Here is a 57,347-nt window from a genome sequence, read left to right as displayed (position 1 = left end):
TTCTCCCAGGAGTGGCCGCCGAGGGCGGTGGCGGCCAGGTAGAAGGCGTGGTTGGGGATGCCGGAGTTGATGTGGACGCCGCCGTTGTCGCGGCCGGTGCGGACGTAGCCGTCCATGGTCGCGGGCTGCGGGTCCTTGCCGAGGACGTCGTCGTCGTACGCCGTGCCCGGGGCCTTCATCGAGCGCAGCGCGGTGCCGGTGACGCGCGGGGCGAGCAGGCCGGCGCCGATCAGCCAGTCGGCCTCGGCGGCGGTCTGGCCGAGGCTGTACTGCTTGATCAGCGAGCCGAACACGTCGGAGAGCGACTCGTTCAGCGCGCCCGGCTGGTCGTGGTACTCCAGGTTGGCGGTGTACTGCGTGACGCCGTGGGTCAGCTCGTGGCCGATGACGTCGACCGGGATGGTGAAGTCGAGGAAGATCTCGTTGTCCCCGTCACCGAAGACCATCTGCTCGCCGTTCCAGAAGGCGTTGTCGTAGCCCTCGCCGAAGTGCACGGTGGCGTTCAGCGGCAGCCCGTCGCCGTCGATGGAGTGGCGGCCGTACGCCTTCAGGTACAGCTCGAAGGTGGCGCCGAGGCCCGCGTAGGCGCGGTTGACGGTGGCGTCCTTGCCGGGCTGGGAGCCCTCCTTGCGGACCTTGTGGCCGGGCAGGTCCTGCGTGTGCCGGGCGTCGTAGATGGTGCGGTGCGGCTGGTCGGCGGCGGCCCCGGTGGGCGGGGCGACGGTGGGCGCGCCGATGACCGTGGTCAGCCGCCGCTTGGTGCGCTGGTAGGCGTCGTGCTCCAGGGAGCGGCGGGCGGGCGCGGAGAGCGCGGAGTCCTCGGCCTGCGCGAGCTTGTCGAGGACGTGCGGCGGCACGATCGTGCAGAAGACGGGCTGGAAGCCCCCGTTGGTGTTCATGCCGGGCACCCTTGCACTGAGTGACTCCGGTGTCACTACTCGCAACCATGATTGGTGAAATACCCGGACATCCGGCGTCGCGCAGCGTCACGAAGTGGTATGGCGCACTTTTTGTCTGATTCGCTCTTTTTCGTTCTCGCGGTCCCGCATACTGGGACGGTCCCGCGCGTCCGGCGGGGCCTCGGCTAGGCTGCGGAGCATCATGCGTTTCGGGCTGCTTCTCCTTAGCTGCCGCGGCGAGGGCCTGTAGACAAGGCCGACTCCCTCCCCGCGGAGCTTGGTGTTGCGTCGTCGGCCGTCCTTCCGGACACCGGTCACACCGGACTTCTCGAGGAGCCCACGCAATCATGGCGAACCGCCAGCAGCCCACCTCCCTGCCGATCCACAAGTACGGCCGGTACGAGCAGGTGGACATCCCGGACCGCACCTGGCCCGGCCAGCGCATCACCGTCGCCCCCCGCTGGCTCTCCACCGACCTGCGCGACGGCAACCAGGCCCTGATCGACCCCATGTCGCCCGAGCGCAAGCGCCGGATGTTCGACCAGCTGGTCAAGATGGGCTACAAGGAGATCGAGGTCGGCTTCCCCGCCTCCGGCCAGACCGACTTCGACTTCGTGCGCTCGATCATCGAGGAAGAGGGCGCGATCCCCGAGGACGTGACGATCTCCGTCCTGACCCAGGCCCGCGAGGACCTGATCGAGCGGACCGTGGAGTCCCTGAAGGGCGCCAGGCGGGCCACCGTCCACCTGTACAACGCCACCGCCCCGGTCTTCCGCCGGGTCGTCTTCCGCGGCTCCAAGGACGACATCAAGCAGATCGCCGTCGACGGCACGCGCCTGGTGATGGAGTACGCCGAGAAGCTGCTGGGCCCCGAGACGGAGTTCGGCTACCAGTACAGCCCGGAGATCTTCACCGACACCGAGCTGGACTTCGCCCTGGAGGTCTGCGAGGCGGTCATGGACGTCTGGCAGCCCGGCCCGGGCCGCGAGATCATCCTCAACCTGCCCGCCACGGTGGAGCGTTCGACCCCCTCCACACACGCCGACCGCTTCGAGTGGATGGGCCGCAACCTGTCCCGCCGCGAGCACGTCTGCCTGTCGATCCACCCGCACAACGACCGCGGCACCGCCGTCGCCGCCGCCGAGCTGGCCCTGATGGCCGGCGCCGACCGTGTCGAGGGCTGCCTGTTCGGGCAGGGCGAGCGCACCGGCAACGTCGACCTGGTCACCCTGGGCATGAACCTGTTCTCCCAGGGCGTCGACCCGCAGATCGACTTCTCCGACATCGACGAGATCCGTCGTACGTGGGAGTACTGCAACCAGATGGAGGTCCACCCGCGCCACCCGTACGTGGGCGACCTGGTCTACACGTCGTTCTCCGGCTCCCACCAGGACGCCATCAAGAAGGGCTTCGACGCCATGGAGGCCGACGCGGCCGCGAAGGGCGTCACCGTCGACGACATCGAGTGGGCGGTCCCGTACCTGCCGATCGACCCGAAGGACGTCGGCCGCTCCTACGAGGCGGTCATCCGCGTCAACTCGCAGTCCGGCAAGGGCGGTATCGCGTACGTCCTGAAGAACGACCACAAGCTGGAGCTGCCCCGCCGGATGCAGATCGAGTTCTCGAAGCTCATCCAGGCCAAGACGGACGCCGAGGGCGGCGAGGTCACCGGCGGCGCCATCTGGGGCGTCTTCCAGGACGAGTACCTGCCCAACCCGGAGAACCCGTGGGGCCGCATCCAGGTCCGCACCGGCCAGTCGACCACCGACACCGACGGCGTGGACACCCTCACCGTCGAGGCCACGGTCGACGGCGAGGACACCGTCCTGACCGGTACCGGCAACGGTCCGATCTCCGCCTTCTTCGACGCCCTGCAGTCCATCGGGGTCGACGTACGCCTGCTGGACTACCAGGAGCACACGATGAGCGAGGGAGCCTCCGCGCAGGCCGCCTCCTACATCGAATGCGCGATCGACGGCAAGGTCCTGTGGGGAATCGGCATCGACGCGAACACGACGCGTGCGTCACTCAAGGCGGTTGTGTCAGCCGTGAACCGTGCGACCCGCTGACCCCCTCCGACCAGCGCTTTCGGTGCCCTGACCGCCTTTCGAGGCGGTCAGGGCACCGTCGTGTATCGGCCATCTGTTCGTGAAGGTCACGGACGGGTCTCGTACGGGGTACTGACTCCACCTCATCAATGTGGCTAACATCACGCCAGCGCGGCGATGCTGCCGCGTCGTTACGGAGGTGCGACGTGCTGCCAGTACGGGGACGAGACGACCGTGCCACCAGGCTTGTCCGCATTATGGGTACCCGCGTCGCGTGGACGCCCGTCGGCGACGGCGAGTTCTTCTGCCCGGGCTGCGGAGGCGACCGCAACTACGAGCGCCTCACCGGCCGCCGCCGCTTCACCCTCCTGGGCGTGCCCGTCCTGCCGCGCGGGGTGACCGGACCGGTCGTGGAGTGCGCGTCCTGCCGCCGCCACTTCGGCACCGACGTCCTCGACCACCCCACCACCTCCCGCTTCTCCGCCATGCTCCGCGACGCCGTGCACACCGTCGCCCTCGCCGTACTGGCGGCGGGCGGCACCTGCGCCCGCGCGTCCCTGGAGACCGCGGCCGTCGGGGTACGCGCCGCCGGCCTCCAGGACTGCACCGAGGAGCGGCTCGCCGCGCTCGTCGAGGCGCTCCACGCCGACACCGGCCGGGTCTTCGAGCAGCCGGGCGGCGCGAGCCTGGCCATAGAGCTGCACGAGTCCCTCGACCCGCTCGCCCCGCACCTCGCCGCCGCCGGCCGCGAGGCGATCCTCCTCCAGGCCGCCCGCATCGCCCTCGCCGACGGCCCCTACACCCCGGCCGAACGCGACGCCCTGACCACCGTCGGCGCCGCCCTCACCATCCACACCGACGACGTGACCAGACTGCTGGCGGCGGCCCGGACACCGTCCTAGACACGCCATGACGTACGAGCCGGGACCGGTGACTCCGGGGACCATGGGACCGTGACCCCGCTGAGCCGCACTCTCCTCGCCACCGCCGCGCTCCTCACCCTGCTCGCCACCACGCACGCCGCGCACGCCGCACCCGGCTGCACGTCCTCCGTGCCGTACGTCTCCGGTGCGGGCGGCTACGACACGTACCGCATCCCGGCCGCGGTCGTCACAGGGACGGGCACCCTGCTGGCCTTCGCCGAGGGACGGCGCGGCGGGGCGGGCGACACCGGTGACATCGATGTCGTCCTGCGCCACTCCACCGACGGCGGCTGCACCTGGGGCCCGCTGCGGGTGGTCGCCGCCGGGGACGGGGACACCCGGGGGAACCCGGCGCCGGTGGTGGATCCGCGCACCGGCGCGATCGTGCTGCTGACCTCGTACAACAGCGGTGTTGTGACCGAGGCGCAGATCATGCGCGGCGAGGTCACCCCCGAGCAGGGCCGCCGGGTGTTCGTGCAGCGCAGCCGGGACGACGGCCGGCACTTCACCCGCCCGCGGGACATCACGGACGAGGTGAAGCCGCGCGGCTGGCGCTGGTACGCGACGGGACCGGGGCACGCGGTGGCGCTCACCCGCGGCCCGCACGCGGGACGGCTGGTGGTCCCCGCCAACCACTCGGCGGCCCCGCCCGCCGGTTCCCCCGACACCGGCCGGGAGGCGAAGTACTACGGTGCCCACGCCCTCTACAGCGACGACGGCGGGCACGGCTGGCGGCTGGGCTTCGTGGACGACTCCTACGACGGCCGGGACAACGCGAACGAGAACACCACCGCCCAACTCCCCGACGGACGCCTCTACTTCAGCGCCCGCGACCAGAACGGCAGCAGCCCCGGCAACCGCCTCGACACCTACTCCAGTGACGGCGGGGAGTCCCTCGACCGGCCCTACGCCGTCCAGCCGGCCCTGGACGACGTGCCGGTGGTCGAGGGCAGCGTGCTCCAGATGCGGGGCCCCGGAGCCCCGCTGCTGTTCTCGGCGCCCTCCGTGCCCACCGCCCGCCGCTCCATGACGCTCTGGCGCAGCACGGACGACGGGGCGGCCTTCGGCAGGGTGCTGACCCTTTCCGGGCGGCCGGCCGCCTACTCCGATGTCGTGCAGCTCGGTCACGAGACCGTCGGGATCCTGTACGAGACGGGCACGGCGGGGCCGTACGAGACGATCGAGTTCCGCCGGCTGGAGCTGGGCTAGAGCAGGCCCGTCCTAGAGCAGGCCCGCCGCCGCCAGGAACTTGCCCACCTGCTCGACCTCCTCCGCCGACAGCGGGATCTGCGGCTCGGCGGTCAGCGGGCAGTCGATCACGCCCCGCAGGTGCAGGGCCGCCTTGAAGGCGCCGATGGCCGACGAGTTCGGGCCCATGCGGGCGGGATCGCCCACGCCCACCATCCCGAACAGCGCGCACAGCCGCTCCTGTTCGGCCCGGGCCGCGTCCCGGTCGCCCGCCCGGCACAGCCCGTCGAGGCGGACGTAGCCGTGCGGGTCGACGTTGGCGAGGCCGGGCACGGCCCCGTCGGCGCCCAGCGCGAGGGCGGCGTCGACGACGAGCTCGGACCCGGTGAGCACACTGAAGCCGGTGATGTCCGCACGGCCGCGGGCGCCGGTCAGGACCTCCCGGAAGCCGCCCAGGTCGCCGCTGGAGTCCTTCAGCCCGGCCAGGACGCCCTCGGCGGCCAGCTCCAGGACCAGCCCGGCCGGCAGCTTGGTGTGCACGGCCACCGGGATGTCGTACGCGAACACCGGCACCGGGCAGGCGGCGGCGACCCGGCGGTAATGGCGGGCGATCTCCGCCGGATGGGTGCGGGTGTAGAAGGGGGCGGTGACGACGACCGCCCCGGCACCCGCCGCGGTGGCCTCACGGACGTTGTCCAGCACCCGGGGCGTGGTCATGTCGATCGCCCCGGCCAGCACCGGCAGCGAGCCGCCGACGTGCCCCACGACCGCCTCCACCACCAGCCTGCGCTGCAGGTCCGTGAGGAACGCCGCCTCGGAGGTCGAGCCGAGCACGAACAGGCCGTGCACCCCGGCCGCCACCAGGTGGTCGACCAGCCTGAGGAGCGAGCGGACGTCCACCTCGCCGTCCGGTGTCAGGGGCGTGCAGACGGGCGGTACGACACCGGAGAGCGGGGCGGGCAGGGTCATCAGGGCTCCCTGGGGTGGCTCTGGGGCACGAGGTCCCCGGTCGGACGGTCCTCCTCCACAGGATGGTGGCAGCGGTAGCGGTGCCCGGGGTCCGACGCGGCCGAGAAGTCCGGCATCCGGGCCGCGCACACCTCGTCCGCCTTCCAGCAGCGGGTGCGGAACGGGCAGCCGCTCGGCGGCCGGGTCGCCGACGGCACCGGCCCGCTCAGCGGGATCGGGTCGACCGGGTCCAGCAGGCCGGGGGTCGCGGAGAACAGGGCGCGGGTGTACGGGTGGCGGGAGCGGTCCGTGACCCGGCCGGCCGGGGTCTCCTCGACGATCCGGCCCAGGTACATGGTGATCACTCGGTCGCTCATCCGCCGTACCGTCTGGATGTCGTGCGAGACGAACACCAGGGCGAGACCGAGGCGTTCCCTCAGGTCCAGCAGGAGGTTGAGGATCTGCGCGCGCACCGAGACGTCCAGGGCGCTGGTCGGCTCGTCCGCCACCACCAGGCCGGGGTCCAGGGCGAGCGCGCGGGCGATGGCGACGCGCTGGCGCTGTCCGCCGGAGAGCTGCCCGGGCAGCGCGTCGGCGAGGGCCCGGGGGAGACCCACCAGGGCCATCAGTTCCTTGACCCGGTCCTCCCGTTCGGCCCGGGTCCCGCGCCCGTGGACGTCCAGCGGGTCGCGCAGGACCCGGCGTACCGTCAGCCGGCGGTTCAGGGCCGTCGACGGGTCCTGGAAGATCATGCCGGTGCCCGCGCCGACGGCCGACCGGCGTTCGGCGGGCGGCATCGACCACAGGTCGCGCCCCCGGTACGACACCGTCCCCGAGGCCGGCCGCTGGATGCCCACGAGCACCTTCGCCAGCGTCGTCTTCCCGCACCCCGACTCGCCGACCACCCCGACCGTCTCGCCGGGCGCCACGGTGAGATCGGCGCCGGTCAGGGCGTACACCCGGTCGCGGGTGAACAGGCCGCCGCCGCGGGCCCTGTGGACGACATGGGCGCCCCGGACTTCCACGACAGCGGTCATGGGAGGGCCTCCTCGCTCTGCGCCGAGGCCGGCTCCACCGCCGGGTGGTGGCAGGCGGCCGTGTGCGTGGGGGTGCCCGCGAGGACGGGCGCGGTGGTGTGGCAGACCTCGGTGGCCAGCGGGCAGCGGCCGGCGAAGCGGCAGCCCGCGGGGAAGTCGGCGGGGGCCGGTACGACCCCCCTGATCTGCGTCATCCGCTGCTCGGCCGACTCCAGTGAGAGCACGCTGCCGAGCAGCCCGCGCGTGTAGTGGTGGGCCGGTGCCTGAACCAGGTCGGCGGTCACGCCCGTCTCCACGATCTGCCCGCCGTACATCACCGCCACCCGGTCGGTGACGTCGGCGACCAGGGCCAGGTCGTGCGAGACCAGGATCAGCGCGAAGCCCAGTTCCTCGCGGAGCCGCAGCAGCAGCTCCATGACCTGGGCCTGCACGGTGACGTCCAGGGCGGTGGTCGGCTCGTCGGCCACGATCAGGGCGGGGTCGCGGGAGAGGGCCATGGCGATCAGGACGCGCTGGCGCTGGCCGCCGGAGAGTTCGTGCGGGTAGCTGCGCAGGGTGCGGCCGGGGTCGAGGCCGACCAGGGACAGCAGCTCGTGCGGGCTCCGGCGGCCACCGCGGCGCACGAGCTGCTTCAGCTGGGCGCGGACGGTCATCGCCGGGTTCAGCGAGGACAGGGCGTCCTGGTAGACCATCGCCATCTCGTGGCCGAGCAGCCGCCGCCTTACCCGCATCGGCTCGGCGAGCAGGTCCCGCTGCCCAAAGCGCACCCGGCCGCGGACCCGGGCGCCCGCGGGCTGGAGCCCCATGACGGTGAGCGCGGTCAGCGACTTGCCGCAGCCCGACTCGCCCACCAGCCCCAGCACCTCGCCCGGCCGCACCTCGAAGCCGACGCCGGCCACGATGTCCACGCCCCGGTGCCGGTCCGGGAAGCCGATGGCGAGGTTCTCCACCGCGAGCACCGGCGGGCCGTCGGGCACGGGCCGGGGCCGGGCCCGTGCGCGCAGCCGCCGGGCCGCGTCGGCGAGGCCGGGAAGCGGGAGCACCTCGCCGGTGCCGGGTTCCGGTGCCTCCAGGTGGTCCTCGGGCGCCGTCACCTCCCGGGGTGCCGGGGCCGCCCAGGCGTCCAAGACGCCCTCGGAGAGAATGTTCAGGCACAGCACGGTGAGCAGGATCAGCAGCCCGGGGAAGACGGTCGCCCACCAGCCGCCGGTCAGCACCATGTTCTTGCCGTCGGCGATGACACTGCCCCAGGACGGGTCCGGGGGCCGCACCCCCGCGCCGATGAAGGACAGCGACGCCTCGAAGACGATGGCCTCGGCGACCTGGACCGTGCAGAACACCAGCACCGGGGCGGCACAGTTGACGGCCACGTGCCGCAGCACGATGTGCGGGGTGCGGGCGCCGATCACGCGTTCCGCCGTCACATAGTCCTCGCCGTACTGGTCGAGGACGTTGGCCCGCACCACCCGCGCGACCGGCGGGGTGAACAGGAAGGCGATCGCGCAGATCAGTACGCCGATCCCGCCGCCGAAGACCGCGACCAGCACGGCCGCCAGCGCGATGCCCGGGAACGCCATCACCACGTCCAGGCAGCGCATCAGCGTCTCGTCCACGGCCTTGCGGGAGGTGGCCGCGAGCGCCCCGAGCAGCGCCCCGGCGACCAGCGCGAGACCGGTCGCGCCGAGACCGATCGCCAGCGACCAGCGGGCCCCGTACATCAGCCGGCTGAGGAGGTCCCGGCCGAGACTGTCCTGGCCCGTCCAGTGCGCCGGCGACGGATGTCCGGTGCCGTCGACCGGGTCCTGCTGGTCGAGCGGATCGTGCGGGGCGAGCACCGGCGCGAGGACGGCGACCAGGACGACCAGCGCCAGGAAGCAGACGGCGGCCTTCGACGGCAGGGGCAGCCGGTGCCGGCCGCGCAGCCGCACGCCGGGCCGGGAGAGCCGCTCGGTGAGCTCGGCACGCGTGACCATCAGGCCGCCCTCAGACGCGGGTTGACGAGCAGGTAGAGGATGTCGATGACCAGGTTGACGACGACGAACCCGGTCGCCGTGGTCAGCACGACCCCCTGGACCACCGCCGGATCGCCGTTCTGCACGGCGTCGATCATCAGCTTCCCCATACCGGGCAGCGAGAAGATCGTCTCGATGACGACGGCACCGCCGAGCAGATAGCCGACGCGCAGGCCGAGCACGGTGAGCGGATTGACCAGGGCGTTCCTGAGGACGTTCCGGCCGACCACCACCCGGGGCGGCAGCCCGCCGCCGATCGCGGTGCGCACGTAGTCCTTGTCCAGCTCCTCCACCACCGACGTCCGCACGATCCGGGTCAGCTGGGCGGCCACCGGCAGGGACAGCGCGAACGCGGGCAGGGCCATCGTCCTCAGCCAGCCGGTGAAGGAGTCGGCCGGATTGACGTAGCCGCCGGCGGGGAACCAGCCCCGGTCCACCGCCAGGTACTGGATCATCAGCAGCGCCAGCCAGAAGCCGGGCGCGGCGACTCCGACGAGGGAGACGACCCGGATCACCTGGTCCGGCAGCCGGTCCCGGTGGACGGCGGCCGTGACACCGCCGGCCAGTGCCAGCACCACCGCGATACCGAGCCCGAGGAAGGTCAGCTGGAGGGTGAGCGGCAGCGCGGTGGTGACCTGGTCGACGACCGGCGCCCGGGTCAGCGCGCTGGTGCCCAGGTCGCCGTGGAGCAGGTCGCCGACGAAACGGACGTAGCGGACGGGCAGCGGGTCGAGCAGGCCGTTGCGCTCCCGGAAGTCGTGCAGCTGCCGGGGCGTCGGGTTGGCGCCCTGGAAGAACGCGGACGCCGGGTCGACGTCCGAGAACCGCATCACCAGGAACACGAACAGCACGATGCCGAGCATCAGCGGCACGAGCAGGACGACACGGCGGAGCAGGATCCGTACGACGGCTGTCATGCCGTCAGGTCCACTTGGCCTGGAGGAGGTTGATGCCGGGGTACGGCTGGGGCCTTATCCCGGTGAGCTTCTTCGGGTCCCAGGCGGTCATCAGCTCGTTGTGGACGACCGGGTAGAGCACGGCCTGTTCGGCGACGACGTCGATGTAGTCCTGGATCATCGCCCTTTTCCGGTCCGGGTCCGGCTCCCGGGTCGCCCGGTCCATGTCCTTGAACAGCTGCTTGGCCACCGGATCGTCGGCCCACCGGGTGTAGCGCATCCAGAGGTTCTCGGGGCCGTAGTTGTAGTGCATGATCAGGTCCGCGTCGAGGCCGAACTGGTTCGGGTTCGAGGCGGCGGCGACCACCTGGTAGTCCTGCTTCTGGTCCATCTTGGTGAAGACGGCCGTGGTCTCCTGCGGGGAGAGGGTCGTCTCGACGCCGATCGCGTCCCAGGAGGCCTTGACGGTCGGCAGGCAGTCGACGATCCAGCTCACGTTGACGGCCAGGATCTCCACCTTCAGACCGGTCACCCCGGCGGCCTTCAGCAGTGCCTTCGCCTTGTCGGGGTCGTGGTCGTAGACGGTCTTCGCCCGCCGGTGGGCGGGGTTGCCCTCGTTGAGGAAGGACGAGGACGGCTTCCCGTGCCCCTTCAGCGCCACCCGCACCATCTTCTCGGTGTCGATGGCGTAGCGCAGCGCCTGCCGTACCCGTACGTCGTCGAAGGGCTTGTGCTTCGTGTCGAACATCAGGAACAGGTTGTTCATCCCGGCGCCGCCCGCGACCGTGAGCCCGCCCTGCTTCAGGCGTGCGATGTTGGCGTACGGGATGTTGTCGGCGATCTGCGCGCCCGCGCCGGCCCCGGAGATCCTGGCCACGCGCGGTGCCGCGTCCACGATCGTCAGCCAGTTCATCTTCTTGAAGGCGGCCCTGCGCGGCCCGTTGTAGCCGTCGAACGCCTCGAAGACGGTGTTGGACTTCGGGTGGTGCGCGGTCTGCCGGTACGGTCCCGAGCCGATCGCCTTGCCCTTGATCGCGTCGTCCCAGGCGCCGGGCCGGGAGAACACGTGCTTCGGCATGACCTTGGCCAGGGTGAGCCGGGAGACGCCGTCCGGGAAGGGGAACCTGAGCACCAGCTCCACGGTCCGCGCGTCGACCTTGCGGACCTCCTTCAGCCAGCTCGCGAAGAAGCCCTTGGCGAGGGTCTGGGTCTTCGGATCGAGGATCCGGTCGAAGACGAAGACGACGTCGTCGGCGGTGACCGGCTTCCCGTCGTGGAAGGTCGCCCCGGCCCGCAGCGTGAACCTCCAGGACGTGCCGTTCGGATCCTTGGGGACCTCGGTGGCGAGCGCCGCGTACGGCTCGCGCGAGATCGGGTCGGTGTCGAGGAGCCCCTCGTAGACGTGGTTGTTGGCGGCCATGGCGAACGCGGACGCCGTCTGCGTCGGATCCCAGCTGCCGTCGTTGCCGTAGCCGATCACCGCGGTCAGCGTGCGGTCCCCGCCGCCCCCGCCCCCGGTGTCGTTCGTCGACTCCGGGCCCGAGGAGCACGAGGTCAGCGCCGGCAACGACGAGGTGAGAGCGGCGGCGGCGCCCAGCGCGCCGGTGTGCTTCAGGAACGACCGGCGGTGCACCGCCGGCACGTCGTGGGTCACGTCGCGCACGGGTCCTCCAGCGGGGGAGATACGACGTCCTACGTCCGGTCGGTCAGCGTGACCTTAGGAGGACCCGTGGGGGCGGTCAAGGGATGGCACACGAACGGCGGTATCCGCCAGAGGTCGGACCAATGGCGGGCACTCCCGTGCCGCTACGGCAGCGTCTTGTCGTACACAGTGTCCCGGTCGGAGTCGTAGACGAGCTTGCCCGCCGCGTCGTAGCCCTTGATGTGCGGCGCCATGGTCACCTGCCGGTGCAGCGTGCCGTACGCCACGAACCAGCCGTGGTCCACGACCGCCACGCCGTTCCCACCCCCGTAGGAAACGGTCAGCCTGGCCACCGACGGCTTCACCGTGCCGATGATCCCCCAGCGGAACGGCAGCTTCCAATCGCCCTTGCCGAGGAACGACTGCTGGTAGAGCTTGCCGCTGTTGGCGTCGGGGTACACCGCACCGGCGTCCGGGGGAGCGTCGTCGCCCACCGCGGTGTTGAGCCCCTGGGCCTCGCCGTCCTTGACCGTGCAGATCAGCCGGACCGGCTTCGGCGCCGGGTCCTTCTTCACCGCGACCACGTGGATGCCGTCCCCGGGCGCGTTGGAGTCGCCCGTGCTGTGCATGGCCAGGAGGATCCGGTAGTCCGCGGCCTCACCCAGGTCTACGCGACCCACGCGGTGGACGCTCGTCGCGTTGAACGCGAGGCACTTCTCCAGCCCGTCCACCGCCTGGCCGAACGTGACCCCGTCCAGCAACTGCCCATTCGTGGCGGGCTGTTCCGGCCCGGAGGGCGACGCACTCGGCGACGTGCTGGGCGATGCGCTCGGCACCGGGCGCGATGCCGCCGGCGCCGCCGTGCCCGTCCTGCCGTGCCGCCCGTCGCCCAGCGCGTACGCGCCCGCCGGCAGCGCGGCCAGAGTCACCAGCACGGCCCCCACCGCCGCCACCCGCCGGCGCCGCTCCACCACGCCCCGCCGCCGGATCGTCCCGTACGGCACGGGGGGCGGCCCCATCGCGAACGCGGTCTCGCCGAGCATCCCGCGCAGCCGCTCCTCGAACTCCCCGTCGATGTCCTGCCGTTGCGTTTCCCCGCTCACCTCTCGCCTCCCTGCTCGTACGCGGCACCGCTGTGCGCGGTCGCCCTCTCGACCTGCTCGGCCTGCGCGGCCGGGAGGAGGCCCGGATGCCTGCGCAGCTTGGCCAGCGCCTTGGACGCCTGGCTCTTGACCGTGCCCGGCGAGCAGCCGAGCGTCTGAGCCACCTCCGCCTCGGACAGGTCCTCCCAGTAGCGCAGGACCACCACCGCCCGCTGCCTCGGCGGCAGTTGGGCCAGCGCACCGACCAGCGCCCCGCGCTCGTCGACCCGGGAGACGGCCTCGTCCCGCCGCGTCGTATCCGGCGGCGCCGCGGTCAGCGCCTCGGCCACGCGCCGCTTGCGGAAGCGGTCGCTGTTGCACGTGACCAGCATCCGGCGGACATACGCCTCCGGGTTGTCGCTGCGCGAGACACGCCGCCACGACCGGTACGCCTTGGCCAGCGCGGTCTGCGTCAGATCCTCGGCGTGGTGCGCGTCACCCGTGAGCAGATACGCCGTGCGCACCAGACGTGACCACCGCGCCCTGACGAATTCCTCGTACTGGGCCTCTTGTTCGGCCTGCATCAACCACCCTCCTCGCTCCCCCCGACCACCGACGGGGCGCATTCGGTTGCCCGGTCCACGTGACCGGGTTCGAACGGAGCCATGGAGAAGGCGGGCGGTGACCCTGTGTGGTCGCCGACGATGACGCCGGTGCGCACACGGCCGCCGGCGCCGTAGGGGAGAATGGACCCCATGAGTCTGTTCCGCGACGACGGCATCGTGCTGCGCACCCAGAAGCTGGGCGAAGCGGACCGCATCATGCTGCCGTCTCCCGGTGGGGGTGGGCTGTGAGTCTGTTCCGGGACGACGGAATCGTCCTGCGCACCCAGAAGCTCGGCGAAGCCGACCGCATCATCACGCTGCTCACGCGAGGGCACGGCCGGGTGCGGGCGGTGGCTCGGGGGGTGCGGCGGACCAAGTCGAAGTTCGGGGCGCGGCTCGAGCCCTTCTCGCATGTGGACGTGCAGTTCTTCGCGCGGGGGAGCGAGCTGGTGGGGCGCGGGCTGCCGCTGTGCACGCAGAGCGAGACCATCGCCCCGTACGGTGGCGGGATCGTCAGCGACTACGCCCGCTACACCGCCGGGACGGCCATGCTGGAGACCGCCGAGCGGTTCACCGACCACGAGGGCGAGCCGGCCGTGCAGCAGTATCTGCTGCTCGTCGGCGCCCTGCGGACGCTGGCCCGCGGCGAGCACGCGCCACACCTCGTGCTCGACGCCTTCCTGCTGCGCTCGCTCGCCGTCAACGGATACGCCCCGAGCTTCGGCGACTGCGCGAAGTGCGGGATGCCCGGTCCGAACCGGTTCTTCTCGGTGGCCTCGGGCGGTTCCCTGTGCGTGGACTGCCGGGTGCCCGGCAGCGTCGTACCGTCGCCGGCGACCCTCGAACTGCTCGGCGCGCTGCTTACGGGAGACTGGGAGACCGCGGACGCGTGCGAGCCGCGGCACGTCCGGGAGGGCAGCGGACTGGTGTCCGCCTACCTGCACTGGCATCTGGAGCGCGGGCTGCGCTCGCTCAGGTACGTCGAGAAATAGACCGGCGTAGAGAAATAGGGAGACGAGAAGCACATGGTGGTACGCGGAATCCTGGGGCGCCAGCGCCGCGAGTACAGCACGCCGGAGCCGCACCCGTCCGGCGCCCGCGCGCCCAAGCTCCCCGGTGAGCTCGTCCCGAACCATGTGGCGATCGTCATGGACGGCAACGGCCGCTGGGCCAAGGAGCGCGGGTTGCCGAGGACGGAAGGGCACAAGGTCGGGGCCGAGCGCGTACTGGACGTGCTCCAGGGCGCCATCGAGGTCGGCGTCGGGAGCATCTCCCTGTACGCCTTCTCCACCGAGAACTGGAAGCGCTCGCCCGACGAGGTCCGCTTCCTGATGAACTTCAACCGCGACTTCATCCGCAAGACCCGCGACCAGCTCGACGCACTCGGCATCCGGGTGCGCTGGGTGGGACGGATGCCCAAGCTGTGGAAGTCGGTCGCCAAGGAACTCCAGGTCGCCCAGGAGCAGACCAAGGGCAACGACCGGCTCACCCTGTACTTCTGCATGAACTACGGCGGCCGGGCCGAACTCGCGGACGCGGCGAAGGCGATGGCGGAGGACGTGCGGGCGGGGCGCCTCGACCCTGCCAAGGTCACCGAGAAGACGATCCAGAAGTACCTCTACTACCCGGACATGCCGGACGTGGACCTGTTCCTGCGCCCCAGCGGTGAGCAGCGCACCTCCAACTACCTGCTCTGGCAGAGCGCGTACGCCGAGATGGTCTTCCAGGACGTGCTGTGGCCGGACTTCGACCGCCGTGACCTGTGGCGCGCGTGCGTCGAGTTCGCCTCCCGCGACCGGCGGTTCGGCGGGGCCGTGCCGAACGAGCAACTCCTCGCCATGGAACGGGACATGAGGGGCCGCCCGGACGCCTCGTAGTCACCGCACCGGCTGTACGATCCCGCCTTATGGTCATGGACATGGGGCGGGACGCCGAGCAGGACGTGGTGGAGTTGTCGTACCGGCCGGCGGTCGAGGACTTCGCGTCGGCGTTGCGGGCCCGGCTGCGGGTGAGCCGGGCGGGGCGGCGGCAGTTCTGGATGATCGGCGTGCTGACGGTCTTCCTCCTCATGGAAGTGACACTGCTGGCAGCTGGAGATCACGACAAGTCGCCGGGGTTCGTGGGAGCGCTGGCGTTCTCCTGCGGCATCCTCTGGCTGTCCCCCTGGCTGCAGGCCCGCCAGTTCCACCGTCTCGCCCAGCGGCAGGGCGAGTTCCGGGCGACCGTGACGGACGCGGGCGTCTCGCTCACGACCGACAACACGACGGCCTCGGTCAATTGGACCGCTCAGCCTCGTTACCGGGAGAACAGCCGGGTGTTCGTGCTCTTCAGCACCGACCGGAACGCGACCGGGTTCACCATGCTGCCCAAGCGGGGGCTGCGGACCCCGGAGGACGCCGACCGGCTGCGCACGATCCTCGACCGCAACGCCACCCGCGTCTGAACCTGTGGAGCCCGTCCGCCCGGAATAAGCCGCTCCCGTGTGCGATTTAAGATCATGAGCGACTGCTCGATCTCACCGGGGGTTGGTTCCGCTTGTTCGCTTTCGTGATTCCCGCGCACAACGAAGAGGCCACGGTGGCCACGATCGTCGGCCAGGCCCTCGCGGCCGCGCGGCCCGGCGACCGGGTGCTGGTCGTGGACAGCGGCTCGACCGACGCCACGGCCCGACGGGCCCGCGAGGCCGGTGCGGAGGTGCTCGGCGGGCCGCTCGGCAAGGGCGCGGCCATGCAGCTGGCCGTGTCGGCGGTGGACAGCGAGTGGACCTGCTTCCTCGACGCCGACCTCGTCACGGCGGAACGGAATGTCCCCGCGCTGCTCCGCGAGGCCGCGGCCGGCGGCACGGCGGACCATGTGGTCGGTGACTACGAGTACGACCACCCGGGCACCATCCTGGCGTCCACGTTCACCATCTACGAGCCGCTCACCGGCCGGTTCTTCCCGGAGGTCGGCTTCCACGGGGCGAACGCCCTCACGGGCTACCGTGCCGTCCGCACCCGTCTGCTGCGTGCCGCCCCGCTGCCGCCGGACTTCGGTGTCGAGACCTTCCTCAACATCTCCGTCGCCCTGTCCGGCGGGCAGGTGAACGTGTGTCACCTCGGTGTCATCGGCAGCCGCTACCGCTTCCACGGGGGCTCGATGGCGGCCGAGATAGGCACCAGGATCCTGGACCTGGCCGAGGCCCACGGGCGGCTGGATCCGGCCGACCGGCCGGAGTGGGACGAGTGGCTTCGGGCGGGGGTGGCCGCCATCGCGCCGAACACCGCCGACCAGGGCCGCTCGGCCGTCCTGGCCCGGCTGTTCAGCACCGTCCGCAGGCCGATGCCCAGCCGGTCCGGGGTCTGAGAGCAGGCCTACTTGGCGGCGCACTCCGCGCAGGTGCCGAAGATCTCCACCGTGTGGGCCACGTTGACGAATCCGTGCTCTGCCGCGATGGCGTCCGCCCACTTCTCGACCGCGGGGCCCTCGACCTCGACGGCCTTGCCGCAGACGCGGCAGACGAGGTGGTGGTGGTGTTCGCCGGTGGAGCAGCGGCGGTAGACGGACTCGCCGTCGGAGGTGCGCAGGACGTCGACCTCGCCGGCGTCGGCGAGGGACTGGAGGGTGCGGTAGACCGTGGTCAGGCCGACCGAGTCGCCCTTGTGCTTGAGCATGTCGTGGAGATCCTGCGCGCTGCGGAACTCGTCGACCTCGTCGAGGGCTGCCGCCACGGCGGCACGCTGCCGGGTGGCACGGCCCTTCACAGGCGGTCCAGCGGTCGTCACCGGTTGCCTCCTCACCTCACGTCTCGCACCGACCCGGGCCATTGTGCCAGCCCGGCCTGTGCGCGGTCAGACGCCGATCTCGTCGGCGGCCGCCCGGGTGGCCGGAATCGAGCACTCCGCCGGGTCCTCCGAGGGCCGCGCGGCGGCGGCCGCCCGGGCGCGGCGGCGGGCCAGCGGAGTGGCCAGGGCGGTCAGGACGATGAACGCCGCGATGGTCAGCAGCACGATCGTCGCGCCGGGCGGGACGTCCTGGTAGTACGAGGTGACCGTGCCGCCGATGGCCACGGTCACGCCGAGCGCGACGGCGATCGCGAAGGTGGCGGCGAAGCTCCGGGTGAGCTGCTGCGCGGCGGCGACCGGGACCACCATCAGCGCGGAGACCAGGATCAGGCCGACCACCCGCATGGCGACGGTGACCGTGACGGCCGCGGTGACCGCCGTGAGCAGGTTCAGGGCGCGGACGGGAAGCCCCGTGACCCGGGCGAACTCCTCGTCCTGGCTGACCGCGAACAGCTGGCGGCGCAGCCCCAGGGTCACCAGGACCACGAACCCGGCGAGCAGCGAGATGGCGGTCACGTCCGACGGGGAGACCGTCGACAGCGAGCCGAAGAGGTAGGAGTTCAGATTGGCGTTGGAGCCGCCGGGCGCGAGGTTGACGAACATCACGCCGCCGGCCATGCCGCCGTAGAACAGCATGGCGAGGGCGATGTCGCCGCGGGTCTTCCCGTACCAGCGGATCAGCTCCATCAGCACCGAGCCGAGCGCGGAGGCGGCGGTCGCCATCCACACCGGCGAGGTGTTCAGGAGGAAGCCGAGGCCGACGCCGGTCATCGCCACGTGCCCGATGCCGTCGCCCATGAGGGGCTGGCGGCGCTGCACGAGGTAGATGCCGATCGCGGGGGCGGTGACGCCGACGAGGACGGCGGCGAGGAGCGCCCGCTGCATGAAGGCGTAGTCGAGGAGTTCCATCAGCTCAGCAGTCCTGTGCGCAGGGGGTGGGCGCCCGCGGGGTCGTGCGGATCGAGGCAGTGGTGCGAAGCACCTCCACCAAGGGCGGTGGCGGGTGACGGGTGGGCGTGGTCGTGGCCGGGGAGGGCATGCTGGCCCACCGCGCGCGGGGGTGGGCCGTCGTGGGTGACGCAGCCGTCGCGCAGGACGACCGCCCGGTCGATGAGGGGCTCCAGGGGGCCCAGTTCGTGCAGGACGAGGAGGACCGTCGTACCGGCCTCGACCTGCTCCCGCAGGGTCCGCGCGAGCACCTCCTGGCTGGCCAGGTCGACGCCCGCCATCGGCTCGTCCATGATGAGCAGCTCGGGTTCGGCGACCAGGGCGCGGGCGATCAGGACCCGCTGGTGCTGGCCGCCGGAGAGGGCGGTGACGGAGTCCTGGGCCCGGTCGGCCATGCCGACCAGCTCCAGGGCCCGGCGTACGGCCTCGCGGTCGGTCCTGCGGAAGAGGCCGAAGCGGGTGCGGGAGAGGCGGCCCGAGGAGACGATCTCGGTCACGGTGGCCGGGACTCCGCCCGCGGCCGTGGTGCGCTGCGGTACGTAGCCCACCCGCGCCCAGTCCCTGAAGCCGCGGCGCGGGGTGCCGAACAGCTCGATGTCGCCCGCGCTCACCGGCACCTGGCCGATGATGGTGCGGATCGCGGTCGACTTGCCGGATCCGTTGGCGCCGAGCAGCGCGACGACCTCGCCGGGGCGCACGGTGAGGTCGATGCCGCGCAGCACGGGGCGGGAGCCCAGCTCGGCGCGTACGCCGCGCAGACGTATGACGGGCGGCTCGGTCATGGCGTCGTCCTCCGCGGGTGTCGGTGGGGCTGTCACTTGGTCCCCAGGGCCTTGCGCAGGGCCCTGAGGTTGGACTCCTGGACCGAGAAGTAGTCCGTGCCGCGGGACTTGGAGGTGATGCCCTCGATGGGGTCGAGGACGTCCGTCCGCAGCCCGGCGTCGGCGGCGACGGTCTTCGCGGTCTTGTCGCTGACGAGCGTTTCGTAGAACACGGTCGTGACGCCGTCGGCCTTCGCCATCGTCTCCAGGTTCCTGACGCGGGCGGCGCTGGGCTCGGACTCGGGGTCGAGGCCGTTGATGGCCTCCTCGGTCAGGCCGTAGCGCTCGGCGAGGTAGCCGAAGGCGGCGTGGGTGGTGATGAAGACCTTGGTCCTCGTGTCCGCGAGGCCGTTCTTGAACTGTGTGTTCAGGTCGTCCAGCCGCTTCACCAGGGCGGCGGTGTTCTTCTTGTAGTCGGCGGCGTGGTCGGGGTCGGCCTTCTCGAAGGCCTTGCCGACGCCCTCGGCGACCTGGGCGTAGCGCACCGGGTCGAGCCAGATGTGGGGGTCGAGGCCGGCCAGTTCCTCGTTCTTGGAGGTGTCGTGCTCGGCCGCGTGGCCGCCGACCTCGTTGCCGTGCTTCTCCAGGGAGGTGAGGGAGGCGGCGTCGATCTTGGTCTTCACCTCGGACTGGGCGACCGCGTCATCGACGGAGGGCTGGAGGTTCTTGAGGTAGAGCACCGCGTCGGACTCCTGGAGCTGCGCGGTCTGCCGGGCGCTGATCTCCAGGTCGTGCGGTTCCTGGCCGGGCTGGGTGAGACTGGTGACGTGGACGTGGCTCCCGCCGATCCGCTCGGCGAGGAAGGCCATCGGGTAGAACGACGCGACGACGTCGAACTTGTCCGTGCTGCCCGCCGCGGTCGTGGCGGAGCAGGCGGAGAGGCCGGCGAGACCGAGGGCGGTGACCGCGGTCGTCGCCACCGCGGGTATGAGGCGTCGTCGTACGTTCATGACAGTCATTTTCAACAAACATGGAAACCGTTGTCAACAACGGTTGAAGGGCCTACCGATTTGGTTGAGGGGGAGGCCACGCCGGTACCCTGAAGCATTCACTGGAAGCAACTCGCTTCGTCGCCCGTCGTCGTAATGAAGAGAGCACCGTGGCCGCCGACAAGATCGACACCATCGTCAACCTGAGCAAGCGCCGTGGCTTCGTATTCCCCTGCAGTGAGATCTACGGCGGACAGCGTGCCGCCTGGGACTACGGACCCCTGGGTGTCGAGCTCAAGGAGAACATCAAGCGCCAGTGGTGGCGCTACATGGTGACGTCGCGCGAGGACGTGGTCGGTCTCGACTCGTCCGTCATCCTGGCCCCCGAGGTCTGGGTCGCCTCCGGTCACGTCGCCACCTTCACGGACCCGCTGACCGAGTGCGTCTCGTGTCACAAGCGGTTCCGCGCCGACCACCTTGAAGAGGCGTACGAGGAGAAGAAGGGCCACGCCCCGGCCAACGGCCTGGCCGACATCAACTGCCCGAACTGCGGCAACAAGGGCCAGTTCACCGAGCCCAAGCAGTTCTCGGGTCTGCTCTCCACCCACCTCGGCCCGACCCAGGACTCCGGCTCCGTCGCCTACCTGCGCCCCGAGACCGCCCAGGGCATCTTCACCAACTTCGCCCAGGTGCAGGTCGCTTCGCGCAAGAAGCCGCCGTTCGGCATCGCCCAGATGGGCAAGTCCTTCCGCAACGAGATCACGCCCGGCAACTTCATCTTCCGCACCCGCGAGTTCGAGCAGATGGAGATGGAGTTCTTCGTCAAGCCGGGCGAGGACGAGACGTGGCAGGAGTACTGGATGGAGCAGCGCTGGAACTGGTACACCGGCCTGGGCCTGCGCACCGAGAACATGCGGTGGTTCGAGCACCCGAAGGAGAAGCTCTCCCACTACTCCAAGCGCACCGCTGACATCGAGTACCGCTTCCAGTTCGGCGGCAGCGAGTGGGGCGAGCTCGAGGGCGTCGCCAACCGCACCGACTACGACCTCGGCGCCCACGCCAAGGCCTCCGGCCAGGATCTCTCCTACTTCGACCAGGAGGCTGGCGAGCGCTGGACTCCGTACGTCATCGAGCCCGCGGCCGGTGTCGGCCGCACCATGCTGGCCTTCCTCCTCGACGCCTACGTCGAGGACGAGGCGCCCAACGCCAAGGGCAAGATGGAGAAGCGCACGGTCCTGCGCCTGGACCACCGCCTGGCCCCGGTGAAGGTCGCGGTGCTCCCGCTGTCGCGCAACGCGGAGCTGTCCCCGAAGGCCAAGGGCCTCGCCCAGGCGCTGCGCCAGAACTGGAACATCGAGTTCGACGACGCCGGCGCCATCGGCCGCCGCTACCGCCGCCAGGACGAGATCGGCACGCCGTACTGCGTCACCGTCGACTTCGACACGCTCGAGGACAACGCGGTCACCGTCCGTGAGCGTGACTCCATGAAGCAGGAGCGCGTGTCGCTGGACCAGATCGAGGGCTACCTCGCGGGCCGTCTGATCGGCAGCTGACCTTCGGTTTCCACCCGGTGCCGGGCTCCCTTCCCCGGGGGCCCGGCACCGGTGCGTTCGCGGCTCTCACGCGTCGATTGGTCCGGCAGCGCGGCCCGCGATTGGCCCTGTCGCCCGGCCACGGGTGCCGCCAGGGTGGCCCCCATGAGCCTCGCCTTCCTGCTGACCACCCTCGTCATCGTCGCCACCCCGGGCACCGGCGTCGTCTACACCCTCGCCGCCGGGCTCTCCCAGGGGCGCCGCGCGAGCGTCGTCGCCGCGTTCGGCTGCACGCTCGGGATCGTGCCGCACGTGCTCGCCACCGTCACCGGAGTCGCCGCGCTGCTGAACGCGAGCGCGACGGCGTTCCAGGTCCTGAAGTACGCCGGTGTCGCCTACCTCCTGTACATGGCCTGGGCGACGGCGCGGGACAAGGAGGCGATCGCCGTGGACGAGAAGACCGCCCCGCGCTCGGCGGCGCGGGTGATCGGCCGGGCGGTGCTGGTCAATCTGCTCAACCCGAAGCTCACCATCTTCTTCTTCGCGTTCCTGCCGCAGTTCGTGAGCCCCGACGAGCCGCACGCGGTCGTCCGGATGCTGGGGCTGAGCGGGATCTTCATGCTGGCGACGTTCGTCGTCTTCGCCGCGTACGGCGTCCTCGCCGCCTCCGTGCGCGGCCACGTCACCTCACGGCCGCGTGTGATGACCTGGCTGCGACGGAGCTTCGCGGGGTCGTTCGTGGCCCTGGGCGCGAAGCTGGCGCTGACCGCCCGGTGAGGGTCAACGGCCCTGCAGCGACCTGACGTTGTCGCCGAAGGTCCAGTTCTTCGAACCGTCCCAGTTGACCGACCAGGTCATCAGGCCCTTGACCGAGGTGCCGTAGTGCTTCCAGGCCTGGGAGACCAGTGAGGGCGCCATGTAGCCGCCGCCCGCGCCGGATTGCGCGGGCAGGCCCGGCACCTGCTTGTCGTAGGGCACCTTCACGGTCGTACCCTGCACGACCAGCCCCTTGGCGAGACAGTCCGTCTGGGCCGTGAAGCCCGTGACCGTGCCCGCCGGGTAGGAGTCGCCGGAGCAGCCGTACATGCTGCCGTTGTAGTACTGCATGTTCAGCCACCACAGGCGGCCGTTGTCGGCGTACTTCTTGATGACCGGCAGGTACGCGCCCCAGATGGAGCCGTAGGTGATGCCGCCGCCGGTGACGTAGGCCGTCTCCGGGGCCATCGTCAGGCCGAAGCCCGACGGCATCCTCGCCAGCACCCCGTCGATGATGCGGACCAGGTTGGCCTGGGACGTGGAGAGCTGGGTGATGCTGCCGCCGCCGACCAGGCCGGTCTCGATGTCGATGTCGATGCCGTCGAAGTTGTACTTCTTCAGGATCGGCACGACCGTCGCGACGAACCGGTCGGCGACGGTGCTGGAGGAGAGGTCGATGCCGGCCGCCGCCCCGCCGATCGACAGCAGGATCGTCTGCCCGGACGCCTTCGCCGCGCACATCTCCGCGGGCGTCGCGACCTTCACGCCGGTGTCCATGCCGTCCTCCCAGAGGGCCGTTCCGTCGGAGCGGATGACCGGGAAGGCCGCGTTGATCACGTTGTAGCCGTGCGCGGCGATGCGGGAGTCGGTGATCGGGGTCCAGCCGAAGGGCGGGTGGACGCCGTTGGCGGCGCCGTCCCAGTTCTCCCAGTAGCCCTGGAGGACCTTGCCGGCCGGGCGGGACTTCACGGCGCAGGTGTCGGCGGCGGAGGCGGTGGGCGCGGTGGCGAGGGCGAGCGGGGCGAGGACGGCCCCGGTCAGCGCGGCGGTGAGCAGGCGCAACGTGCGGCGGATCATGCGGAGCCTCCCGGTGGGGGCGCGGTGAGGTGTCGTAGGCATGACAGTGCTCGTGGTCCAGACCTTTCGTCAATAGGTCTGGACCAAGCTGGGCCTGTTCTGGGTCGCGGTCAGACGCCCGCCGCGCACCGCCAGAAGTCCCGCATCAGCGGGGTCGGCGTCGGGCTCGTCATGGACACCTGGGTCAGCAGGATCGCGACCGTGCCGGTGGTGGGCACGAGGTGGGCCGTGGTGCCGGTGCCGCCGACCCAGCCGTAGCGGCCGGGGACGTTCCAGGGGTCGGCAGGGGTGACGTCGACCTGGGCGCCGTAGCCCCAGCCCTGGCCCTCCAGGAAGAGGGCGCCGATCTCCCGCTGGGCCGCCGAGAGATGGTTGGCCGTCATCCGGCTGACCGAGGTGGGGGTCAGCAGCGGGCGGCCCCGCCACTCGCCGCCGCCGAGCAGCATCCGGGCGAAGGCCAGCCAGTCGTCGGCCGTGGAGACGAGCCCGCCACCGCCCGAGGGGAACTCGGGGACACTGCTGAAGTCGCCGTCCGGAGTGTCCGCCACCTCCAGGGTGCCGTCGGCGCCGGGCCGGTAGGACGTCGTGAACCGCCCCCGCTCACCCGCGGGCACCTCGAACCCGGTGTCCGTCATGCCGAGCGGCTCGAAGATCCGCTCGGCCATGAAGTCCGGCAGGCTGCTGCCGGAGACCCGGGCGATCAGCACGCCCTGGAGGTCGGAACAGGTGCCGTACAGCCATGCCTCGCCCGGCTGGTACAGCAGCGGCACGGCGGCGAGCGAGGCCACCCAGGTGTCGGGGTCCGGCCACTCCCGCATGGCGCGGCCGTCCTTCTGCACCCCGAACAGCGCCTGGACCGCCGGGAGCGAGAAGTCGGCAGGGAAGCCCCAGCCCGCCCGGGAGCCGAGCAGGTCCTCGACGGTGACCGGGCGGGCCGCCGGGACGACGTCGTCGACGGGGCTCGACGGGGTCCGTACCACCACCGGCTCGGCCAGCTCCGGCAGCCAGGTGTCCACCGGGTCGTCCAGCGCGATCCGGCCCTCCTCCACCAGCATCATCAGCGCCGCCGCGGTGACCGGCTTGGTGATCGAGGCGATCCGGAAGATCGAGTCCCGGGCCATCGGGGCGGAGCCGCCGGCGTCCATGGAGCCGACGGCCACCGCCTCGACGTCGTCGCCGCGGGCGAGCAGGCCCACCGCTCCGGGGACCGTCCCGTCGTCGACGTACCGCCCAAGCAGCTCGTGCAGATCCTGTCGTTCGCTCATCGGTCCCAGGCCTTCCCTCGCTCGCGGTCGCGGTCGTACGTACGACTCCTCCCGCGGCGGAAAGTCATCGGACCGCCGGACCGCTCAGGCCGCCCGTCCGCCGGACCGCTCACGCCGCCGCGGTCGGGTCCACCGTCGCCTGGTGCGCCTCGGCCAGGTGTTCCGCGGCCCGCGCCCAGGACAGGAACGGCGCCCCCTTCCGCCAGCCGCAGGTGTCACATCTGATCGTGCGCCGCACGCCCGCACGCCGCACTCTGACGACGTGCCGCCGGCCGTGCTGGTCCCAGCGGCTGATCTCACTCGCGCCGTCCTGCGTCATGCACCCTCCCGTGCCCCGATGTTCCACGCCAACAGGGTGCCCCGGACGGCGACTTCACCGGGCTGTGTTCTGCCTCACCCGCTCGTCACCCGCTCGTCACCGGATCGTCCGCGGCAGCCGCAGGCTGAGCAGCCCCGTCAGCACCACCCCGGCCAGCTGCACCAGCAGCGTCGTCACCAGGGCGTCCCGCATGCCGTGGCCGGGGACGAGGGACAGGAAGAGGGTGCCCAGGGTGGCCACACCCAGGGCGAGGGCCGACTGCTGGGTGGTGACCATCACACCGCTGCCGACACCGGCCCGGGCGGCCGGCACCTCGGAGAGCACGATCCGCATGACGACGGGCAATTGCAGCGCCTGGCCCGCACCGGCGACCGCCGCGCCGGGCAGCAGCGCGGCGAAGCCCACGTCCGGCCAGTCCCGCCAGGCGGCCAGCGCGATCAGCGCCACGCCGACGCCCTGGACCAGCGCCCCGGCGGTGACGACCCGCGTGCCGAAACGGGCCACCAGGCGCGGCCCGGCGAGCGAGACGATCAGGAACGCCACCGCCATCGGGGCCAGCGCCAGGCCCGCCGGAACCGGCCCGAGGCCCGCGCCGCGCTGCAACGCCACCGCGATGACGAACATGAACCCGCTGAAGCCGATGGAGAACGGCACCATCAGCACCAGCCCCCGGCGCAGCGACGTCAGCGCGAACAGGCTCGGCGGCACCAGAGGCGTACGGCCCAGCCGGTCCGCCCGCCGCTCCACCGCGTAGAAGGCCGAGGCGACCCCCGGGAACGCTGCCAGCGACAGCCACGTCCACACCGGCCAGCCCGCCGCCCGGCCCTCGGTGAGCGGGGCGAGCAGCGTCAGCAGGGAGAGCGCGAGCAGCACCGTGCCGGGGCCGTCGAGCGGCTCGGGCCGCTGGGAGCGGGTCTCCGGGACGGCGCGGGCGGCCAGCACCAGGCCGGCGAGTACGACGGGCACGTTCACCAGGAATACGGAGCGCCAGCCGGTGCCCGCTATGTCGGCGGCGACCAGGACGCCGCCCAGGATCTGGCCCGCCACCATGGACAGACCGGCGGTGGCGCCGTACAGGCTCATGGCGCGGGCCCGGCGCGGGCCGGCGGTGGTCGCCTGGATGGTGGCGAGCACCTGCGGCAGCATCGCCGCCGCCGACGCGCCCTGCGCGACCCGCGCCGCGACCAGGCTCCAGGCGCCCGGTGCGAGGCCGCAGGCCAGCGAGGTCAGCCCGAAGGCGGCCATGCCGCCCAGGAAGAGCCGGCGGCGGCCGAAGAGATCGCCGAGCCGCCCGCCGAGGACGAGGAGCACGGCGTACGCCACCCCGTAGCCGGCGACGACCAGTTCGAGGACGGCCTCGCCCGCGTGCAGGTCCGCGCCGATGGTGGGCAGGGCGACATTGACGATGAAGAAGTCGACGAGGGGGAGGGAGGCTGCCAGCAGGACGGTGAACAGTCCGAGGGTGCCGAGCGCCGGTGGCGCCGCCGGTGAGCGGACGGTGGGCGTGGTGACGGTTTCGGTCATGACCCCGAGCCTGCGCGTGCGCCCAGGCTGGTACCAGAGTCTTCTTGTCCTGGTACAAGGAGTACCTGGCAACAGGGTCCGCGAGACGGCAGGCTGGGTACATGACGACCACGGGCCAGGAGACGACGACCCGGCCGGAGCGGGGCTCGGACATCCGGCGCCACGAGCTGGCCGCCTTCCTGCGCAGCCGCCGTGAGCGCATCACCCCGGAGCAGGTGGGGCTGCCCCGCGGCACCCGCCGCCGCACGCCCGGGCTGCGCCGCGAGGAGGTCGCCCAGCTCTCCGCGGTCGGCGTCACCTGGTACACCTGGCTCGAGCAGGCCCGGGACATCCAGGTCTCCGTACAGGTCCTCGACGCCCTGGCCCGCACCCTGATGCTGGACGCGAGCGAACGCGCCCACCTCTTCCAGCTGGCCGGCTCCGTCGACCCGACGCCCGCCTCGAGCTGCTCGGGGGTCACCCCGGCCCAGTTCGAACTGCTGCGCCAGCTGGAGCCGGTACCGGCCTGCATCCAGAACAGCCGGTACGATATCCTCGCCTACAACCGCACCTACGCCCGTCTGATGGGCGACCTGGACGCGGTCCCGCCCGAGGACCGCAACTGCATCCTCCTCGTCCACACCAACGAGGACTGGCGGGCCGCGATCGTGCACCTGGAGGAGACCAGGCGCCTGATGGCCGCGAAGCTGCGCGCCTCCATGGCCGGCCACCTCGGTGAGCCCGCCTGGAAGATGCTGATCAAACGGCTGGAGTGCGCGTCACCGGAGTTCTGCGAGAACTGGAACCGCTACGAGGTGGTCGGCACCCGCACCAGGATCAAGCAGTTCCTCAACCCGTACGTCGGCCTCCTCACCCTGGACCACACGGACCTGTGGCTGAACCCGGAGATCGGGGCGCGCATGGTCACATACGTGCCCACGAACGAGGAGAGCCGGCAACGCGTGGAGAAGCTCTACGCGTTCGCCCTGGAACAGGAGACGGCTCAGCTGACGCCGGCCGCTTCCCGGACCTCCGCGGACTGAAGTCGCCGGGCGGTGTGTTCGGCGGTGCCGCGGGCCCAGCGGCCGTTGGTGAGGGCGCCGACGGCGAGGACCGCGAGGCCGCAGGCGGCGAGGATCCACCAGGCCGGGCGGGCCGCCGCCACGAACGCGGTGCGGTACGGCGACGAGCCGATCCCGGACGCGAGCACCGCGCCGATCACGGCGACCCCCAGGGTCTGCCCGAGCTGCCTGCTGGTGGAGGCGACGGCCGCGGCGACCCCGGCCTGCGCCCGCGGCATCCCGGACACGGCCGTGTTGGTGATCGGCGCGTTCACGAAGCCGAACCCGATGCCGAACAGCACGTACCCGATGACCAGCGTGACGTTCGACGTCTCCGCCTCGAACCCGGCGAACAGCACCCCGCTCACGGTCATGGCGAGCCCGGCGATCAGCAGCGGCAGCCGCGGCCCCCGGCTGCCGACCAGCCGTCCGGACAGCGGCGCGCACAGGAACATCGGCACGGCCATCGGCAGCATCCACAGACCGGCGTGGAGGGCGTCGAGACCGCGCACGTTCTGCAGGTACAGCGTCGAGAGGAAGAGGAAGCCGCCCAGCGAGGCGAACGCGCTGATGGCGATCACCGTGGCCCCGCTGAACGGCGCGGAGCGGAAGAAGCGCAGGTCGATGAGGGGTTCGGCGCGCCGGGGCTCGTACCACACGAGCCCGGCGAGGGCGACGAAGGCGATCAGCGCGAACGGGAGCACCCGGCCGGTGCCCGCGTCCGGCGCCTCGATGATCGCGTACGTGAGGGAGCCGAACAGGGCGATCACCAGCAGCTGGCCGACCGGGTCGGGGCGGCGGGCTTTGGGTGCGCGGGACTCGGGGACGAAGCGCAGGGTGAGCAGGAGCGCGGCCAGACCGACCGGCAGATTGACCCAGAAGATGGACCGCCAGCCGACCGACTCCACCAGCAGGCCGCCGACCAGCGGCCCGGCGGCCATGGATATGCCGACGACCGCACCCCACACACCGATCGCGCGGGCGCGTTCGCGCGGGTCGGTGAAGGTGTTGGTGATGATCGACATGGCGACCGGGTTGAGCATCGAGCCGCCGACCGCCTGGACCATGCGGAACACGACCAGCGCCTCGAGGCTGGGCGCGAGGGAGCACAGCAGCGAGCCGGTCACGAACACGATCAGGCCGGTCATGAAGACCTTCTTGCGGCCGACCCGGTCGGCCGTGGAGCCCGCGAGCATCAGCAGCGAGGCCAGCACCAGCGTGTAGGCGTCGATCGTCCACTGCAGGCCGGACGTGGTGGCCTGCAGGTCGCGCTGCATCGACGGCAGGGCCACGTTCAGGGCGGTGACGTCGAGGCTGACGATCAGCAGGCTCATGCAGCAGATCGCGAGCACGAGGAAACGTCGGCGATGACTGAGCTCGGGCATGCGTTCCATCGTACGCCGGTTTCAATAGTGCGTCTAACTAATAATCTCTACGGGGGTCATCGCCGATGGGTGACAATGGGGCAATGCCCACGCCCACGACGCCCCTGCCGATCGGCCCCCACACCGTCCAGCCGCCCGTTGTCCTCGCCCCCATGGCGGGCATCACCAACGCGCCCTTCCGCACCCTGTGCAGGGAGTTCAGTGGTGGCAAGGGTCTGTTCGTCAGCGAGATGATCACGACCCGGGCGCTGGTCGAGCGCAACGAGAAGACCATGCAGCTGATCCACTTCGACGCGACCGAGAAGCCGCGCTCGATCCAGCTGTACGGCGTCGACCCGGCGACCGTCGGCAAGGCCGTCCGCATGATCGCGGAGGAGGACCTCGCCGACCACATCGACCTGAACTTCGGCTGCCCGGTGCCGAAGGTGACCCGCAAGGGCGGCGGCTCGGCCCTCCCGTACAAGCGCAACCTGCTCCGCGCGATCCTGCGCGAGGCGGTGTCCGGCGCAGGGGACCTGCCGGTCACGATGAAGATGCGCAAGGGCATCGACGACGACCACATCACCTACCTCGACGCCGGACGCATCGCCGTCGAGGAGGGCGTCACGGCCATCGCCCTGCACGGCCGCACCGCCGCCCAGCACTACGGCGGCACCGCGGACTGGGACGCCATCGCCCGCCTGAAGGAGCACGTCCCCGAGATCCCCGTGCTCGGCAACGGAGACATCTGGTCCGCCGAGGACGCGCTGCGGATGGTCCGGGAGACCGGCTGCGACGGCGTGGTCGTGGGACGCGGCTGCCTGGGCCGGCCCTGGCTGTTCGCGGACCTGGTGGCCGCCTTCGAGGGCCGTACGGAGGCCGTCGCGCGCCCCACGCTCCACGAGGTCGCCGACGTCATGGTCCGCCACGCCACCCTCCTCGGCGAGTGGATCGGCGACGAGTCCCGCGGGGTCATCGACTTCCGCAAGCACGTCGCCTGGTACCTGAAGGGCTTCGCGGTCGGCTCGGAGATGCGCAAGCGACTCGCCATCACCTCCTCCCTGGAGCAACTCCGCTCCGGCCTCGACGAGCTGGACCTCGACCAGCCCTGGCCCACCGGCGCCGACGGCCCCCGCGGCCGTACCTCCGGCAACAACCGCGTGGTCCTGCCGGACGGCTGGCTGAAGGACCCGTACGACTGCGCGGGCGTCACCGAGGACGCGGAACTGGACACCTCCGGGGGCTGACACCCCGCCGCGCCGCGGGGAAGGCGGTCAGCGCTTCTTCGGGTGCGGGGTCGAGCCGTACGCCGTCAGGAAGCGGTCCCGGAAGGAGCTCATCTTCCACACCGGCGCGTCGTGAGCGGGCCGCAGGCCGTCCGTCCAGTTCCAGTCGGCGATCTTGTCCAGGACCTTCGGGTCCTTGGCGACGATCGAGACCGGGACGTCACGGCTGGCGTGGTTGCCGCTGACCCGGGCGATGGGCTGGTGGTCGCCGAGGAAGACCAGGACGGTGTCGTCGCTGCCGTAGCGCTCCAGCCACTCGGTCAGGGCGGTCACCGAGTACTGGACCGACTTGCCGTACTCCTCGCGGGACTTGGTGGTGTCGGCGATGACGTCGGACGGCTTGTTGCCCGCCGCCTCGATGCCCTTGAAGACCGAGCCGTTGCCCAGCTGGTCCCAGTCGACCATCTTCGGGATCGGCGCCCAGGGCTGGTGGCTGGAGGTCAGGATGAGCAGCGACATCCGCGACTTGCCGCCGGCGACCTTCTTGCTGTGCACCCGCTCCTGGTACTGCTGGAGCGCGTACTGGTCCGGCATGGTCGACCAGCTGAACTTCGGCCCCTTGTAGCCCAGTTGGAAGGCGTTGTAGACCTTGTCCAGGCCGTACCAGTTCTGCTCCGGCCAGCCCTTCTGGATGCCCGGCATCACGCCGACCGTGTCGAAGTCACCGGTCTTCTTGAAGGCGTCGGTGAGGCTCAGGTGGTCGCTGGCCATGACGGTGCGGTAGCGCTGCTGGTTGCTGATCCACAGGCCCGACATGGTGGTGGAGTGGCCGAGCCAGCTGCTGCCGCCGTACGTCGCCGAGGTCAGCCAGCCGCTCTTGGCGTGGAAACCGGCCTTGGCCAGGGCCTTGGTCCGCACGTCCAGCGTCTTGTCCACGCCGGGCGCCATGATCGGGTCCTCGATGGCGCTGCGGCCGTAGCTCTCGATGAACGTGAAGATCATGTCCTTGCCGCGCAGGTCGGGCACCAGCTGGCTGCCCGGAGTGTTGCCGAAGGCGTCGACCTTGGCGACCTTCTCGAACTCCGCCTCGTCGCGCAGGGTGGCCACGACCTTGTGCGCCTGGCTCTTCACGCCGGCCGCGGTGCGGTCGGAGGCGATCGGCACGCCGGCTATCTGGATACCGAGGGAGGAACAGGTGATCCAGACGACGCCGGCGATCAGCGTGCCCCGGGTGGCCGTGCCGGTGTTCCGGGCGAGCAGGTTGCTCAGCCGGACCATGGCCAGGGCCAGCAGGAGGAACACCAGCAGCACGAGGACGATGACGCCGACGGTGGCGGCCAGGGTGACCGTCTTGCCGAGGGAGTCGTTCAGGTACGACTGCGCGTCGCTGAGCAGGGTCCAGTCGAGGATGGGGTTGAAGCCCCGGCCGAGGTACTGGTTGAAGCCCATGTCGAGGAAGTTCAGCACGGTCATCGCCCCGAGAGCGATCCCGGAGACGACGGCCAGCGCGATCCGGGGCCTGCGCGGCAGCGCCAGCGTCACGGCGGCCCCGATGATCGCCTCCGCCGGTATGCGCGCGAACTTCATCGGCCCGAGCCCGACCACGGTGTTCGGCAGCAACAGGGCGGCCACCACCAGCACGGCGGCCAGCACGGTCACCGTCACCGACAGCACACCGGCCGCCGCCGGATGCGCCGCCCGCCACGCCTCCCGCCGCCGCATCCGCGCCCGCCCACTCCACCCGGGCCGGCCACGCCGCACGGGGCGCTGCGCGGCGGCCGCCTCGCCAACGGCTTCGGGTGCCGTGGAAGCGGCCTCATCGAGCACGGCTTCCGGGGCGGGCGCCCCGCCGGCGGGTTCGGGGGTGGTGGCCTTGGGTGTGTCCACCGGGGTGGCTGGGGAGGCGGCCGCCTCAGGCTTGTCCTTCGGTGTGGCCTCGGGGGCGGTGGAATCCGGGGTGGGCGCCGCGTCGGCGGTCTCGGAAGCGACCGCTTCGGGTGTGTCCTTGGTGGTGGCCGTGGAGGTGGTGGCCTCGCCCGTGGTTTCCGGGGTGTCGGCCTTCGGTGTGGCCTCGGGGGCGGTGGAATCCGAGGTGGGCGCCGCGTCGGCGGCTTTGGGGGTGTCGGCTTCGGAGGTGGTCGAGGGAGCGGCTGCTTCGAGCGCGCCTTCCGGGGCGGGTGTCTCGTCGACGGCCTCCGAAGCGACCGCCTCCAGCGTGCCCTCCGGGGCGGCCGTGGAGGTGGTGGACTCGGGCGTGGCCTCCGAGGTGGCGGCCTTCGGTGTGACCTCGGGCGCGGTGACTTCCGGGGCAGAGGTCTCCTCCGGGGCCGCTGGAGCGGTGGCCTCCGGGTCGGAAAGGACCGGCGAATCCGGGTCGGCAGCGGCTTCCGGGGCGGGCGTCGGGTCGGTGGCCGGGAGCGCGGTGTCCGGTCCGGCAGGGGAAGGCGCGGGCCCCGCATCGGCGGCCTGCGAGGGGCCGTCCCCGACGGCCTTCCCGGTGGCGGCCTCGCCGGAGGCGCCCGGCCCGGCCTCGGCAGAGGCACCGCCCTGGATCTCTGCCCCGGGTTCCTCGGATTCCGGCCGGGCGGCGGCGCCGTCCGTTTCCGGTGACTGGCGAATGCTCGTGTGCTGAGGCAACCCGGAGGTCCTTCCGTGCGAGGCCCGTGAACGGAGGCGGCAGGCCACGCGGGGAGGCAGGGGCCGGCCGCCATCCCGTACGGCTCGCCTCCGATGCCTGTTCAGGACCCTGGGCAAACACCCGGCAAACGGCTCGCCAATACTCCATTCGGACGGACCGGAGCAACAGACCCTAGGCGCCCCCGACCGCCGTGAGCAGCGCCAGCGGTGCCGCCGCCGAGCGGGATTCGCGTACGCACGCATGCGGGTAGGGCACGGGCTCGGCGTGGGTGTCACGGCCGTATCCCGCGAGCACCTCCGGCAACCGGTGCCCGGCGGCCGTCGCCGCGTCGACCAGGGCGTGGGCGACCGTACGGGCCTCGTCGTGCAGGCCGTAGCGGGCCAGCCCCAGGGTGAGCAGCGCGTTGTCGTGCGGCCAGACCGAACCGCGGTGGTAGGAGAGGGGGTGGTACGCCGGCTGCCCGGCCGCCAGCGTACGTACGCCCCAGCCCGAGAAGAAGTCCGGTTCCAGGAGCCTGCGGCCGACCACCTCCCCGTACTCCTTGTCCAGCAGCCCCGACCACAGCAGGTGCCCCGCGTCCGAGGCCAGCGCGTCGACCTGGCGGCCCTCCCCGTCCAGCGCGAGCGCCGGGAAGGAGCGGTCCGGCATCCAGAAGTCCCGCTGGAAGCGGTCGCGCAGGTCGGCGGCGGCCTGTTCCAGCAGGGCCGCGTACGTCCCGTCGCCCCACACCGTGCGCGCCACCCACGCCGTGCGGCGCAGCGCGTCATAGGCGTAGCCCTGGGCCCCGGCCGCCACCACCGGCCCGTGCGGGCGGGTGCCGTCGGCCGAGCAGATGGCGCCGGGGGAGTCCTTCCAGTTCTGGTTGGCGAGGCCGCCCCGGTCGGCGCGGTACACCAGGTAGCCGCGCGAGGTCAGGCCGCCGTGGTCGAGCATCCAGCCGATCGCCGCGCGGGCATGCGGTTCCAGGCGGCGGGCGAGGGCCGCGTCCCCGGTCTGTTCGACGTACGCGCCGAGCAGCACGAGGAACAGCGGGGTGGCGTCCACGGAGCCGTAGTACCGCCCGTACGGCACCTGCCCGAAGTGCGCCAGCTCGCCGTGCCGCACCTCGTGCACGATCTTGCCGGGCTGGGCGACCGAGGCCGCGACGCTCCCGGTCGCCTGGGTGGCGGCGAGCGCGGGGAGCGTCGCGGCGGCCAGACGAGGCCGGTAGGGAAGGGTGAACAGCGAGGTCAGCAGGGCGTCGCGGCCGAGGAGCGTGAGGAACCAGGGCGCGCCCGCCGCCGGTACGCGCAGTTCCTCCCCGTCCGGTCCGGTCGCCGGGACCTGGAGCGAAGCGAGGTCGGTCAGGCCCCGGGCACAGGCCGCCGCCAGCTCCGGCCAGCCGGTCGGGAAGGCCACGCCCTCCACGAACTCACCTTCGACGGCGAGGAGTTGCTCGTTCACCGAGGCGGGGGAGCGCGGCACCCGCAGCGCCCGCCTCTCGCCGTGCGGCCGGGCGATCACGCGCAGCACCAGCTCGGCCGTGCCGTGCGGTTCCAGTTCGAGGGTCCAGACGAGCCGGCGGGCTCCCGTGCCGGTCTCCTCCACACCGTCGGGGGCGGGGTCGGCCGTGATGGTCGTGACGGACCGCCATTCGCCGCGGCGGTAGGTGAACTCCAGTCCGTCGTCCAGGACCTGGCGGGAGCGCACGACGCCGGTCTTGGTGTAGGTGCGGTGGTCGGAGCGCAGCTCGAACTGGTCGGTGAAGTCGGCGTCGGCGGTGATCGCCAGGCGGACCGTGGTGGGCACCGGGCGGTTGCTGGTCACCCGCAGCGACTCCACGAACGAGCTGTCGCCGACCGCCTGTTCACGGAACAGGGTGTGCGCGGGCGGCTCCTGCCGGCCGCCGCGCGGGACCAGGACACAGCGCGCGCCGTCGCCGTCCGCGACCGGCGTGAGCACCTCGGGCACCGCGCCGTCCACGGTGAGCTGCCAGCGGCTGAGGTGCCGGGCGTCGCGGGCGAACAACCCGTCCGGGGAGCCGCCGCCCCGGACGCCGCTGATGTCGCCCCGGTCGCCCACGGCGGCGAACGTCGCGCCGTGCACGAGCAGATGATGCCGGTCCGTCATCCCCGGTCCCCTCCCTTGTCGCTTCCGTGGAAGTCACTCCTGCCGGAGTCGTCCTTGCCGGAGCCGTCCTTGCCGGAGTCGCTCCTGCCGGAGTCGCTCCTGCCGGAGTCGCTCCTGTCGAAGTCACTCCCGCCGAAGGAACTCCTGCCGAAGTCACCCCTGTCGAACGTGCCGAGGCCCCCGGGGGACACGCCGTCCCCGGAGGACTCGTGAAGCAGATCGAGCGTGAGCGCGGCGGTCCAGCCGAAGCCGAGCGCGCCGCGGGCCTCGCCGGTGTACGGGTCGACGTACTCGGCGAACCCGCTCGCGCCGGCGGTGTGCACGAGGGCCTCCCGCAGCGCGTCGGCCCGGTCCCGCTCGCCGTGCGCGCGCAGGCCCCGCTCCACCAGCCAGCCGGTGTTGAACCAGGCCGGGCCGCGCCAGTAGCGGTGCGGGTCGAAGGCCTCGCCGAGCAGGTCGTAGCTGGGCACCAGACGGGTGGTGTCGCCCAGGCCGAAGTGCGGGCCGGTGAGCGTGCCGACCAGCGCGGTGGCGGTCTCGCGGGGCAGGCCGGGCAGGAGGAGCGGGACGAGACCGGAGACGCCGCGCTCGGGGATCAGGCCGCCGCTCCGTACGTCACGGCAGGAGAACATGCCCCGCGCCGGATCCCACAGCCTCTCGAGCAGCGCCCCCGTCAGGCGTTCCGCGCGCGCGTGCCGGGCCGTGCCGGTCGCGCCCAGCTCCTGGGCGATCCGGGCCAGCGCGTGCTCGGAGGCGATGAGCAGGGCGTTGAAGGCCGGGTCCTCGACGGCGAACTCCCCTCCGCCGTCGGTATATCCGCCGTCCCGGTAGTCCGTCGCCAGCCGCACGTACCGCCCGTAGTCCAGGTCCGTCGGCCGGGCCTCCGCGGCGCCGTGGTCGAGGTCGGCACGGCGGAAGGAGCGGTCCGGCGCCGGGGTGACGCGGGCGAGCGGGGCGTCCCAGCAGGGGCTGTTGTCCATGCCCTGCTCCCAGGGGTGCACGACGGACGCCAGCCCGCCGCCGCCCAGGTCCCGCCGGTGCAGCAGATAGCGGTGCCAGGCGGCCAGCCGGGGGTACACCCCGGCCAGGAAGCCCCGGGCCCGGGACAGCCCCGGGTCGGCGAGGTGCACCAGCCAGGCCGCCAGCGCGTGCACCGGTGGCTGCACGATGCCGGAGGTCTGTACGGTGCGCGGGGCGCCCGCAGCGCGCCCCGCGGTCGAGGAGCGCCAGAAGTCGGGGCTCGGGAAGTACGCGTCGAGCGGTACGGAGGGGTTGAAGACGATGTGCGGGACGCGCCCGTCACCCCACTGGGCCGCCAGCAGTGTCTCCAGCTCCGTCTGCGCCCGTAACGGCGAGATGTGCCTGAGGCCGATCGCGATGAACGCGGAGTCCCAGGACCACTGGTGCGGGTACAGGCTCCGCGAGGGGACCGTCGAGGTGCCCGTCCAGTTGCCCTCCAGCACGCGCACGGCGGCGGCGTGCAGCGCCCCGGCCGGTCCGGCGGACCCTGCCGCGGGCGGCGGATCGTATGCGATCGCACGCGCGGTGCGGTGGGCGGTGAGCTGGGCTGTGCGATCCACTCGGGGCTCCCCGAAAGACGTCCGGCCGAGCGGTTCGGCCGCGGCCACCGTAGGGTTACGTCTATTTAACACGCAAAACCCAATATGTAATGCAGACTTGAGAAACACAAGGGGGTGTGCATGAGCGGTCGGAGTCAGGCGAGCGCGAGCGCCGGTGATCTGCTCGAACTGGTGCGCACCGGGCGTGCCACCACGCGCGGTGCCCTCCAGCAGGTCACCGGGCTGTCCCGGGCCACCGTCGGCCAGCGTCTCGACCGTCTCTTCCGGGCCGGCTGGCTGCGCGAGGGCGCCGGCGGCCCGGTCGGCTCCCCGCTGGGCGGCCGCCCCTCGATCACCCTGGAGTTCGACGACGCCCACGCCGTCGTCCTCGCCGCCGACCTCGACACCCGGCACGCGCGCGCGGCGGTCCTCACGCTGACCGGCGAGCTGCTCGCCGAGCACTCCGGCACGCTGGCCGTCGAGGACGGCCCGGACACCGTGCTCGGCGAGCTCGGCCGGTGGTTCGCCGAGCTGCTGGAGAAGGCGGGGCACCGGGCGGAGGAGGTCTGCGGCATCGGGCTGGCCGTACCGGGGCCCGTCGACAGCGAGACCGGCCGGGTCGTCCAGCCGCCGATCATGCCCGGCTGGGACGGCTACGACATAAGAGGCCGCCTGGCCCGCGCCCTCGCCGAGCGCACGGGCGCCCCGCCCGTCCCCGTGCTCGTCGACAACGACGCCAACCTCATGGCGTACGGGGAGCAGCGCACCGGACATCCGGACTGCTCGGCGTTCGTGCTGGTGAAGGTGTCGACCGGGATCGGCGCCGGGGTCGTGGTGGGCGGCTCCATCTACCGGGGCATCGACGGCGGCGCCGGGGACATCGGGCACATCCGGGTGCCGGAGGGCGCCGAGGCGCTGTGCCGGTGCGGGTCGTACGGCTGTCTGGCCGCCGTCGCCAGCGGTGGCGCCGTGGCCCGGCGGCTCGCCGAGGCGGGCGTGCCGGCCGCCAGCGGCTCGGATGTGCGGGACCTGCTGGCCGCCGGGCACCCGGAGGCGGCGGCGCTGGCCCGGGAGGCGGGGCGCCGGGTCGGGGATGTCCTGGCGACCGTGGTGACGCTGCTCAACCCCGGCGTACTGATGATCGCGGGCGACCTGGCCGGTACGTCCTTCCTCACCGGCGTGCGGGAGCTGCTCTACCAGCGGGCCCTGCCGCGATCCACCGCGCACCTGGACGTGGTGACGTCCCGGCTCGGGGAGCGGGCCGGGCTGGTGGGGGCAGGAGCCCTGGTCGTGGAGCATCTGTACGCGCCGGAGCGGGCGGAGGAGCGGCTGCTGGCGCTGGGCGTGTGACGTCCGTCTTTCGTCCACGTTCCGCGTCGGACACACGTCCGCATGGTGAAATCCGGCGCGCTGTGGCAGCGTGATTCTCGCCACCCTTGATAAGGGTTGCGCTCAGATGAGCGTATTGCGCACGGCTGCACTTCTCCAAGGGGTGGCACTCGGTGCCACCCCTTGATCGTTCATCGATCGAAATCAGACGTGCATGTATCCCGCTCATCTGAGCGGAAACAGTCATCCGTGAACCCCTGTGCGTTCAAGAAGTGAAAACATTCGCCCGCTTCCGCTTGCCAAGCTTTGACTTTGGATCCGCTGGCGGACGGCTGGTTAAGGGCGCATGACACGCAAGTGGACGTACCCAGGCACCTTCGATCTGGGTATGTTCCTCGCCGTCAGGGCAGCCACCGCGGCCTCAAGGAGTCGAGACCCGTGTCGGAAAACAAAGAACCCCACGTAGCGAAGTTCGTTTACGACTTCACCGAGGGCAACAAGGACCTCAAGGACCTCCTGGGCGGCAAGGGCGCCAACCTCGCCGAGATGACCAACCTGGGTCTCCCGGTGCCGCCCGGCTTCACCATCACCACCGAGGCCTGCAAGGTCTACCTCGACAGCGGCGAGGAGCCCGCGGCACTGCGTGACGAGGTGAGTGCGCACCTCGACGCCCTCGAGCAGAAGATGGGCAAGAAGCTCGGCCAGGCCGACGACCCCCTGCTCGTCTCCGTCCGCTCCGGCGCCAAGTTCTCCATGCCCGGCATGATGGACACCGTCCTGAACATCGGCCTCTCCGACAAGTCGGTGCAGGGCCTGGCCAAGCAGGCCGGCGACGACCGCTTCGCGTGGGACTCCTACCGCCGCCTCATCCAGATGTTCGGCAAGACCGTCCTCGGCGTCGACGGCGAGCTCTTCGAGGAGGCCCTCGACAAGGCCAAGGAGGCCAAGAAGGTCGCGGTCGACACCGAGCTGGAGGCCGCCGACCTGAAGAAGCTGGTCACCGCCTTCAAGAAGATCGTGAAGAAGGAGGCCGGCCGGGACTTCCCGCAGGACCCGCGCGAGCAGATGGACTTCGCCATCAAGGCGGTCTTCGAGTCCTGGAACACCGACCGCGCCAAGCTCTACCGCCGCCAGGAGCGCATCCCGGGCGACCTCGGCACCGCCGTCAACGTCTGCTCCATGGTCTTCGGCAACCTGGGCCCCGACTCCGGCACCGGCGTCGCCTTCACCCGCGACCCCGCCTCCGGCCACCAGGGCGTCTACGGCGACTACCTCCAGAACGCCCAGGGCGAGGACGTCGTCGCGGGCATCCGCAACACCGTGCCGCTCGCCGAGCTGGAGAGCATCGACAAGAAGTCGTACGACCAGCTCATGCAGATCATGGAGACCCTGGAGAACCACTACAAGGATCTCTGCGACATCGAGTTCACCATCGAGCGCGGCCAGCTGTGGATGCTCCAGACCCGTGTCGGCAAGCGCACCGCCGGTGCCGCCTTCCGCATCGCCACCCAGCTGGTGGACCAGGGCCTGATCGACGAGACCGAGGCGCTGCAGCGCGTCAACGGCGCCCAGCTCGCGCAGCTGATGTTCCCCCGCTTCGACGAGCACGCCAAGGCCGAGCAGGTCGGCCGGGGCATCGCCGCCTCGCCGGGCGCGGCGGTCGGCAAGGCGGTCTTCGACTCCTACACCGCCGTCAAGTGGTCCCGCTCGGGCGAGAAGGTCATCCTGGTCCGCCGGGAGACCAACCCCGACGACCTGGACGGCATGATCGCGGCCGAGGGCATCCTCACCTCCCGCGGCGGCAAGACCTCCCACGCGGCCGTCGTCGCGCGCGGCATGGGCAAGACCTGTGTCTGCGGCGCCGAGGAGCTGGAGGTCGACACCAAGCGGCGCCGGATGACGGTCCCGGGCGGGCACGTCGTCGAGGAGGGCGACGTCATCTCCATCGACGGCTCCAGCGGCAAGGTCTACCTGGGCGAGGTCCCGGTGGTCCCCTCCCCGGTCGTGGAGTACTTCGAGGGCCGCATGCACGCCGGCGCCCACGACGCCGACGAACTCGTCGAGGCCGTGCACCGGATCATGGCCTTCGCCGACCGCAAGCGCCGGCTGCGGGTGCGGGCCAACGCGGACAACGCCGAGGACGCGCTGCGCGCCCGTCGCTTCGGCGCGCAGGGCATCGGCCTGTGCCGTACGGAGCACATGTTCCTCGGTGACCGCCGGGAACTGGTCGAGCGCCTCATCCTGGCCGACACGGAGGAAGAGCGCCAGGAGAGCCTGAAGGCGCTGCTCCCGATGCAGAAGCAGGACTTCGTGGAGCTGTTCTCCGCGATGGACGGCCTGCCGGTGACGATCCGTCTCCTCGACCCGCCGCTGCACGAGTTCCTCCCCGACATCACGGAACTCTCGGTCCGCGTGGCCCTCGCCGAGTCCCGCCAGGAGCCGCACGAGAACGAGCTGCGCCTGCTCCAGGCCGTGCACCGGCTGCACGAGCAGAACCCGATGCTGGGCCTGCGCGGCGTCCGCCTCGGCCTGGTCATCCCCGGCCTGTTCACCATGCAGGTCCGGGCCATCGCCGAGGCCGCGGCCGAGCGCAAGAACGCCAAGGGCGACCCGCGCGCCGAGATCATGATCCCGCTCGTCGGCACCGTCCAGGAGCTGGAGATCGTCCGCGAGGAGGCCGACCAGGTCGTCGCCGAGGTCGAGGCGGCCACGGGCGTGTCGCTGAAGCTGTCGATCGGCACGATGATCGAGCTGCCGCGCGCCGCGCTCACCGCCGGTCAGATCGCCGAGGCCGCGGAGTTCTTCTCCTTCGGCACCAACGACCTCACCCAGACGGTGTGGGGCTTCAGCCGGGACGACGTCGAGGCCAGCTTCTTCACCGCCTACCTGGAGAAGGGCATCTTCGGGGTGTCCCCCTTCGAGACGATCGACAAGGACGGCGTCGGCTCCCTGGTGAAGGCGGCGGCGAAGGCGGGCCGCGAGACCCGCCCCGACCTCAAGCTCGGCGTCTGCGGCGAGCACGGCGGCGACCCGGAGTCGGTCCACTTCTTCCACGAGGCCGGTCTCGACTACGTCTCCTGCTCCCCCTTCCGCATCCCGGTCGCCCGCCTCGAGGCCGGCCGCGCGGCCACCCAGTCGGAGGGCAGCGACCACCGCTGACCCCTCCCGCAAGACCCCGGAGCCGCCGTCGGTCCCCGACCCTCAACCGATCGGCGGCGGCTCCGGTGCACGAAAAAAGGGGCGGCACCCTGTGCGGGGGTGCCGCCCCTCCTGTGTGTCCCGCACCCGTCAAGGCGTCAGCCGGGCCGCCAGCTCGGCCAGCTTGTCGACGACTCCCTGAACCGAGGAGAAGTCCTCCCCGGCGTCGCCTTCGACGGTGGTTTCGACCCGGTACCCCTCGGTCGTGGGATCCACGAGGATCCGGACGGCTGTCACGTCGCGGTAGTCGGCCGAAAACCTCAGTGCGCCATGGGTGACGTACGGAAAGAGCCGGCGGACCTCCGGGTGTGCATGCCCTCTTCTGAGGATCTCGTTCAGGTCGGGGAACGCGTCGCTGCGCAGCACCTTCTCCCACTGGGTTTCGACGGGATCCCCGTCCTCGTGCGCCTGTGCCATGGCGTCGTATTCCATGAAGGGGCACTTCTCGGCCAGTTGCCTCAATGGCGCGCCGGTGCGCCAGAGAGCGATCACCTGAGCCACCGAGGCGAGGTCGCTCGTCCCGCCGGATGCCCATACATGCGCGTCGCCGTGTATGGAGACGGAGAACTTCCTCTTCTGGCTTCCGAGGAGAACGGAGACGACCCCTCTGCCGGTGTCTGCGGTCGCCGTCGAGTACGCGGCATGCGCGTAGGGACCGGAGGGTGCCACCGGCCCCAATGCGATCCCGGCTTCCCCGGCTGCTTCGGTGATCGCACGCGAGAGGCCCCCGGCCTGCTCAGATCGTGCCTTCGGTGTTGACCGGACCGACCTGGAAGAGGCCGGAGCAGATCTTCCAGGCGGCCGGGACGAGGACCGCCTGGTGCGAGGCCGGGGGATAGACCCTCAGATAGGTGCCGGTACGCAGGCACGGACCGCCGACGGGGCCGTTGGTGGTGCGGACGACCGCCGAGGCCGAGTGGCCGGGGGCCAGGGTGACGGTGGAGTAGGACGTGCCGCTGCGGGTGGCGGCCGGTCCGATCTGCCGGTGCGCGGTGTCGAGGGCGCTGACGCCCGGGTAGCCGCGCAGGGCGCAACCGGTGGTGCTGGTGTTGGTGAACTGGATCGGCCAGTAGAGCGAGCCCGCCGCGCCCTCCTTGCGGCCCATGGAGAGGTAGAGGTCGCTCACGGTGCACGTACGCGGGCTGCTCGTCGCCTGCGACGCCTGGGCTGTAGTGGTCATGCTCCACGTGGCCCCCGCGGTCGCCAGCCCCGCGAGGACGGCGGTCAGAGAGGCGGCGAGGCCGCGCCGGGAGAAGTGGTGGGAATGCAGGGACATGGCGCATCCGCCTCCATCATCGGGCGAATGGGTGGCAAGGTCACTGGATTGGACGCGGCCCCGGCGGAAAAGGTTGTACCTGCCATTGGAACACCGCCCCGCGCGAGGCGCCGCCGGGACGGGACATGGGGTCACCATCCCTCCACGCCGTCGGCCAGCCGCCGGTGCCACCAGGGCGCTCCCCACTCGGCCAGCGGGTCGGGAAGGGTGAGCAGCAGATAGCGGTGGTCCAGTGGTTGCATCGCGCGTCGCAGTTCGGCTCGGGCCCGGGAAGGGAGCCGGGGCAGGATGTCCGCCAGGGCGTCGCGGGCCTGTCGTACGTCGTCGAGGGCGCAGCCGGGGCACGCGGCGCAGAAGGATTCGCGGGGGTAGCGGGGCCGGGAGCCCGGCGAGTGGAGGAACGACCGGTAGCCGCGCAGGGCGGCGTCCGTCGCGCCGGGTCCGTACCAGAAGCCCGGGGAAAGCCGCTCCGCGCGGTGGACGGCGAGGCTGGTGCGGGGCGACAGGCCGCGTATCCGGGCGGGTGGGGTCTCTTGCCAGGAGCGGAGGCCCGGGTGACCGAGGGCGTCGCGCAGGGCGCCCGGACGGTTACGGGGCATCGGCCTTTCGGAGTGTGGTCATGGACCGCATGATCCCCGAGGGGACATCCTTGTGGCCAGAGATTTCCGGCCCGCCGCCCTCACGGAAGGACCCGCCCATGCCAGCCTGGGATGCCGACCTCATCCCCGACCAGACCGGCCGCACCGTCGTCGTCACCGGTGCCAACAGCGGCCTCGGCTACGTCACCGCACGGGAGCTGGCGCGCAGGGGTGCGCGGGTGGTGATGGCGTGCCGGAGTGAGGCGCGGGGGAGGGAGGCCGTCGAGCGGGTCACGAGGGAAGTACCAGGGGGGTCCGCGGAGTTGGGTCTGCTGGACCTCGGTGACCTCGCGTCCGTACGGGAGTTCGCGAGCGGCCTGCCGTACGACCGGATCGACCTGCTCGTCAACAACGCCGGCGTGATGGCGCTGCCGTACGGGACGACGGCCGACGGCTTCGAGACCCAGTTCGGCGTCAACCACCTGGGCCACTTCGCCCTCACCGGCCTGCTGCTGCCCGCGCTGCTCGCCGCGCCCGGCGCCCGGATCGTGACCGTGTCCAGCATGATGCACACGCTGGCCAACATCGACCCCGCCGATCTCGACAGCACGCGCCGGTACCGGCGTTGGGTCGCCTACGCCCGCTCCAAGACCGCCAACCTGCTCTTCACGCACGAGCTGGCGCGCCGGCTGGCGGCACACGGGTCGGACGTGGTGGCCGCCGCGGCTCACCCCGGATACGCGGCCACCAACCTCCAGACCGCCGGTCCCCGCGCCGAGGGACGCCGGGGCGCCGAACGGCTCATGAAACTCGGCAACCGGGTCATCGCCCAGCCGGCCGAGGCGGGCGCCCTGCCCACGCTGTACGCGGCGACCGCCCCCGACGTACGGCCCGACGCGTTCTTCGGCCCGTCGTTCGCCATGTGGCGGGGCGCGCCGGCGCCGTCCTGGCGGGCGCCGTGGACGCTCAACGACGCGATGGGCGAGCGGCTTTGGGAGGAGTCCGAGCGGCTGACGGGAGTCACGTACGACGTGCTGAAGGCATGACGCCCCACCATCGATGACCGGTCGACAGCATCGACGACCGGTCGATCACGGCCAGGCCGCCCGCTGGAACACCCCCGGCGTCACCCCGTAGCTGCGGACGAACCAGCGGTGCAGGTGGCTCTGGTCCGCGAAGCCGGTCTCCGCCGCCGCGAGGGACGCCGGCCGGCCGGCCGCGAGCAGCTGCCGGGCCCGGCTGAGGCGCAGGTGGCGCTGGTAGTCGCTGGGTGCCATGCCGTACTCCTCGCGGAACGCCCGGTACAGCGCGAAACGGCTCACCCCCGCCGCGTCCGCCAGGTCCCGCGCGGACAGCTGCTCGGCGAAGCGGTCGCGCAGCATGTCCCGGGCCCGGCGCGCCGCCCGGGTCTGCTCGCCCGGCGCGGACAGCAGCCGGGTGCGCGCCGGGCGGGTCGCGCCCCGGGCGGCCATCGCCGTGACCGCGGCCGTCAGCCGTTCGTCGCGTACGAGGTCTTCCGCGCCGCCGGTGAGGGCGGCGTGCAGCCGGGTCAGGGCACGGCTGAGCACCGGGTCGTGGAAGGCCGGTGCGGCGAAGAGGGGCAGCGGGGCGGGCCCCCCGGCGCCGTCCGCCGCGTCCGCGAGGACCGCGCCGACCAGGTCGGGGCCGAGGTGCACGATCCGGTACTGGTAGCCGAGCTCGGAGGAGGACTGCCCGTCGTGCGGCTCGTCCGGGTTGAACGCCATCACCATGCCCGCCCCGCTGACGTGCGAGGCGCCCCGGCAGTGGAAGCGCTGGGCGCCCTCCTCGGTGAAGCCGAAGGAGTACGTGTCATGGCGGTGCGGGGCGTAGACGTGCTCGTAGAAGTGGGCGTGCATCGCCTCCAGCGGACGCTCGGGATCACGCCAGTACCGGGCCCAGGCCTCGCCGTGCATGCGCCCATTGTGCGACGCGGTGTGCGGGGCCCGCACGAGCGTTCAAGACCGCCGTCCGGCGCGGGCGGCAGGCTCGGCCCATGAGCACCGAGTCCGAGTCCGAGTACGAGTCCGGGTCCGCATCCGGGTCCACGACAGCTGCGTCCTCAGGGGCGGCGCGGCCCGGCTCCGAAGGCCCTCCGGCGCACCTCCTGCTCACCGTCACCATGGTGCTGTGGGGCTGCGCCTTCGCCTCCTCCAAGGAAGTCGTCGACCAGGTCCCGCACTCCGTCGCCGCGTTCCTCCGCTTCGGCGGCGGCGCGCTGGCCCTGCTGGTCGCGCTGCGGCTGTCCGCCGACCGGCGGACGAGGCCGGGGTGGCGGGAGCGCGGGCGGGCGGCGATGGCCGGGGTGCTCGGCGTCTTCGTCTACAACGTCTGCTTCTTCTGGGGCCTGTCCCTGGCGCCCGCCATGGACGGCAGCCTGATCATCCCGGTGCTGAGCCCCGTGCTGACCTCGGCCGTCGTACTGCTGGCCGGGCGGGAGACGGCGTCCGTGGGACGAGTGGCCGGGCTCGTGCTCGGCCTGGCGGGCGCGGTGGTGTTCTTCCTCGGTGCGGGCGGCGCGGCGGGCGGCGGAGGCGGCCGGCTCGCCGGTGACCTGCTGTTCCTCGCCGCCGCGGCCTGCTGGGCGGCGTTCACACTGCTGGGGCCGCGGGTACTGGCGGGCATCGAGCCGCTGCGGGCGACCACCTACGCGACCGTGGCGGGCGCCCTGCTGCTCGGTGTGTACTCCGCCCCGGACTGGGGCCACACCGACTGGTCGGGCGCGGGCACCGGCGTATGGCTGAACGTCGTCTTCCTGGCCCTCGGCCCGGCGGCCCTCGCCAACCTGCTGTACTACCGGGGCGTGAAGGCGGTGGGGCCCGCGTCCGCCTCGCTGATGATGTTCCTCGTCCCCGCCATCGGCACGCTGTGCGCCGCCGTCTTCCTCGGGGAGTCCTTCACGGGCACCCAGTCGGCGGGCGCCGGGATCCTGGTGGCGGGAGCGGTCCTGGCCGCCGCGCGCGGGCGGCGCGGCGGCCGGACCTGAGCGTCAGCCGGACAGCAGCCTCAGGAGGCCCGTACCTCGTACGCGGCGATCGTCACCGACTCGTCGTCCAGGCACTCCCCGCTGGCCAGGTCGAAGCGCTGCTTCAGCAGCGGGGAGGCGACGAACGGCCGGCCCTGGTAGGTGCCGGTCAGGCCGCGGGAGAGGACCGCCGCGCCGCCGAACGGATCGCGGTTGTCGACGCCGTACAGCTGGCCGTTCCGGTCGCGGAACAGGGCGACCTGGCGGCCGTCCGGCAGCAGCGCGGCCACACCGCGGCCCGGGGTGAGGGCGCCCAGGTCGCAGACCGTGAACCAGTCGTCGGCCTCGGCGTCCACGCGGAGCTGGATCTTCAGGTCGGTGGTCTCGGGTGCCAGGGTCATCGCTGGGCGCTTCCTTCCAGAATGTCTTCGGTGGGGCGCATGCCGATGGACAGCAGCGGCAGGTCGGGCTTCATCTGGTCGCGTTCGGGGACGAACCCGACGACCGGGTCGGGGGTGTCCGGGGCGTTCACGAAGGACACGAACCGGGCCAGCTTCTCGGGATCGTTGATGGTCTCGGCCCACTCGTCGCGGTAGCCGCCGACGTGCGCCGTCATCAGCGCCTCCAACTCCTCGCAGATGCCGAGCGAGTCCTCCACCACCACGTCCCGTACGTGGTCCAGGCCGCCAGGGATCCGCTCCAGCCAGGTGGAGGTGCGCTCCAGACGGTCGGCGGTGCGGATGTAGAACATCAGGAACCGGTCGATCAGACGGATCAGTTCGGCGTCGGACAGGTCCTGGGCCAGCAGGTCCGCGTGGCGCGGGGTCGCGCCGCCGTTGCCGCCGACGTACAGGTTCCAGCCGTTGGAGGTGGCGATCACGCCGAAGTCCTTCGACTGGGCCTCCGCGCACTCCCGGGCGCAGCCGGAGACCGCGGACTTGAGCTTGTGCGGGGAGCGCAGCCCTCGGTAGCGCAGCTCCAGGTCGATCGCCATCCGCACGGAGTCCTGCACGCCGTAGCGGCACCAGGTCTGGCCCACGCAGGACTTCACCGTGCGCAGCGACTTGCCGTAGGCGTGCCCGGACTCGAAGCCGGCGTCCACCAGCCGCGCCCAGATCAGCGGCAGTTGCTCCACGCGGGCGCCGAACATGTCGATCCGCTGACCGCCGGTGATCTTCGTGTAGAGGCCGAAGTCCCGGGCGATCTCGCCGATCACGATCAGCTTCTCCGGAGCGATCTCGCCGCCGGGGATGCGCGGCACGACCGAATACGAGCCGTTCTTCTGGAGGTTGGCGAGGAAGTGGTCGTTGCTGTCCTGGAGGGCCGCCTGCTCGCCGTCCAGGACGTAGCCGCTCGCGCCGATCGTCGGGGCGAGGGAGGCGATGATCGAGCCGACCGCCGGCTTGCAGACCTCGCAGCCGTCACCGCCCCGGGCGCCCTCGCGGCCGTACCGGTCCAGCAGGTCCTGGTACGAGGTGACGCGCAGGGCGAGGACGATCTCGTACAGCTCCTCGCGGGTCTGGGAGAAGCAGCCGCACAGGCCCTTGTCGACCTCGACGCCGCTCGCCTCCAGTTCGGCGGTGACCAGCTGGCCGAGCACCTTCACACAACTGCCGCAGCCGGTACCGGCCTTGGTGCACTTCTTCACCTCGGGCACGGTGGTGCAGCTGTGCTCGGTGACCGCGCCCCGGATGGCGCCCTTGCTGACGTTGTGGCAGGAGCAGATGATCGCCTCGTCCGGGAGGGCGGACGGGCCCAGCTGGGCGCCGCCGCCGGCTCCGGCGGGCAGGACGAGCGACTCGGGGGAGATCGGGGGCACCGAGCCGGTCAGCGCGCGCAGGGTGCCGTACGCGTCCGCGTCGCCGACCAGGATGCCGCCGAGCAGTGTGCCGTCCCGGCCGATGACCAGCTTCTTGTACAGGCCCGCGCGGGAGTCGGAGTAGACGACGTCCAGGCAGTCCGCGGTCGCGCCGTGCGCGTCGCCGAAGGAGGCCACGTCCACGCCGAGGAGCTTGAGCTTGGTGGACAGGTCGGCGCCGGTGAACGCCGCCTCGTCGTCCGCGATGGTCGCCGCGGCCGTCTCCGCCTGCTCGTACCCAGGCGCCACCAGCCCGTACACCCGGCCGTCCGCCGCCAGCGCGCACTCGCCGATCGCGAACACGTGCGGGTCGGCGACCGTGCGGCACTGCTCGTCGACCGTGATGCCGCCGCGCTCGCCGACCGTGAGGCCGCAGTCGCGGGCGAGCTGGTCGCGGGGGCGGACACCGGCGGAGAACACCACCAGGTCGGTGGCGAGTTCGGAGCCGTCGGACAGCTTCATACCGGTGACGGCACCCGCGGAGTCGACCACGACCTCCTGCGTGCCCACGCCGGTGTGCACGGTCAGGCCCATGTCCTCGATGGTGCGCAGCAGCGCGGCGCCGCCGCCGTCGTCGACCTGCACCGGCATCAGGCGCGGCGCGAACTCCACGATGTGCGAGGTGAGTCCGAGACCCTTCAGCGCACCGGCCGCCTCGAGACCGAGCAGACCACCGCCGACCACGGCGCCCACCCGGGCCGTCTTCGCGTACTCCTCGATCGCGAACAGGTCCTCGATCGTGCGGTAGACGAAACAGCCCTCGGCGTCCTTGTTCGGGACCGGCGGCACGAAGGGGTACGAGCCGGTGGCGAGGACGAGCGTGTCGTATCCGAAGACCTGACCCGACCTGGCCGTGACCTTCCTCGCCTCGCGGTCGATCGTCTCCGCCGGGTCGCCGACGTACAGCTCGATGCCGTGCGTGTCGATGAACTCCATGTCGGTCATGGACAGGTCCTCGGGCGTCCTGCCCGAGAAGTACGAGGTGAGCGCCACGCGGTCATAGGCGGGACGCGGCTCCTCGCACAGCACGACCACGCGGTGCGTGGCGGTCAGGCCGCGCTCGGCGAGCGCTTCGAGGAAGCGCTGGCCGACCATGCCGTGGCCGACGAGCACGATCGTGGGGGTGGCCCCCAGGGTGGCGGTCATCAGGAGCCTCCATCGTTGGTGAGCAGGTGGAGCAGGGGGCCGCCGTCCGTGGGGAGCGGCTCTGCTCCCTCCCAGGCGCGGGCGAGCGCGCCGACGGTGCCGAGTTCGCCGACCAGGACGCCGCCGACCAGCCGGTCGTCGCGGACGACGACCTTGCGGTAGGTGCCCCGGGTGGCGTCGGTGAGCTGCACGACGTCGTCGCCGGGGCGCGGCTCGGGCTCCCCGAAGGCGGCGAGGTCGAAGGGGGAGTCCGGCCCGGTCAGGGTGAGCCGGGTCAGTGAACGGGTGCCGGTGTAGCGGGCGCCGGCGCGGCCGGCGAGCAACTCGGCCAGTGCCTCGGCCTGTTCGAGGGCCGGGGCGGCGAGGCCGTACACCGTGCCGTCGTGCTGGGCGCAGTCACCGATCGCGTGGATGTGCGGGTCGGAGGTGCGCAGTTCGTCGTCGACCAGGATGCCCTTGCGGACAGCGAGCCCGGCGTCCTGGGCGAGACCGGTGCGCGGGTGCACCCCGCAGGCCAGGACCACGAGGTCGGCGTCGAGGGCGTAGCCGTCGGCCATCTCCACCGAGCGGACCGCGCCGGCCACGCAGCGCACGTCCCGCACCCGGCACTCGGTGTGCACCTCGGCACCCAAATCCTCCAGATGGCGCCGGACGAGCTTCGAGGCGGCCGGGTCGAGCTGACGCTCCATCAGTCGTTCGCCCTGCTGGGCGAGTACGACCTGCGCGCCGCGCACCGCGAGCGCCCGGGCCGCGGACACCCCGAGCAGCCCGCCGCCGATGACGACCGCCCGCACACCCGGCCGGACCGCCTTGGACAGGCCCAGGCAGTCGTCCATCGTGCGGAACGCGTGCACGCCCTCGGGGAGTTCGTGGTCCGGGGTGAACAGGCCGCGCAGCGGCGGGAGTACGGGGTTGGAGCCGGTGGCCAGGACCAGCGCGTCGTATGCGATCTCCGAGCCGTCCGCGCAGCGCACCTGACGTGCGGCGCGGTCGATTCCGGTGACCCGGGTGCGGAGCAGGCCGTCGAACGCCGGGAGGGCGATCACCTCGGGTGCGTAACGGCCGGCCAGCACCTCGGCGAGCAGCACCCGGTTGTACGGGCGCTGCTCCTCCTCGCCCACGAGCAGCGCGGGCGTGCCGAGCTCACCGAGCCGCCGGGCGAGCCGTACGCCCGCGAGGCCGGCGCCGATCACCACCACACGCGTATTCGAGGTCATGCCCTTGAGCGTGCGGTGCGGACGTTACCCGGCCGCATCACATCTGTTTCCCGCGGGGAACGCTGCCCTCAGCGGGGGTGGGGTGGGGGTGTGAGGGGCCTGGGAGCGGGTCGTGCGCCGCTGTGAGGTGCTGGCGGCTCCCCGCTAGCGGCTCCCCGTCAGGTGGGCGAACACGACCACGTTCCCCTGGTACCCGGTCGTCTTCGAATAGCCGCCACCGCAGGTGATCACCCGCAGCTCGGGGCGCTTCGCCGCGCCGTACACCTTCTCGTCGGGGAAGTTCCGCGCCGAGTACACCTCCACCGCGTCCACGGTGAACACGGCCACGCTCCCGTCCTGCCGGGCGATCTCGATCGCGGCGCCGCGCCTGAGGGCGCCGAGGTCGTAGAAGACGGCGGGGCCCTCGGTGTTGTCGACGTGCCCGGCGACGATCGCGGTGCCCCGCTCGCCGGGGCTGGTGCCGGCCTCGTACCAGCCGGCGAGGTTCTTGTTCCCCGCGGGCGGCACGTCCAGGCTGCCCGAACCCGTCAGGCCCAGCCCCATCAGCGGGGCGTTCACCCGGATCGCGGGGATGCGGATACGGGTGGGCGGCGAGGGCGCCAGCGCGGGGGACGCGAGCCGCTCCTCGGCCGGATCGGGGCGGCCCTCCACGGCGGACGGCTGGGGCGGGGCGTGGGTCCCGTAGCCGCTGCCCAGCAGCCACACGCCGGAGCCCAGGGCGGCCACGGTGACCGCTGTTATCGCGGTGTCCCCGATCCTGCGCATGTTTCCCGGGCCCCTTCCCGAATCCCTTCCTGGAGCTGGACCCCCTTCCCCCTCCGGGCCACGAGGGGCATCGGGCCCGGAGGGGGAGGGGGTTGCGGTACCGGCTGACGGACAGCGGAGGGTGTCCGTCAGAACCCGTCGCCTCTCGCCCGGCGATGCAGGAGCCAGGTACCGCCCGCGGCGGCGACGGCCAGAGCCGCCACACCCGCCGTGGTATGCGTGGGGTCGGAGCCCAGTGCGCCCCCGACCCCCGTCTTCACACTTCCGTGCGGCTGCAGCTGGTCGCGTGCCGTCACCAGCGTCACCACCAGGTCGCCCGTCACCCGCTTGCCGTCCTCGGCCGCGCCGCCCGTACCGGAGTCACCGGTCTCGCCGCCCTTGCCGGCCGTACCGCCCTCGGCGCACCGCGCGACGATCTCGTACGTCCCCTGCTGGGCGCTCGGCGGCACCCGGAACTGCCCGATCGCCTCGCCCTCGTGCGTACTGGGCGCCAGCATGAACGTTCCGGCACCCACCGCGGTGGCGTCCCCGGCCGCCGCGCCGCGCCCCGCGCAGGCCGCCGTGTTCACCGTGACCGTGTCGCCGGGTGCCACGGTGGACGGGTACACGTCGAGCCCGGTGGTGTTCCCGGCGTACGCGGGCGTGGTGGCCAGCCCGGCGCTGGCGGCGGCGAGCGCGGTACCGGTCAGCAGACGGGCGGTGCGACGCATGGTGCTCCCTCGAGCTCGTCCGACTCCTTGACGTGCTCTTCCGAGGTAAGTGGCACATGGCCGCGCGCGCTTGTCGAGCGAAGGCCGGGGGATGGGATGAACGGGTGTCACCGCCCGGCCCGCCGAGCGGCGTTCCGGCAGGTCACGGGCGTACGACAGCCCCCGAACAAGAGCACCCGAACGGCCGGGCGCCCCGGGGTGAACGTCTGGGCGCCGGGCCCCCTAACCCTGCGGCAGCCTCAGCGCCAGCCCGTCCAGGACGACGTCCAGGCCGTAGGCGAACTTGGCGTCGCGCACCCGCACGGGGTCCTCCGCCGCCGCGGAGGCCTCGGCGTAGGACTCGGCGAGGTGGTCGCGGCCGGCCGCGGCCTGCTGGACGTCGGGAAGCAGCCGGGCGACGAACTCGTCCTCGCCGTGCCCGGAGCGGGCGACCGTGGTGAGCCAGGCGGCCTCCGTGGTGCTCATGCCGAGCGTGTAGGACAGCACCGCGTCGATCGCGCCCCGCGGCTCGGGGAAGCCGATCGTCGTGAACAGCGCGGCCAGTCGCTCGAAGTAGGTCATCAGGTTGGGGCCGAGGTAGGTGAGGCCGGCCTGGCCGATGACCGAGGACAGCCAGGGGTGTTTGAGCGCCGTCGCCCGGAAGGAGTTCGCGGCCTCGCTGACGGCGGCCCGCCAGTCGGGGCTGTCCGCGGGCGGTACGTGGGTCTCGGCGGCGACCTCGTCCACGGCCAGCTCCATCAGCTCGTCCTTGGTGGCCACGTGCCGGTAGAGGGAGGTCGCGCCGGCGTTCAGTCGGGCGCCGAGCTTGCGCATGCTCAGCGCGTCCACTCCCTCGGCGTCCAGCATGACGATCGCCTCGCGGACGATCGCCTCCCGGCTGAGGCCGGGCTGGTCGGGTTCGCGGCGCCGGCGGGCCCAGACGGAGGGGACCGGGTCCGGTTGCGTCGTCTTCGCCTTGGCGGCCATGAGGCTCCTCTACGGCTCTCGCGCCCATCCCCGACGGGCCCGTCTGCGTACATCGTGCGCGTCCAGCGTACAGCGATCGGGGTTGCGCACACTGTTCCGCCGTGCGTACAGTGTTCGCAGACGCCGACGGAACGGTGTTCGCAAGACGGGAACAGTGTGCGCACGGTGCGCACAGTGTGCAGGTGCGCGTATGCGTCAACCGGGAGGAAGACCGATGGAAGCCCTGAAGGAGAACTCGAGGCAGCCGCGCGACCCCCGCCGCTGGTGGATCCTCGTCGTGCTGTGCCTGAGCACGCTGGTCCTGGTGATCGACAGCATGGCCCTGACCGTCGCGGTGCCCTCGATGACCGAGGACCTCGGGGCGAGCGCCCAGCAGACCCAGTGGATCCTCGACTCCTACATCCTGGTCTTCGCCGGCCTGCTGCTCACCTCGGGCAGCCTCGGTGACCGCTTCGGCCGCCGGAAGGTGATGCTGATCGGCCTGCTGCTGTTCGGGGCGGCGTCACTGGCCGCGGTCTTCTGCGCCAACCCCGGTGAAGTGATCGCGGCGCGGGTCGCGATGGGCGTCGGCGGCGCGCTGATCATGCCCTCCACCCTGTCGATCCTCATCACCGTCTTCGACGAGGAGGAACGCGGCAAGGCGATGGCCGCGTGGGGTTCGGTGTCGATGCTCGGCCTGGTGGGCAGCCCGATCCTCGGCGGCGTGCTGATCGACCACTTCTCCTGGCACTCGATCTTCTTCCTCAACGTGCCGGTCGTCGCCCTGGCCGTAGCCGCGGGCCTGCTCCTCATGCCGGAGTCCAAGGCGCCCTGGCAGAAGGCCGATCCGCTGGGCGCGGTGCTCTCCGCCACCGGGATGACCGCCCTGGTCTGGTGGATCACCGAGATCCCGCAGCACGGCGCGTTCGCGGGCCGCTCCCTGCTCACCCTCGCGACCGCGGTCGCCACCCTCACCGGCTTCGTCGTCTGGCAGAACGTGACCACCGCCCCGATGGTCCCGCTGTCCCTCTTCAAGCACCGCAACTTCAGCGGTGGTTCGCTCTCCCTGGCCCTGGTCCAGATCGGCAACGGCGGTCTGCTGCTGGTCCTGACCCAGTACCTCCAGTTCGTCCTCGGCTACTCGCCCATCAAGGCGGGCCTGGCCTTCCTGCCGCTGGCGGTGACCGCGCTGATCGGCAACACGGGAGGCGTCAAGCTCGCCGCCAAGATCGGCAACCGCTTCGTGATCCTCACCGGCATGCTGGTGATGGTCGCCTGCTTCGCCCTGCTGACCACGGTCGACGCCGGCTCCGGCTTCACCGTCCCGGCGATCGCCCTCGGCCTCCTCGGCCTCGGCGCGGGCATGGCGATGCCGGCCGCGGTCGGCGCGCTGATGGGTACCATCCCGGCGGACAAGGCGGGCGTCGGCTCGGCCCTGAACGACACCATCCAGCAGGCCGGCACCGCCCTCGGCATCGCGATCCTCGGCTCCCTCCTCTCGAGCGGCTACACGCACCGCATGCCCTCCAACGCCCCCACCGCGGCCCGCCAGTCCATCGCCGGCGCCTTCACCACCACCGACCCGGCCCTCCTGCACTCGGCTCGCGAGGCCTTCACCTCCGCGATGTCCACCACCTTCACCCTCAGCGCGGCCGGCGTCCTCGCGGCGGCCGTCCTGGCCACCCTGATGATGCGCGACACCAAGCCGCAGCAGTCGGCCGAATCCCCGGCGCAGGAGCCGGAGTTGGTCGCCTGACCGAGGCCTCGCACGAGAGGGCCGGCGCCTGAACAGGCACCGGCCCTCTCGCGCACGTGCACGAGCGGTAACGCCGGCGCCTACGCCCAGTTCGGCACGGACGGAAACCTCGCCGTCTACACCGCGTCCGGCACCTCCAAGTGGTCCACCGGCCTGGCCGCGACCACCGGCGCGACCCTCCAGATCCGAGCCGACTCCACCATCGCGATCGTCGGCAGCGACGGCAGCGCGATGCCGTGGAAGCAGGGCACGGCAGGCGCGGTCCCGGCTGCCGACGCCACCACCCGTTACACCTACACGCCCGCCGGCCACGTGGAGACGATCGGCGACAGCGCCGGCAACACGTGGTCCTACAAGTACGACCTGCTCGGCGAGAAGACCTCCCAGTCCGACCCCGACGCGGGCACGACGACCTTCGACAAGTACGATGTCCTGGGCAACCTTCAGCAGACCACCGACCCGCGCGGTCAGGTGCTGTCGTACAGCTACGACTGGGACAACCGCCTCACCGCCGAGTACGCCGCGCCGTGGTCGGCCACCCCCGACCCGGCGAAGCAGCTCACCTCCCGGCTCTACGACACGCTCGCCAAGGGCTACCCGACATCCTCGACCCGGTACGTGGGCGGCGCGAGCGGCAAGGCGTACACCGAGGCGGTCACTGGCTACAACACCGCGTACCAGCCGCTGGGTTCGACGCTCACGATCCCGTCCGCCGACGGCTTCCCGGGTACCGCGGGCAAGGACAGCGGCACGGTCACCTACAGTCTGGCCTCCTCCTACACCCCGACCACGGGCCTGCTGGCGACCATCGACTACAAGGCGGACGGCGGACTGCCCGCCGAGCGCGTCGGCTACGGCTACACCCTGCAGGGCGTGCTGGACGGGTTCGGCGGTGCCATCAACGTCGCCGACACCCCCGACTACCTGGACGGCACGGTCCACGACCCCTTCGGGCGGGTCCTGCGGGCCAACTACGGCCCGGTCGGCAAGGAACTGGTGACCTTCGCCCAGTACGACGCCACCACCGGCCGCACCACGCAGACCAGCAGCATGGTGCAGACCTCCACCACCGCCCTGGACGTCGTCAACTACCGCTACAACCAGGCAGGCGAACTCACCGCCACCGACGACCTGCAGAACAACACCACCCACGACACCCAGTGCTTCAGCTACGACGCCTTCCAGCGCCTCACCGCCGCCTGGACGGACACGGCCGGCATCAGCGACTCCAGCAGTGCTCCGGTGGGCGCGGTCGGCGGCTGCACGACGTCGTCAGTACAGACGAGCGCGGCACCGGTCAAGACGAAGACGGTCGGCGGCCCGGCACCGTACTGGCAGACGTATACCTACGACCTGCTGGGCGACCGCACCGGCATGGTCGACCACGACACCTCCGGTAACGCACTGGCCGACACCACGCAGGCCACGACCTACCCGGGCACGGACGCCACGACGTCCGCCACCCACCCCAACCAGGCTGGCCCGACCACCACCAGCAACCCCGCCAGCGGGACGGCCACCCAGACCCCTTCGTACACGGAGTCGAACGGCAAGAACGCCGGCAACACGGTCAGCCGTGCGACGAAGACGACAGGACCGATCACCACCGGCTTCACCCTCACCGGCGGCGGCAAGCTGTGCGTGGAGGAAACGGGATCCGGCGCAAAGGTCGACGTCAACACCTGTTCGTCGGCCGCGGCTCAGAAGTGGACGGTCGCGACCGACGGCACGGTGAAGGCGGGCGGCTTCTGCCTGGACACCGCGGGCAACGCCACCACTTCCGGCACGGGTGTCGTCGCTGACACCTGTTCCGCCGACGCCACCCAGAAATGGCGCCTGACAGCGACTGGCACCCTCGTCAACGCGGCCAAGAGCACCCTGTGCCTGACCGACCCCAGCGCGAGCGCCACCAAGGGCACCCAGCTGACCCTGACGACATGCGGCGGCAAGGGCCAGACCTGGTCGACGATCAAGAAGGGCGCACTCGCCGCCGGCCAGACGCAGACCTTCACTTACGACGCCGAGGGCCGCACCGCGACCGTCTCGACCCCGTCCGGCACCACCGACCGCACCAGCAAGTACCTGTACGACGCCGACGGCAACCTGCTGGAGCAGACCGCTTCGGTCGGCAGCACGGACAAGACCCGCATCCTGTACCTCTTCGGCGGCGCCGAGCAGTTGACGTTGGACGTCGCGGCGAAGACCTGCACGGGCCTGCGGTACTACGCGAGCCCGGACGGCACGACGATCACCCGTTCCAGCTCCGGCAGCGTCACCTACCAGGTGGCGAACGGGCAGGGCACGGCCACGACGGCGGTGGACGCCTCGACCCTGGCGGCCACACGCCGCTACTACGACCCGTACGGCAACCCGAGGGGCACCACTCCGTCCACCTGGGTGGCACCCGACGAGAACCACGGCTTCCTCGGCAAGCCGGACGACACCACGACGGGCCTGAACCTCCTGGGCGCCCGCAACTACGACCCGACTCTGGGCCGCTTCCTCACCGTCGACCCGGTCTTCGAGGCCGGCGACCCCAACCAGATGGGCGGCTACGCCTACGCCGGCGACAACCCGGCCAGCGGCTCCGACCCGAGCGGGCTGTGTGAATACGCCGGCGAGTCGAGCGGCTGCGCCGAAACCCATACCCACACCCACCCCTCTCCGGCCCCGACTTCGAGCCCCTCGCCTAGCCCGAGCCCTTCGCCCGGGCCGCCGCCCTCGCCTCACTCCGGTGGTGGCGGTGGTGGGGGTGGCTGCCACGGCTTCTTCGGCTGCCTGGGGCACGCCATCGACAAGGCAGCGCCGTACGTGGCCACTGCCGCGGTGGCAGTCACTGTCTACTCTGCCGCGACTGCCTGCACTGTGGAGTCCGGAGGGATTTTCGGTCCGGCGTGCTTCGAGGGCGGTACGACAGCCGTTGTCACCGCTTGCGGAGCGTTCCTCGGTGACTGCGGGCCCGGGGCAGAAGGTGAATCGGCCAGTGACGAAGCTCCGCGCGTAACTGACCCGAACGCGGCGGCGAAGTCGAGCGCCACCAGCAGGGCCCTCGAGGAGGCCGCAGCCGCCGCTGGCGATCTGGCCAGCCTTAGAGGTCATCTCATTTGGCCGAGTCGTTATGCTGTGGGCCGTGGTGGGGATTGTTGAGCGGCTGGTGCCAGACGAGTTGTGGGAGCTGTTCCAGCGAGTGGTGCCGGAGGCTCCTTCGCGGCCTCAAGGTGGTGGCCGGCGTCGGCACGGTGACCGGGAGGTGCTGGCCGCGATCGTGTTCGTGACCACCTCGGGCTGCACGTGGCAGCAGTTGCCGTCTGCGTCGTTCGGACCATCGGGAGCGACAGCCCACCGGCGTTTCTCGGAGTGGACGAAGGCCAGGGT

General features: G+C 71.7%; 48 protein-coding genes (1 of these 48 running past the window's edge). 18 read left to right on the top strand and 30 right to left on the bottom strand.

Going from position 1 to position 57,347, the window contains the following annotated elements:
* Positions 1-899, bottom strand: the 5' portion of a protein-coding gene (locus ACH45E_RS33515) for a M4 family metallopeptidase (protein ID WP_361450925.1). The gene continues 172 nt to the left of window position 1, outside the view; the window shows 899 of its 1,071 coding nt (coding positions 1-899); its start codon is at positions 897-899; the stop codon falls past the left edge of the window.
* A gap of 347 nt (positions 900-1,246) precedes the next feature.
* On the opposite strand from ACH45E_RS33515, the gene leuA reads away from it, so the two are divergent.
* The 3 genes from leuA to ACH45E_RS33500 all read left to right on the top strand — a co-directional run bounded on the left by leuA (position 1,247) and on the right by ACH45E_RS33500 (position 5,079).
* Positions 1,247-2,968, top strand: coding sequence for a 2-isopropylmalate synthase (gene leuA / locus ACH45E_RS33510; protein ID WP_361450922.1), 1,722 nt, complete (start codon positions 1,247-1,249; stop codon positions 2,966-2,968).
* 185 nt (positions 2,969-3,153) lie between these two features.
* Positions 3,154-3,849, top strand: a complete 696-nt coding sequence (locus ACH45E_RS33505; protein WP_361450919.1) for a TerB family tellurite resistance protein — start codon at positions 3,154-3,156, stop codon at positions 3,847-3,849.
* 51 nt (positions 3,850-3,900) lie between these two features.
* Positions 3,901-5,079, top strand: coding sequence for a sialidase family protein (locus ACH45E_RS33500; RefSeq protein WP_361450917.1), 1,179 nt, complete (start codon positions 3,901-3,903; stop codon positions 5,077-5,079).
* A gap of 12 nt (positions 5,080-5,091) precedes the next feature.
* Here ACH45E_RS33500 and ACH45E_RS33495 read toward each other — a convergent pair whose 3' ends face one another.
* The 7 genes from ACH45E_RS33495 to ACH45E_RS33465 all read right to left on the bottom strand — a co-directional run bounded on the left by ACH45E_RS33495 (position 5,092) and on the right by ACH45E_RS33465 (position 13,259).
* On the bottom strand, positions 5,092-6,027 hold the full coding sequence (locus ACH45E_RS33495; RefSeq protein ID WP_361450914.1) for a dihydrodipicolinate synthase family protein: 936 nt from the start codon (positions 6,025-6,027) through the stop codon (positions 5,092-5,094).
* A complete protein-coding gene (locus tag ACH45E_RS33490; protein WP_361450911.1) occupies positions 6,027-7,043 on the bottom strand; it encodes an ABC transporter ATP-binding protein in 1,017 nt (338 codons plus the stop codon). The genes ACH45E_RS33495 and ACH45E_RS33490 overlap by 1 nt, the downstream gene beginning before the upstream one ends.
* Positions 7,040-9,016, bottom strand: a complete 1,977-nt coding sequence (locus tag ACH45E_RS33485) for a dipeptide/oligopeptide/nickel ABC transporter permease/ATP-binding protein (protein ID WP_361450908.1) — start codon at positions 9,014-9,016, stop codon at positions 7,040-7,042. The genes ACH45E_RS33490 and ACH45E_RS33485 overlap by 4 nt, the downstream gene beginning before the upstream one ends.
* Positions 9,016-9,972, bottom strand: coding sequence for an ABC transporter permease (locus ACH45E_RS33480; RefSeq protein WP_361450905.1), 957 nt, complete (start codon positions 9,970-9,972; stop codon positions 9,016-9,018). Before ACH45E_RS33480 ends, ACH45E_RS33485 begins: the two co-directional genes overlap by 1 nt.
* Positions 9,973-9,976: 4 nt before the next feature.
* A complete protein-coding gene (locus tag ACH45E_RS33475; protein ID WP_361450903.1) occupies positions 9,977-11,614 on the bottom strand; it encodes an ABC transporter substrate-binding protein in 1,638 nt (545 codons plus the stop codon).
* Between the two features lie 143 nt (positions 11,615-11,757).
* Entirely contained in the window at positions 11,758-12,696 is a 939-nt protein-coding gene (locus ACH45E_RS33470) for a hypothetical protein (RefSeq protein ID WP_361450900.1), read from the bottom strand.
* Positions 12,693-13,259 carry a SigE family RNA polymerase sigma factor gene (locus tag ACH45E_RS33465; RefSeq protein WP_361450897.1) on the bottom strand — a complete coding sequence of 189 codons (567 nt, stop codon included), beginning with the start codon at positions 13,257-13,259 and terminating at the stop codon, positions 12,693-12,695. Before ACH45E_RS33465 ends, ACH45E_RS33470 begins: the two co-directional genes overlap by 4 nt.
* A 266-nt stretch (positions 13,260-13,525) precedes the next feature.
* Here ACH45E_RS33465 and recO point away from each other — a divergent pair, with 266 nt between their 5' ends.
* From recO to ACH45E_RS33445, 4 genes are all read left to right on the top strand, one after another.
* On the top strand, positions 13,526-14,272 hold the full coding sequence (gene recO, locus ACH45E_RS33460) for a DNA repair protein RecO (protein ID WP_361450894.1): 747 nt from the start codon (positions 13,526-13,528) through the stop codon (positions 14,270-14,272).
* 33 nt (positions 14,273-14,305) lie between these two features.
* Positions 14,306-15,157, top strand: coding sequence for an isoprenyl transferase (locus tag ACH45E_RS33455; RefSeq protein WP_361450891.1), 852 nt, complete (start codon positions 14,306-14,308; stop codon positions 15,155-15,157).
* Between the two features lie 29 nt (positions 15,158-15,186).
* Positions 15,187-15,723: a YcxB family protein gene (locus ACH45E_RS33450; RefSeq protein ID WP_361450888.1), complete on the top strand. Its 537-nt coding sequence runs from the start codon at positions 15,187-15,189 to the stop codon at positions 15,721-15,723.
* Positions 15,724-15,815: 92 nt separating this feature from the next.
* Entirely contained in the window at positions 15,816-16,625 is an 810-nt protein-coding gene (locus tag ACH45E_RS33445; RefSeq protein ID WP_361450885.1) for a glycosyltransferase, read from the top strand.
* An 8-nt stretch (positions 16,626-16,633) separates the two neighbouring features.
* On the opposite strand, the gene ACH45E_RS33440 is transcribed toward ACH45E_RS33445, so the two are convergent.
* The 4 genes from ACH45E_RS33440 to ACH45E_RS33425 form a co-directional block, all read right to left on the bottom strand.
* Positions 16,634-17,044 carry a transcriptional repressor gene (locus ACH45E_RS33440; protein ID WP_361450882.1) on the bottom strand — a complete coding sequence of 137 codons (411 nt, stop codon included), beginning with the start codon at positions 17,042-17,044 and terminating at the stop codon, positions 16,634-16,636.
* Between the two features lie 66 nt (positions 17,045-17,110).
* Positions 17,111-18,013 carry a metal ABC transporter permease gene (locus ACH45E_RS33435; protein WP_361450879.1) on the bottom strand — a complete coding sequence of 301 codons (903 nt, stop codon included), beginning with the start codon at positions 18,011-18,013 and terminating at the stop codon, positions 17,111-17,113.
* Entirely contained in the window at positions 18,013-18,834 is an 822-nt protein-coding gene (locus tag ACH45E_RS33430) for a metal ABC transporter ATP-binding protein (protein ID WP_361450876.1), read from the bottom strand. The genes ACH45E_RS33435 and ACH45E_RS33430 overlap by 1 nt, the downstream gene beginning before the upstream one ends.
* Positions 18,835-18,866: 32 nt before the next feature.
* Positions 18,867-19,823: a metal ABC transporter substrate-binding protein gene (locus ACH45E_RS33425; RefSeq protein ID WP_361450873.1), complete on the bottom strand. Its 957-nt coding sequence runs from the start codon at positions 19,821-19,823 to the stop codon at positions 18,867-18,869.
* Between the two features lie 149 nt (positions 19,824-19,972).
* On the opposite strand from ACH45E_RS33425, the gene ACH45E_RS33420 reads away from it, so the two are divergent.
* Together ACH45E_RS33420 and ACH45E_RS33415 are read left to right on the top strand one after the other, a co-directional pair.
* On the top strand, positions 19,973-21,355 hold the full coding sequence (locus ACH45E_RS33420) for a glycine--tRNA ligase (RefSeq protein ID WP_361450870.1): 1,383 nt from the start codon (positions 19,973-19,975) through the stop codon (positions 21,353-21,355).
* Between the two features lie 144 nt (positions 21,356-21,499).
* Positions 21,500-22,111: a LysE family translocator gene (locus tag ACH45E_RS33415; RefSeq protein ID WP_361450867.1), complete on the top strand. Its 612-nt coding sequence runs from the start codon at positions 21,500-21,502 to the stop codon at positions 22,109-22,111.
* 3 nt (positions 22,112-22,114) lie between these two features.
* Here the strand turns inward: ACH45E_RS33415 and ACH45E_RS33410 are convergent, their stop codons facing one another.
* The 4 genes from ACH45E_RS33410 to ACH45E_RS33395 all read right to left on the bottom strand — a co-directional run bounded on the left by ACH45E_RS33410 (position 22,115) and on the right by ACH45E_RS33395 (position 26,275).
* Positions 22,115-23,167 (bottom strand): chitinase, encoded by a 1,053-nt coding sequence (locus ACH45E_RS33410; RefSeq protein ID WP_361450864.1) that lies wholly within the window; start codon positions 23,165-23,167, stop codon positions 22,115-22,117.
* 110 nt (positions 23,168-23,277) lie between these two features.
* On the bottom strand, positions 23,278-24,432 hold the full coding sequence (locus tag ACH45E_RS33405) for a serine hydrolase domain-containing protein (RefSeq protein ID WP_361450861.1): 1,155 nt from the start codon (positions 24,430-24,432) through the stop codon (positions 23,278-23,280).
* 109 nt (positions 24,433-24,541) lie between these two features.
* Positions 24,542-24,751: a hypothetical protein gene (locus ACH45E_RS33400; protein ID WP_361450858.1), complete on the bottom strand. Its 210-nt coding sequence runs from the start codon at positions 24,749-24,751 to the stop codon at positions 24,542-24,544.
* Positions 24,752-24,847: 96 nt separating this feature from the next.
* Positions 24,848-26,275: an MFS transporter gene (locus ACH45E_RS33395; protein ID WP_361450855.1), complete on the bottom strand. Its 1,428-nt coding sequence runs from the start codon at positions 26,273-26,275 to the stop codon at positions 24,848-24,850.
* 101 nt (positions 26,276-26,376) lie between these two features.
* Here ACH45E_RS33395 and ACH45E_RS33390 point away from each other — a divergent pair, with 101 nt between their 5' ends.
* A complete protein-coding gene (locus ACH45E_RS33390) occupies positions 26,377-27,297 on the top strand; it encodes a helix-turn-helix transcriptional regulator (RefSeq protein WP_361450852.1) in 921 nt (306 codons plus the stop codon).
* Here ACH45E_RS33390 and ACH45E_RS33385 read toward each other — a convergent pair.
* Complete coding sequence (locus tag ACH45E_RS33385) at positions 27,258-28,700, bottom strand: MFS transporter (protein ID WP_361450849.1); 1,443 nt, start codon at positions 28,698-28,700, stop codon at positions 27,258-27,260. The two genes, ACH45E_RS33390 and ACH45E_RS33385, sit on opposite strands and share 40 nt — an antisense overlap.
* A gap of 83 nt (positions 28,701-28,783) precedes the next feature.
* On the opposite strand from ACH45E_RS33385, the gene dusB reads away from it, so the two are divergent.
* Positions 28,784-29,926 (top strand): tRNA dihydrouridine synthase DusB, encoded by a 1,143-nt coding sequence (gene dusB, locus ACH45E_RS33380; RefSeq protein WP_361450846.1) that lies wholly within the window; start codon positions 28,784-28,786, stop codon positions 29,924-29,926.
* 27 nt (positions 29,927-29,953) lie between these two features.
* Here the strand turns inward: dusB and ACH45E_RS33375 are convergent, their stop codons facing one another.
* The 3 genes from ACH45E_RS33375 to ACH45E_RS33365 form a co-directional block, all read right to left on the bottom strand.
* The gene (locus tag ACH45E_RS33375; RefSeq protein ID WP_361450843.1) at positions 29,954-32,542 is read right to left on the bottom strand and encodes a CDP-alcohol phosphatidyltransferase; all 2,589 of its coding nucleotides are present in this window, start codon (positions 32,540-32,542) and stop codon (positions 29,954-29,956) included.
* 172 nt (positions 32,543-32,714) lie between these two features.
* Positions 32,715-34,652: a glycogen debranching N-terminal domain-containing protein gene (locus tag ACH45E_RS33370; RefSeq protein WP_361450840.1), complete on the bottom strand. Its 1,938-nt coding sequence runs from the start codon at positions 34,650-34,652 to the stop codon at positions 32,715-32,717.
* Positions 34,649-36,232, bottom strand: a complete 1,584-nt coding sequence (locus ACH45E_RS33365) for an MGH1-like glycoside hydrolase domain-containing protein (protein WP_361450837.1) — start codon at positions 36,230-36,232, stop codon at positions 34,649-34,651. The genes ACH45E_RS33370 and ACH45E_RS33365 overlap by 4 nt, the downstream gene beginning before the upstream one ends.
* Before the next feature lie 120 nt (positions 36,233-36,352).
* On the opposite strand from ACH45E_RS33365, the gene ACH45E_RS33360 reads away from it, so the two are divergent.
* Together ACH45E_RS33360 and ppdK are read left to right on the top strand one after the other, a co-directional pair.
* Positions 36,353-37,561: an ROK family protein gene (locus ACH45E_RS33360; protein ID WP_361450834.1), complete on the top strand. Its 1,209-nt coding sequence runs from the start codon at positions 36,353-36,355 to the stop codon at positions 37,559-37,561.
* Between the two features lie 417 nt (positions 37,562-37,978).
* Positions 37,979-40,699: a pyruvate, phosphate dikinase gene (ppdK, locus tag ACH45E_RS33355; protein ID WP_361450831.1), complete on the top strand. Its 2,721-nt coding sequence runs from the start codon at positions 37,979-37,981 to the stop codon at positions 40,697-40,699.
* Between the two features lie 129 nt (positions 40,700-40,828).
* On the opposite strand, the gene ACH45E_RS33350 is transcribed toward ppdK, so the two are convergent.
* From ACH45E_RS33350 to ACH45E_RS33340, 3 genes are all read right to left on the bottom strand, one after another.
* Positions 40,829-41,407, bottom strand: a complete 579-nt coding sequence (locus ACH45E_RS33350; RefSeq protein ID WP_361450828.1) for a DUF6193 family natural product biosynthesis protein — start codon at positions 41,405-41,407, stop codon at positions 40,829-40,831.
* A 67-nt stretch (positions 41,408-41,474) separates the two neighbouring features.
* Positions 41,475-42,014: a DUF4232 domain-containing protein gene (locus ACH45E_RS33345; protein WP_361450825.1), complete on the bottom strand. Its 540-nt coding sequence runs from the start codon at positions 42,012-42,014 to the stop codon at positions 41,475-41,477.
* Positions 42,015-42,145: 131 nt separating this feature from the next.
* Positions 42,146-42,613: a hypothetical protein gene (locus ACH45E_RS33340; RefSeq protein ID WP_361450822.1), complete on the bottom strand. Its 468-nt coding sequence runs from the start codon at positions 42,611-42,613 to the stop codon at positions 42,146-42,148.
* Between the two features lie 98 nt (positions 42,614-42,711).
* Between ACH45E_RS33340 and ACH45E_RS33335 the strand changes: the two genes are divergently transcribed.
* Complete coding sequence (locus ACH45E_RS33335; RefSeq protein WP_361450819.1) at positions 42,712-43,638, top strand: oxidoreductase; 927 nt, start codon at positions 42,712-42,714, stop codon at positions 43,636-43,638.
* A 45-nt stretch (positions 43,639-43,683) separates the two neighbouring features.
* Here the strand turns inward: ACH45E_RS33335 and ACH45E_RS33330 are convergent, their stop codons facing one another.
* Positions 43,684-44,526, bottom strand: coding sequence for an AraC family transcriptional regulator (locus ACH45E_RS33330; protein ID WP_361450816.1), 843 nt, complete (start codon positions 44,524-44,526; stop codon positions 43,684-43,686).
* Positions 44,527-44,606: 80 nt separating this feature from the next.
* Between ACH45E_RS33330 and ACH45E_RS33325 the strand changes: the two genes are divergently transcribed.
* On the top strand, positions 44,607-45,596 hold the full coding sequence (locus ACH45E_RS33325; RefSeq protein WP_361450813.1) for a DMT family transporter: 990 nt from the start codon (positions 44,607-44,609) through the stop codon (positions 45,594-45,596).
* A 20-nt stretch (positions 45,597-45,616) separates the two neighbouring features.
* On the opposite strand, the gene nirD is transcribed toward ACH45E_RS33325, so the two are convergent.
* From nirD to ACH45E_RS33295, 6 genes are all read right to left on the bottom strand, one after another.
* Positions 45,617-45,976, bottom strand: a complete 360-nt coding sequence (gene nirD / locus ACH45E_RS33320; RefSeq protein WP_361450810.1) for a nitrite reductase small subunit NirD — start codon at positions 45,974-45,976, stop codon at positions 45,617-45,619.
* Complete coding sequence (gene nirB, locus ACH45E_RS33315; protein ID WP_361450807.1) at positions 45,973-48,579, bottom strand: nitrite reductase large subunit NirB; 2,607 nt, start codon at positions 48,577-48,579, stop codon at positions 45,973-45,975. Before nirB ends, nirD begins: the two co-directional genes overlap by 4 nt.
* Positions 48,579-49,796, bottom strand: a complete 1,218-nt coding sequence (locus ACH45E_RS33310) for an FAD-dependent oxidoreductase (RefSeq protein ID WP_361450804.1) — start codon at positions 49,794-49,796, stop codon at positions 48,579-48,581. The genes nirB and ACH45E_RS33310 overlap by 1 nt, the downstream gene beginning before the upstream one ends.
* A 144-nt stretch (positions 49,797-49,940) precedes the next feature.
* Positions 49,941-50,561: a class F sortase gene (locus ACH45E_RS33305; protein ID WP_361450801.1), complete on the bottom strand. Its 621-nt coding sequence runs from the start codon at positions 50,559-50,561 to the stop codon at positions 49,941-49,943.
* A gap of 128 nt (positions 50,562-50,689) precedes the next feature.
* The gene (locus ACH45E_RS33300) at positions 50,690-51,271 is read right to left on the bottom strand and encodes a hypothetical protein (protein WP_361450798.1); all 582 of its coding nucleotides are present in this window, start codon (positions 51,269-51,271) and stop codon (positions 50,690-50,692) included.
* 222 nt (positions 51,272-51,493) lie between these two features.
* Positions 51,494-52,237 carry a TetR/AcrR family transcriptional regulator C-terminal domain-containing protein gene (locus ACH45E_RS33295; RefSeq protein ID WP_361450795.1) on the bottom strand — a complete coding sequence of 248 codons (744 nt, stop codon included), beginning with the start codon at positions 52,235-52,237 and terminating at the stop codon, positions 51,494-51,496.
* A 214-nt stretch (positions 52,238-52,451) separates the two neighbouring features.
* On the opposite strand from ACH45E_RS33295, the gene ACH45E_RS33290 reads away from it, so the two are divergent.
* The 3 genes from ACH45E_RS33290 to ACH45E_RS33280 all read left to right on the top strand — a co-directional run.
* Complete coding sequence (locus ACH45E_RS33290) at positions 52,452-53,972, top strand: MFS transporter (RefSeq protein ID WP_361450792.1); 1,521 nt, start codon at positions 52,452-52,454, stop codon at positions 53,970-53,972.
* 231 nt (positions 53,973-54,203) lie between these two features.
* Positions 54,204-57,119: a ricin-type beta-trefoil lectin domain protein gene (locus tag ACH45E_RS33285; RefSeq protein WP_361450789.1), complete on the top strand. Its 2,916-nt coding sequence runs from the start codon at positions 54,204-54,206 to the stop codon at positions 57,117-57,119.
* Positions 57,091-57,347, top strand: a 257-nt coding sequence (locus tag ACH45E_RS33280) for a transposase (RefSeq protein WP_361450258.1), incomplete at its 3' end; no start/stop codon positions are given. The genes ACH45E_RS33285 and ACH45E_RS33280, both read left to right, overlap by 29 nt.

Origin of the sequence: Streptomyces sp. NPDC020299 (genome assembly GCF_044387825.1) — a bacterium.
Lineage (GTDB): Bacteria > Actinomycetota > Actinomycetes > Streptomycetales > Streptomycetaceae > Streptomyces.
This window is presented reverse-complemented; position numbering and strand designations above follow the sequence as displayed.

Excerpts from the sequence above, each read along its gene's own strand:
- ACH45E_RS33480 (WP_361450905.1), bottom strand. The coding sequence starts at position 9,972 with ATGACAGCCGTCGTACGGATCCTGCTCCGCCGTGTCGTCCTGCTCGTG.
- ACH45E_RS33410 (WP_361450864.1), bottom strand. The coding sequence starts at position 23,167 with ATGATCCGCCGCACGTTGCGCCTGCTCACCGCCGCGCTGACCGGGGCC.
- nirB (WP_361450807.1), bottom strand. The coding sequence starts at position 48,579 with ATGACCGCCACCCTGGGGGCCACCCCCACGATCGTGCTCGTCGGCCAC.
- ACH45E_RS33390 (WP_361450852.1), top strand. The coding sequence starts at position 26,377 with ATGACGACCACGGGCCAGGAGACGACGACCCGGCCGGAGCGGGGCTCG.
- dusB (WP_361450846.1), top strand. The coding sequence starts at position 28,784 with ATGCCCACGCCCACGACGCCCCTGCCGATCGGCCCCCACACCGTCCAG.
- ACH45E_RS33290 (WP_361450792.1), top strand. The coding sequence starts at position 52,452 with ATGGAAGCCCTGAAGGAGAACTCGAGGCAGCCGCGCGACCCCCGCCGC.
- leuA (WP_361450922.1), top strand. The coding sequence starts at position 1,247 with ATGGCGAACCGCCAGCAGCCCACCTCCCTGCCGATCCACAAGTACGGC.
- ACH45E_RS33340 (WP_361450822.1), bottom strand. The coding sequence starts at position 42,613 with ATGCCCCGTAACCGTCCGGGCGCCCTGCGCGACGCCCTCGGTCACCCG.
- ACH45E_RS33485 (WP_361450908.1), bottom strand. The coding sequence starts at position 9,016 with ATGGTCACGCGTGCCGAGCTCACCGAGCGGCTCTCCCGGCCCGGCGTG.
- ACH45E_RS33430 (WP_361450876.1), bottom strand. The coding sequence starts at position 18,834 with ATGACCGAGCCGCCCGTCATACGTCTGCGCGGCGTACGCGCCGAGCTG.
- ACH45E_RS33345 (WP_361450825.1), bottom strand. The coding sequence starts at position 42,014 with ATGTCCCTGCATTCCCACCACTTCTCCCGGCGCGGCCTCGCCGCCTCT.
- ACH45E_RS33370 (WP_361450840.1), bottom strand. The coding sequence starts at position 34,652 with ATGACGGACCGGCATCATCTGCTCGTGCACGGCGCGACGTTCGCCGCC.
- ACH45E_RS33310 (WP_361450804.1), bottom strand. The coding sequence starts at position 49,796 with ATGACCTCGAATACGCGTGTGGTGGTGATCGGCGCCGGCCTCGCGGGC.
- ACH45E_RS33490 (WP_361450911.1), bottom strand. The coding sequence starts at position 7,043 with ATGACCGCTGTCGTGGAAGTCCGGGGCGCCCATGTCGTCCACAGGGCC.
- ACH45E_RS33465 (WP_361450897.1), bottom strand. The coding sequence starts at position 13,259 with ATGCAGGCCGAACAAGAGGCCCAGTACGAGGAATTCGTCAGGGCGCGG.
- ACH45E_RS33385 (WP_361450849.1), bottom strand. The coding sequence starts at position 28,700 with ATGCCCGAGCTCAGTCATCGCCGACGTTTCCTCGTGCTCGCGATCTGC.
- ACH45E_RS33300 (WP_361450798.1), bottom strand. The coding sequence starts at position 51,271 with ATGCGTCGCACCGCCCGTCTGCTGACCGGTACCGCGCTCGCCGCCGCC.
- ACH45E_RS33425 (WP_361450873.1), bottom strand. The coding sequence starts at position 19,823 with ATGAACGTACGACGACGCCTCATACCCGCGGTGGCGACGACCGCGGTC.
- ACH45E_RS33400 (WP_361450858.1), bottom strand. The coding sequence starts at position 24,751 with ATGACGCAGGACGGCGCGAGTGAGATCAGCCGCTGGGACCAGCACGGC.
- ACH45E_RS33325 (WP_361450813.1), top strand. The coding sequence starts at position 44,607 with ATGAGCACCGAGTCCGAGTCCGAGTACGAGTCCGGGTCCGCATCCGGG.
- ACH45E_RS33450 (WP_361450888.1), top strand. The coding sequence starts at position 15,187 with ATGGTCATGGACATGGGGCGGGACGCCGAGCAGGACGTGGTGGAGTTG.
- ACH45E_RS33415 (WP_361450867.1), top strand. The coding sequence starts at position 21,500 with ATGAGCCTCGCCTTCCTGCTGACCACCCTCGTCATCGTCGCCACCCCG.
- ACH45E_RS33405 (WP_361450861.1), bottom strand. The coding sequence starts at position 24,432 with ATGAGCGAACGACAGGATCTGCACGAGCTGCTTGGGCGGTACGTCGAC.
- ACH45E_RS33395 (WP_361450855.1), bottom strand. The coding sequence starts at position 26,275 with ATGACCGAAACCGTCACCACGCCCACCGTCCGCTCACCGGCGGCGCCA.
- ACH45E_RS33305 (WP_361450801.1), bottom strand. The coding sequence starts at position 50,561 with ATGCGCAGGATCGGGGACACCGCGATAACAGCGGTCACCGTGGCCGCC.
- ACH45E_RS33455 (WP_361450891.1), top strand. The coding sequence starts at position 14,306 with ATGGTGGTACGCGGAATCCTGGGGCGCCAGCGCCGCGAGTACAGCACG.
- nirD (WP_361450810.1), bottom strand. The coding sequence starts at position 45,976 with ATGACCCTGGCACCCGAGACCACCGACCTGAAGATCCAGCTCCGCGTG.
- ACH45E_RS33295 (WP_361450795.1), bottom strand. The coding sequence starts at position 52,237 with ATGGCCGCCAAGGCGAAGACGACGCAACCGGACCCGGTCCCCTCCGTC.
- ACH45E_RS33495 (WP_361450914.1), bottom strand. The coding sequence starts at position 6,027 with ATGACCCTGCCCGCCCCGCTCTCCGGTGTCGTACCGCCCGTCTGCACG.
- ACH45E_RS33435 (WP_361450879.1), bottom strand. The coding sequence starts at position 18,013 with ATGGAACTCCTCGACTACGCCTTCATGCAGCGGGCGCTCCTCGCCGCC.
- ACH45E_RS33360 (WP_361450834.1), top strand. The coding sequence starts at position 36,353 with ATGAGCGGTCGGAGTCAGGCGAGCGCGAGCGCCGGTGATCTGCTCGAA.
- ACH45E_RS33335 (WP_361450819.1), top strand. The coding sequence starts at position 42,712 with ATGCCAGCCTGGGATGCCGACCTCATCCCCGACCAGACCGGCCGCACC.
- ACH45E_RS33285 (WP_361450789.1), top strand. The coding sequence starts at position 54,204 with ATGCCGTGGAAGCAGGGCACGGCAGGCGCGGTCCCGGCTGCCGACGCC.
- ACH45E_RS33330 (WP_361450816.1), bottom strand. The coding sequence starts at position 44,526 with ATGCACGGCGAGGCCTGGGCCCGGTACTGGCGTGATCCCGAGCGTCCG.